The 57,671-nt window shown below is 34.9% G+C and carries 49 protein-coding genes, 5 pseudogenes and 2 other annotated features (1 of these 56 running past the window's edge); of the genes and pseudogenes, 23 read left to right on the forward strand and 31 right to left on the reverse strand.

What is annotated here, in order from left to right; translation table 11 throughout:
- The first annotated feature begins 312 nt into the window (after window positions 1–312).
- The gene (locus AC1M36_RS12920; protein ID WP_479845940.1) at window positions 313–906 is read left to right on the forward strand and encodes a hypothetical protein; all 594 of its coding nucleotides are present in this window, start codon (window positions 313–315) and stop codon (window positions 904–906) included.
- A gap of 12 nt (window positions 907–918) precedes the next feature.
- Window positions 919–1,698, forward strand: coding sequence for a hypothetical protein (locus AC1M36_RS12925; protein ID WP_479845941.1), 780 nt, complete (start codon window positions 919–921; stop codon window positions 1,696–1,698).
- A 56-nt stretch (window positions 1,699–1,754) separates the two neighbouring features.
- Here AC1M36_RS12925 and AC1M36_RS12930 read toward each other — a convergent pair.
- Window positions 1,755–1,904 (reverse strand): annotated as a pseudogene (locus AC1M36_RS12930) (response regulator); the annotation flags it as partial.
- A gap of 165 nt (window positions 1,905–2,069) precedes the next feature.
- The gene (locus AC1M36_RS12935) at window positions 2,070–3,698 is read right to left on the reverse strand and encodes a peptide ABC transporter substrate-binding protein (RefSeq protein WP_336454638.1); all 1,629 of its coding nucleotides are present in this window, start codon (window positions 3,696–3,698) and stop codon (window positions 2,070–2,072) included.
- 227 nt (window positions 3,699–3,925) lie between these two features.
- Here AC1M36_RS12935 and AC1M36_RS12940 point away from each other — a divergent pair.
- Window positions 3,926–5,088, forward strand: a protein-coding gene (locus AC1M36_RS12940; protein ID WP_479845942.1) for an IS3 family transposase whose coding sequence is annotated in 2 segments (ribosomal slippage) — window positions 3,926–4,193 and window positions 4,193–5,088 — 1,164 coding nt in all. Because the reading frame shifts where the segments join, the coding sequence is not laid out codon by codon here.
- A gap of 86 nt (window positions 5,089–5,174) precedes the next feature.
- Here the strand turns inward: AC1M36_RS12940 and AC1M36_RS12945 are convergent.
- The 3 genes from AC1M36_RS12945 to AC1M36_RS12955 all read right to left on the reverse strand — a co-directional run bounded on the left by AC1M36_RS12945 (window position 5,175) and on the right by AC1M36_RS12955 (window position 7,411).
- Entirely contained in the window at window positions 5,175–6,500 is a 1,326-nt protein-coding gene (locus tag AC1M36_RS12945) for a bifunctional S-methyl-5'-thioadenosine deaminase/S-adenosylhomocysteine deaminase (protein ID WP_336454355.1), read from the reverse strand.
- Between the two features lie 92 nt (window positions 6,501–6,592).
- Window positions 6,593–6,937: a YunG family protein gene (locus tag AC1M36_RS12950; protein WP_336454354.1), complete on the reverse strand. Its 345-nt coding sequence runs from the start codon at window positions 6,935–6,937 to the stop codon at window positions 6,593–6,595.
- A gap of 27 nt (window positions 6,938–6,964) precedes the next feature.
- Window positions 6,965–7,411, reverse strand: a complete 447-nt coding sequence (locus AC1M36_RS12955) for a GNAT family N-acetyltransferase (protein WP_336454356.1) — start codon at window positions 7,409–7,411, stop codon at window positions 6,965–6,967.
- Between the two features lie 342 nt (window positions 7,412–7,753).
- Here AC1M36_RS12955 and AC1M36_RS12960 point away from each other — a divergent pair, with 342 nt between their 5' ends.
- From AC1M36_RS12960 to AC1M36_RS12980, 5 genes and pseudogenes are all read left to right on the forward strand, one after another.
- Window positions 7,754–9,472 (forward strand): M4 family metallopeptidase, encoded by a 1,719-nt coding sequence (locus AC1M36_RS12960; RefSeq protein WP_336454353.1) that lies wholly within the window; start codon window positions 7,754–7,756, stop codon window positions 9,470–9,472.
- Window positions 9,473–10,374: 902 nt separating this feature from the next.
- Window positions 10,375–11,661, forward strand: coding sequence for an APC family permease (locus tag AC1M36_RS12965; RefSeq protein ID WP_479845943.1), 1,287 nt, complete (start codon window positions 10,375–10,377; stop codon window positions 11,659–11,661).
- Window positions 11,645–12,241, forward strand: a complete 597-nt coding sequence (locus AC1M36_RS12970; protein WP_000654819.1) for a bifunctional transcriptional activator/DNA repair enzyme AdaA — start codon at window positions 11,645–11,647, stop codon at window positions 12,239–12,241. Before AC1M36_RS12965 ends, AC1M36_RS12970 begins: the two co-directional genes overlap by 17 nt.
- Window positions 12,242–12,505: 264 nt before the next feature.
- Complete coding sequence (locus AC1M36_RS12975; RefSeq protein ID WP_001245414.1) at window positions 12,506–12,979, forward strand: DUF1203 domain-containing protein; 474 nt, start codon at window positions 12,506–12,508, stop codon at window positions 12,977–12,979.
- A 139-nt stretch (window positions 12,980–13,118) separates the two neighbouring features.
- Window positions 13,119–14,021, forward strand: a pseudogene (locus AC1M36_RS12980) (IS4 family transposase); the annotation flags it as partial.
- Between the two features lie 365 nt (window positions 14,022–14,386).
- On the opposite strand, the gene AC1M36_RS12985 reads toward AC1M36_RS12980, so the two are convergent.
- From AC1M36_RS12985 to AC1M36_RS12995, 3 genes are all read right to left on the reverse strand, one after another.
- On the reverse strand, window positions 14,387–15,493 hold the full coding sequence (locus AC1M36_RS12985) for a flavin monoamine oxidase family protein (protein ID WP_479845944.1): 1,107 nt from the start codon (window positions 15,491–15,493) through the stop codon (window positions 14,387–14,389).
- 91 nt (window positions 15,494–15,584) lie between these two features.
- Window positions 15,585–16,973, reverse strand: coding sequence for an aminotransferase-like domain-containing protein (locus AC1M36_RS12990; protein ID WP_431613502.1), 1,389 nt, complete (start codon window positions 16,971–16,973; stop codon window positions 15,585–15,587).
- 395 nt (window positions 16,974–17,368) lie between these two features.
- Window positions 17,369–18,292, reverse strand: a complete 924-nt coding sequence (locus AC1M36_RS12995; RefSeq protein ID WP_431613503.1) for an alpha/beta hydrolase — start codon at window positions 18,290–18,292, stop codon at window positions 17,369–17,371.
- A 227-nt stretch (window positions 18,293–18,519) separates the two neighbouring features.
- Between AC1M36_RS12995 and AC1M36_RS13000 the strand changes: the two are divergent.
- A pseudogene (locus AC1M36_RS13000) lies at window positions 18,520–18,729 on the forward strand (dioxygenase); the annotation flags it as partial.
- A gap of 375 nt (window positions 18,730–19,104) precedes the next feature.
- On the opposite strand, the gene AC1M36_RS13005 reads toward AC1M36_RS13000, so the two are convergent.
- Window positions 19,105–19,959, reverse strand: a complete 855-nt coding sequence (locus AC1M36_RS13005) for an IS4 family transposase (protein WP_431613504.1) — start codon at window positions 19,957–19,959, stop codon at window positions 19,105–19,107.
- Window positions 19,960–20,129: 170 nt separating this feature from the next.
- On the opposite strand from AC1M36_RS13005, the gene AC1M36_RS13010 reads away from it, so the two are divergent.
- Window positions 20,130–20,327: a hypothetical protein gene (locus tag AC1M36_RS13010; RefSeq protein WP_479845945.1), complete on the forward strand. Its 198-nt coding sequence runs from the start codon at window positions 20,130–20,132 to the stop codon at window positions 20,325–20,327.
- Between the two features lie 174 nt (window positions 20,328–20,501).
- Window positions 20,502–20,822 (forward strand): annotated as a pseudogene (locus AC1M36_RS13015) (DUF6262 family protein); the annotation flags it as partial.
- A gap of 96 nt (window positions 20,823–20,918) precedes the next feature.
- Here the strand turns inward: AC1M36_RS13015 and AC1M36_RS13020 are convergent.
- Both AC1M36_RS13020 and AC1M36_RS13025 read right to left on the reverse strand, forming a co-directional pair.
- On the reverse strand, window positions 20,919–21,578 hold the full coding sequence (locus AC1M36_RS13020; RefSeq protein WP_431613506.1) for a protein kinase family protein: 660 nt from the start codon (window positions 21,576–21,578) through the stop codon (window positions 20,919–20,921).
- 98 nt (window positions 21,579–21,676) lie between these two features.
- A complete protein-coding gene (locus tag AC1M36_RS13025; RefSeq protein ID WP_336454346.1) occupies window positions 21,677–22,297 on the reverse strand; it encodes a recombinase family protein in 621 nt (206 codons plus the stop codon).
- A gap of 648 nt (window positions 22,298–22,945) precedes the next feature.
- On the opposite strand from AC1M36_RS13025, the gene AC1M36_RS13030 reads away from it, so the two are divergent.
- From AC1M36_RS13030 to AC1M36_RS13040, 3 genes and pseudogenes are all read left to right on the forward strand, one after another.
- Window positions 22,946–23,650 carry an alpha/beta hydrolase gene (locus tag AC1M36_RS13030; protein ID WP_431612903.1) on the forward strand — a complete coding sequence of 235 codons (705 nt, stop codon included), beginning with the start codon at window positions 22,946–22,948 and terminating at the stop codon, window positions 23,648–23,650.
- A 271-nt stretch (window positions 23,651–23,921) separates the two neighbouring features.
- Window positions 23,922–24,668 carry a MerR family transcriptional regulator gene (locus AC1M36_RS13035; protein WP_479846024.1) on the forward strand — a complete coding sequence of 249 codons (747 nt, stop codon included), beginning with the start codon at window positions 23,922–23,924 and terminating at the stop codon, window positions 24,666–24,668.
- A gap of 326 nt (window positions 24,669–24,994) precedes the next feature.
- Window positions 24,995–25,201 (forward strand): annotated as a pseudogene (locus tag AC1M36_RS13040) (dioxygenase); the annotation flags it as partial.
- Window positions 25,202–25,270: 69 nt separating this feature from the next.
- Here the strand turns inward: AC1M36_RS13040 and AC1M36_RS13045 are convergent.
- The 5 genes from AC1M36_RS13045 to AC1M36_RS13065 form a co-directional block, all read right to left on the reverse strand.
- Window positions 25,271–26,485, reverse strand: coding sequence for a multidrug efflux MFS transporter (locus AC1M36_RS13045; protein ID WP_336451986.1), 1,215 nt, complete (start codon window positions 26,483–26,485; stop codon window positions 25,271–25,273).
- 154 nt (window positions 26,486–26,639) lie between these two features.
- Complete coding sequence (locus AC1M36_RS13050) at window positions 26,640–29,171, reverse strand: ThiF family adenylyltransferase (RefSeq protein ID WP_479845946.1); 2,532 nt, start codon at window positions 29,169–29,171, stop codon at window positions 26,640–26,642.
- A 473-nt stretch (window positions 29,172–29,644) separates the two neighbouring features.
- A complete protein-coding gene (locus AC1M36_RS13055; RefSeq protein ID WP_336451974.1) occupies window positions 29,645–30,511 on the reverse strand; it encodes a GNAT family N-acetyltransferase in 867 nt (288 codons plus the stop codon).
- 13 nt (window positions 30,512–30,524) lie between these two features.
- Window positions 30,525–30,908, reverse strand: a complete 384-nt coding sequence (locus AC1M36_RS13060) for a sensor histidine kinase (protein ID WP_336451973.1) — start codon at window positions 30,906–30,908, stop codon at window positions 30,525–30,527.
- The gene (locus tag AC1M36_RS13065; protein WP_336451972.1) at window positions 30,868–31,410 is read right to left on the reverse strand and encodes a response regulator transcription factor; all 543 of its coding nucleotides are present in this window, start codon (window positions 31,408–31,410) and stop codon (window positions 30,868–30,870) included. Before AC1M36_RS13065 ends, AC1M36_RS13060 begins: the two co-directional genes overlap by 41 nt.
- A gap of 177 nt (window positions 31,411–31,587) precedes the next feature.
- On the opposite strand from AC1M36_RS13065, the gene AC1M36_RS13070 reads away from it, so the two are divergent.
- Genes AC1M36_RS13070 through AC1M36_RS13080 form a run of 3 tightly spaced genes read left to right on the forward strand, consistent with a single transcriptional unit; the run spans window position 31,588 to window position 33,942 of the window.
- Window positions 31,588–32,520: an ABC transporter ATP-binding protein gene (locus tag AC1M36_RS13070; RefSeq protein ID WP_431612900.1), complete on the forward strand. Its 933-nt coding sequence runs from the start codon at window positions 31,588–31,590 to the stop codon at window positions 32,518–32,520.
- The gene (locus tag AC1M36_RS13075) at window positions 32,495–33,211 is read left to right on the forward strand and encodes an ABC transporter permease (protein WP_431612899.1); all 717 of its coding nucleotides are present in this window, start codon (window positions 32,495–32,497) and stop codon (window positions 33,209–33,211) included. The genes AC1M36_RS13070 and AC1M36_RS13075 overlap by 26 nt, the downstream gene beginning before the upstream one ends.
- Window positions 33,211–33,942, forward strand: coding sequence for an ABC transporter permease (locus AC1M36_RS13080; RefSeq protein ID WP_479845947.1), 732 nt, complete (start codon window positions 33,211–33,213; stop codon window positions 33,940–33,942). Before AC1M36_RS13075 ends, AC1M36_RS13080 begins: the two co-directional genes overlap by 1 nt.
- A gap of 64 nt (window positions 33,943–34,006) precedes the next feature.
- On the opposite strand, the gene AC1M36_RS13085 is transcribed toward AC1M36_RS13080, so the two are convergent.
- Window positions 34,007–34,714 (reverse strand): DUF554 domain-containing protein, encoded by a 708-nt coding sequence (locus AC1M36_RS13085; protein ID WP_336451968.1) that lies wholly within the window; start codon window positions 34,712–34,714, stop codon window positions 34,007–34,009.
- A gap of 355 nt (window positions 34,715–35,069) precedes the next feature.
- On the opposite strand from AC1M36_RS13085, the gene AC1M36_RS13090 reads away from it, so the two are divergent.
- Window positions 35,070–36,173, forward strand: coding sequence for a CapA family protein (locus AC1M36_RS13090; protein ID WP_336451967.1), 1,104 nt, complete (start codon window positions 35,070–35,072; stop codon window positions 36,171–36,173).
- A 45-nt stretch (window positions 36,174–36,218) separates the two neighbouring features.
- On the opposite strand, the gene ilvA is transcribed toward AC1M36_RS13090, so the two are convergent.
- The 6 genes from ilvA to ilvE are packed head-to-tail and all read right to left on the reverse strand — an operon-like array spanning window position 36,219 to window position 43,137.
- Window positions 36,219–37,481, reverse strand: a complete 1,263-nt coding sequence (gene ilvA, locus AC1M36_RS13095; RefSeq protein WP_336451966.1) for a threonine ammonia-lyase IlvA — start codon at window positions 37,479–37,481, stop codon at window positions 36,219–36,221.
- Between the two features lie 33 nt (window positions 37,482–37,514).
- A complete protein-coding gene (ilvD, locus tag AC1M36_RS13100) occupies window positions 37,515–39,188 on the reverse strand; it encodes a dihydroxy-acid dehydratase (protein ID WP_431612897.1) in 1,674 nt (557 codons plus the stop codon).
- Between the two features lie 35 nt (window positions 39,189–39,223).
- Window positions 39,224–40,246, reverse strand: coding sequence for a ketol-acid reductoisomerase (locus AC1M36_RS13105; protein WP_336451964.1), 1,023 nt, complete (start codon window positions 40,244–40,246; stop codon window positions 39,224–39,226).
- 15 nt (window positions 40,247–40,261) lie between these two features.
- Window positions 40,262–40,492: an ACT domain-containing protein gene (locus AC1M36_RS13110; protein ID WP_336451963.1), complete on the reverse strand. Its 231-nt coding sequence runs from the start codon at window positions 40,490–40,492 to the stop codon at window positions 40,262–40,264.
- Window positions 40,489–42,213 carry an acetolactate synthase large subunit gene (gene ilvB / locus AC1M36_RS13115; RefSeq protein ID WP_336451962.1) on the reverse strand — a complete coding sequence of 575 codons (1,725 nt, stop codon included), beginning with the start codon at window positions 42,211–42,213 and terminating at the stop codon, window positions 40,489–40,491. Before ilvB ends, AC1M36_RS13110 begins: the two co-directional genes overlap by 4 nt.
- Window positions 42,214–42,237: 24 nt before the next feature.
- Window positions 42,238–43,137: a branched-chain-amino-acid transaminase gene (ilvE, locus tag AC1M36_RS13120; RefSeq protein ID WP_336451961.1), complete on the reverse strand. Its 900-nt coding sequence runs from the start codon at window positions 43,135–43,137 to the stop codon at window positions 42,238–42,240.
- A gap of 464 nt (window positions 43,138–43,601) precedes the next feature.
- Window positions 43,602–43,847: a binding site (T-box leader), on the reverse strand.
- A gap of 238 nt (window positions 43,848–44,085) precedes the next feature.
- Between ilvE and AC1M36_RS13125 the strand changes: the two genes are divergently transcribed.
- A complete protein-coding gene (locus AC1M36_RS13125; RefSeq protein ID WP_336451960.1) occupies window positions 44,086–44,844 on the forward strand; it encodes an SDR family oxidoreductase in 759 nt (252 codons plus the stop codon).
- A gap of 90 nt (window positions 44,845–44,934) precedes the next feature.
- Complete coding sequence (gene msrA, locus AC1M36_RS13130; protein ID WP_336451959.1) at window positions 44,935–45,471, forward strand: peptide-methionine (S)-S-oxide reductase MsrA; 537 nt, start codon at window positions 44,935–44,937, stop codon at window positions 45,469–45,471.
- Window positions 45,472–45,545: 74 nt separating this feature from the next.
- Here msrA and speB read toward each other — a convergent pair whose 3' ends face one another.
- The 4 genes from speB to AC1M36_RS13150 all read right to left on the reverse strand — a co-directional run bounded on the left by speB (window position 45,546) and on the right by AC1M36_RS13150 (window position 49,281).
- Window positions 45,546–46,490 (reverse strand): agmatinase, encoded by a 945-nt coding sequence (gene speB, locus AC1M36_RS13135; protein ID WP_336451958.1) that lies wholly within the window; start codon window positions 46,488–46,490, stop codon window positions 45,546–45,548.
- 231 nt (window positions 46,491–46,721) lie between these two features.
- Window positions 46,722–48,050 carry an MATE family efflux transporter gene (locus AC1M36_RS13140; RefSeq protein WP_420792343.1) on the reverse strand — a complete coding sequence of 443 codons (1,329 nt, stop codon included), beginning with the start codon at window positions 48,048–48,050 and terminating at the stop codon, window positions 46,722–46,724.
- Between the two features lie 186 nt (window positions 48,051–48,236).
- A complete protein-coding gene (locus AC1M36_RS13145) occupies window positions 48,237–48,875 on the reverse strand; it encodes a FusB/FusC family EF-G-binding protein (RefSeq protein ID WP_336451956.1) in 639 nt (212 codons plus the stop codon).
- Window positions 48,876–49,014: 139 nt separating this feature from the next.
- Window positions 49,015–49,281: a CD3324 family protein gene (locus AC1M36_RS13150; protein WP_336451955.1), complete on the reverse strand. Its 267-nt coding sequence runs from the start codon at window positions 49,279–49,281 to the stop codon at window positions 49,015–49,017.
- Window positions 49,282–49,610: 329 nt separating this feature from the next.
- On the opposite strand from AC1M36_RS13150, the gene AC1M36_RS13155 reads away from it, so the two are divergent.
- Complete coding sequence (locus AC1M36_RS13155) at window positions 49,611–50,309, forward strand: polysaccharide deacetylase family protein (protein ID WP_336451954.1); 699 nt, start codon at window positions 49,611–49,613, stop codon at window positions 50,307–50,309.
- Window positions 50,310–50,360: 51 nt separating this feature from the next.
- Here the strand turns inward: AC1M36_RS13155 and AC1M36_RS13160 are convergent, their stop codons facing one another.
- Entirely contained in the window at window positions 50,361–51,698 is a 1,338-nt protein-coding gene (locus AC1M36_RS13160; protein ID WP_336451953.1) for a sodium-dependent transporter, read from the reverse strand.
- A 305-nt stretch (window positions 51,699–52,003) separates the two neighbouring features.
- Window positions 52,004–52,228, reverse strand: a binding site (T-box leader).
- Between the two features lie 228 nt (window positions 52,229–52,456).
- On the opposite strand from AC1M36_RS13160, the gene AC1M36_RS13165 reads away from it, so the two are divergent.
- Together AC1M36_RS13165 and AC1M36_RS13170 are read left to right on the forward strand one after the other, a co-directional pair.
- Window positions 52,457–54,091: a putative polysaccharide biosynthesis protein gene (locus AC1M36_RS13165; protein WP_336451952.1), complete on the forward strand. Its 1,635-nt coding sequence runs from the start codon at window positions 52,457–52,459 to the stop codon at window positions 54,089–54,091.
- Between the two features lie 78 nt (window positions 54,092–54,169).
- Window positions 54,170–54,817 carry a hypothetical protein gene (locus AC1M36_RS13170; RefSeq protein ID WP_336451951.1) on the forward strand — a complete coding sequence of 216 codons (648 nt, stop codon included), beginning with the start codon at window positions 54,170–54,172 and terminating at the stop codon, window positions 54,815–54,817.
- A 64-nt stretch (window positions 54,818–54,881) separates the two neighbouring features.
- Here AC1M36_RS13170 and cysK read toward each other — a convergent pair whose 3' ends face one another.
- The 3 genes from cysK to AC1M36_RS13185 all read right to left on the reverse strand — a co-directional run.
- Window positions 54,882–55,799, reverse strand: a complete 918-nt coding sequence (cysK, locus tag AC1M36_RS13175; RefSeq protein WP_336451950.1) for a cysteine synthase A — start codon at window positions 55,797–55,799, stop codon at window positions 54,882–54,884.
- A gap of 15 nt (window positions 55,800–55,814) precedes the next feature.
- A complete protein-coding gene (locus AC1M36_RS13180; RefSeq protein ID WP_336451949.1) occupies window positions 55,815–57,023 on the reverse strand; it encodes an MFS transporter in 1,209 nt (402 codons plus the stop codon).
- A 395-nt stretch (window positions 57,024–57,418) separates the two neighbouring features.
- Window positions 57,419–57,671, reverse strand: partial view of a Vga family ABC-F type ribosomal protection protein gene (locus tag AC1M36_RS13185; protein ID WP_336451948.1) — the 3' end only. Its footprint extends 1,322 nt past the window's final position; 253 of the gene's 1,575 nt are visible here — the last part of the coding sequence; its start codon lies off the right edge, out of view; the stop codon is at window positions 57,419–57,421.

The raw sequence follows: 57,671 nt of genomic DNA on the forward strand, positions 1-57,671 counted from the left end.
CCATCTTTATAAAGAGCTAAAATAGCTAATTTTTCAGCTTTAGAATATTTTATTCGTGACATAAAAACGCCCTCTTAGATAAACAGATTTTTATTTTTTATCTGTCTACTTAAGGGGGAGCATATCATCTTTTTTCAAAATGGATTCTTCTCATTTACCGTAAAATATGGGTTTGTGAGGTGTTTTTGATTAAACATTATTTTAAAGCAACACCAAAAAATAAGGAAATACGAGGAATTGATGCAGAATAAAATGAATGTTATAACATTGAAAGTCTGAGCTTCAAGACTTTGTCTATGGAGGGAATGTAAAATGTTAAAAAGAAAATTTAACTATTTATTATTAATCCTTGTAATGATTACTTCTTGTGTTGTTCCTCTTTCTACAGTTCATGCAGTTATACAATCCTCTGAAAAATCGATGCAAGAGCCTGGAATAAAGTATGAGAATAATGATTTAGGATTTTCACTGACACTTCCAGAGTCTTGGAGAGATAAATACAATGTTGAAGTAAGGGATAAAACCAATGTAGCCTTTAGGGTTAAGCTTCATAGAACCTATGACGATGAAAGATATAATAATATCTTTCTTTTTACGATTCATGTGGGCGATGAAAATCTAGAAAAAGAGGGTGGGGAAGATTTTCTTATTGGAACTAATAATGGGAAAGCCTACTCAGTGAGTGTGGATTATGCACTTCAACATTACGACCGTTATGAAGAGATGTTTCCGGAAGCAACTGAAGGCGAACGCAGGATGATTGCAACGATGACCAAGCAAATAACAGATATTTTAAAAAGTTTTAAAATGCTCGACAAAAAAGCTAACGGTAGATGGGAAGCTCCAAAAAGGTTTACTAAAAACCTATTATATGATTTTGAAGCGATTAGAACCACAAAAATTTGAAAAGAGGAAGTTGTGTTTTCTATAATTAAAACTCCTATCGACAATATTCGCACTGAAGTTATTAAGAAACCTGTAAGTGCAACGAACTATATCGGTATAAATGGCGGATTCAATGATCAGAGTAATGGGACAGTGGAACCTAGATCAATTTCTTATTACAATCCTGCTATGGTAACAGATGGATCAACTGAGGTAAGTAATTTTAACAGTACGAGCAACCCTGAAAGATTTCCGAACACTATCGCTTCTCGATCAACTTTCGTTACTTATTACGATAAAAATGAAAAGCGGACTAAAGCAACAATTATCCCAGCTGCGAGCTTGGACGATGTGTTCAAACAATTTGCACCGCATCAAGAGGTCATAAATGCAATTGGTGGGAAAGGATATGACATAAACCATTTTAGAGGGAGCAAAAAAGATTATTCTCAAACTCCTCTCAGAAGAACCATACTAGCATATAAAGAAGAAAACGGTACTGTCTATGCTTATTTAATCATTACACAATCTTTTGTAACAGTTGAAAGGCTAAAGCTACATGTTGAAAAGTTAGGTTTTAAGGAAAATGAAAATATTATGTTAGATGCATCTGGATCGACATCAATGCGAGCTAAGATTAAAAAATTTAATGGTAAATGGGAATGGTATGTAGATAAAGGGAGCGAAGGTATCGGTTTGTTTTCATATTTTTTAGTTTACTTAGTGGGATATTTCTTCGATACGGACACAAAGAATCCTGCAGATAGGAAAGTATACAACATGATTAGATTAATTGATGAACCTAAAAGCTGAGATCATTTCTCGGCTTTTTGACTGCACCCCAAATGTTAGCTATGTTATTTCTAACATAGCTGAATGTCATTCGTATCTAATACCTCTAATGCCTCTATTCCGTTATAAGTTCTTAAAACTTTAAACCCTTCTTGTTTCAAATGTACGTTAATTAATTGAACAATATCTCTATCGTCATCTACGATTAATATAGATTGTTGATTCATAGTTCATCCTCTTTAATGTTTATTTGAAATATACTCCACCACTTTATATTAACATAGCTATAGGATTAGAACTTTGAAATACACCATTTATTCTCCATAACTTGTATTATCTCTAAACTAATAGCAAAAAAGCTAAGACACATACGCCCTAGCTTTTTATCTCATCTATCTCTCACTTAAATAAGCATTTTTATACGTATATACCCCACCAAATTGATGCTTTTCAATGCCTTTTACATACTCTTTTTGTATATATGCCGAACCAGTATGATAAAGAGGGGCAACCGCAGCATCTTCTAACAATAGACGCTCTGCTTGTTGTAAAACTTCCCATCTTTTCTGTTGGTCTAGTACCATATCATCTTTTGCTTTCTGTATAAGATCATCATAATTAGAATTTGAGTAGTTCATCTTATTGTTTGGGTTATCAGTTGTAAATAATTCTAAGTAACTTATCGGATCTTTATAATCTGGACCCCATACTACCATAGAAATATCATATTGTCCTGTTTGTTCAATTTGCAATTTTTGTTTAAATGGTTGCTGTTTAATCCGCACTGTTATACCTGCTAAATTCTTTTCGAGTTCTCCTTTTATATATTCCGCTATACGCTTTGCATTGTCTTGTTCAAATGTTAAAAATTCAAGTGTGACACTTTCTGTACTTAGTTCTTTTTTTGCATCTTCCCAAAGTTTTTTTGCCTTTTGTAAATCCTGTACAGCAATATCTCCATTTTCCTTCCGAAAATCTTTTCCATCTGTTTCATTCTTGTATCCTATTGGTATAAGACCTTGTGCAGGCATTGCACCATTGTTCATGAAATGATTTACAAATTCCTCTTTATTTAGTGCTAAAGAAATAGATTTCCGAATTTTTTTATTTTCTAGAAAAGAATTTCTTTCATTAAAACGAAGCATGGCTACTGCAGGCTCGTTTGCCATATGTAATTCTTTATTATCTTTATATCGATCTACAAACGTAGAATTTATCGGCACTCGGTCAAGACTTCCAGATTCATACAAATTAACAGCTGTCATCGTATCTTTTACAATATGAAAATTTATTTCATCTAGCTTTACTTTCCCTTTATCCCAATATGTATTGTTTTTCTTCAATTGAAATTCTTGTTCGTGCTTCCATGTTTCTAATGCAAATGGTCCATTATATATAGCATATTTAGGTTCTAGCCCATAATTTTTTCCTTGCTTTGTAACAAAGGCTTCGTTCTGTGGTAAATAAATAGGCAATGCTAATAAATGTAAAAAATAAGGAACCGGCTGTTCTAATTGTACCTCTAATGTATAATCATCTTTTGCGTTTGCCCCTATTTGTTCAATAGGAATATTCCCTTCATTTATTCCCTTTGCATTCTTTAAATAAAAGAGCATATATGCATACTGCGAGGCAGTTTCCGGATTTAAAGTACGTTTCCAGGCGTAGACAAAATCATGTGCCGTTACAGCTTCTCCATTTGACCATTTTGCATCTTTACGTAAATGGAATATATATCTTTTTCCATCTTCACTTCTCTCAAATGACTTTGCCACACCTGAAATAGGTTTATCTTGATGATCTAGAACATATAATCCTTCAAATATATTTTGCATCACATGTGATGATGTACCATCCATTGTTTTCACTGTGTCAAGGGAAGGAATTTCTTCTGATACCGTTACGTTTAATACTTGTTTTTTCACTGCTTCATTTGTTTTTATAGCTTTACTACTGCAAGCAGTTAACAGTAACACAATTGTAAGTATAAATGCAATTGAGCGTTTCTCATGTTGCTTCATGAATTTTTCTCCTTAAATTCAAATAATATTATAAAACGCTATACATTATAGCAGAAAGACCAGTATAAAGTCGTGATATTCTATTGAATATTTATTTGTTTCACATAAAATTCATAAAAAAAAACGCCCTCCTCTTCTATTTGGAGTGAACCCTGAGAATGAGACGATAAAAAACACCTCTCTAAATCGTAAGTATCAGTTATGATTTTAATGGAGGTGTTTTTCGTATGGGGAAAAAGACGCATTATCCTGCCGAAATAAAGTGGAAAGTAGTTGAAATGAAACACCAAGGATTCAAAAATAAAGAAATTATGGATGCCTTAGGAATTAAACATGTGGCTCAAATTAAAACTTGGATGAAATGGTATCGTGAAGGCGAAACCTATCGGTTTGAACAATCTATTGGGAGACAATCTGCACATGGAAAAGGCTTAAAAAAGTTAACAGAACTTGAACAAAAAGAATTAGAAATACGTTATTTAAAGGCAAAGATTATATTGCTGGAAAAGTGCCAAGAAATCTTAAGGAGGTGGGAGGAAAAGAAAAAATAATGAAAATGATAAAGGAATGGCAATCAATTTTTACAATTGCAGAACTGTGTTCCATATTTAATATTTCACGTGCTACTTATTATCGTTGGAAAACGCAGGAGAAAACAGTAACTAATCATGAAGAAAAAACCGTAATAGAAATATGTCAACATCATAAATATCGGTATGGATATCGTCGGGTTACAGCTTGTCTACGTGATCAATTTAACATCGTAATGAATCATAAAAAAGTATTACGTATCATGAGAAAATATAACGTATTATCTCGGGTTAGAAAAAAGAAAAAGATATTTGTGCTCGGTCATGAACCAGTGGTAGCTAAAAATAGAATACAACGGAGATTTAAAGCTACCAAGCCTAATGAAAAATGGTTCACTGATATCACGTATTTGATGTTCGGCAATAAGACTCTTTATTTTTCATCTATTATAGATGGGTTTAACAATGAAATTGTAAGTTATAAAATAGGTGAAACACAGGATGTTTCTCTTGTATTAGATACTCTAAAAGAGGCTTTAAGAAAGCGAAATGTGATTGATACGATTTTACATTCCGATCAAGGAAAAGTGTATACATCAAAACAATTTCAAACATATGCCAAAGAAAAAGGCATTATCACAAGCATGTCTCGTACAGGAAACTGCCATGATAATGCCCTCATAGAATCCTTTCATTCTCATTTGAAATCCGAAGGATTCTATGCGCAAAATATAAAACAATCGAATAATGCTAGTATAATACAAACTGTGGAGGAATACATCCACTACTATAATAATGAACGGATTCAGAGAAAATTAGATAATATGTCACCTATAGCTTATAGGAAACATGTTGTCTAGGTGTTTTTTCTTTGTCTCACCAAATGGGGTCAGACCATCTATTTCATTAAAAAGGATAGCGTTCTTTATCAATTTCTCTATTTCAATTACATCTTCAGTCCTCGCTTATAACGACTCGCTTCAAAAATAATGCGCTCTTCATCTAATGTTTTACATTCACCATTCCATACAATATGCTTCCCGTTAATGACAACATCCGATACATCTTTTCCACTTGCTGCATACACAAGGTGTGATAACACTTCTTCTGCTGGCTGTAGATGCGGCTTATTTGATGGATCAATTGTAATAAAGTCAGCACATTTCCCTACTTCAATGGAACCAGTTTGTTTCATTCCAATAACTTCTGCAGCTCTTCTTGTTGCAAGTGAAAGAGCTGTTTCAACTGGTAATGCTGTTGCATCTTTATGAATTCCTTTTTGTAATAAGGTTGCAATGCGAAGTTCTTCAAACATATCTAAATTATTGTTAGATGCAACGCTATCTGTTGCAATGCCAACATTAATTCCCGCTTCCAACATCGACTTGACATCCGCTATACCCGATCCTAATTTTAAGTTGCTATTTGGATTATGAGCCACACGAACATCATGTTCCGCTAAGAAAGCACGCTCATTTTCATTTAACACAACCCCATGCGCAATAACTGTTGGTCTCTTAAATAAGCCACAGCTTGCTACATACTCTACTGGACGTTTTCCATATTGCACTTCAATATCCCGTACTTCACGCTCTGTTTCTGAAAGATGAATGTGGACCATTGTCTGATTTTCCACTGCAATGCGTGCACACTCTTCCAACATTTCTGTAGAGCATGTGTATGGACTATGAGGAGCAACCATCGTTGTTAGCATGCCATCTTCACTGTAATATCGTTTTACATATTTCTCTGCATCTTGAATTGCCTTCTTTTCATCCTCTTTTGTTCCAAAACTGAATAAAGTTCTTGAAATTGCTGCACGCATTCCGCTCTTACGAACTGTTTCCATAATCGCATCTTGATCCACACCAATTGGATTAAACATATCAGAGAATGTTGTCGTCCCGCTTTTTACCATTTCTAATAAACCAAGTTCTGTACTCGCAACGGCAAGTTCTGGAGTAAATTGGCTTTCCAGCGGCCAAATTCTTGTTTCAAGCCAAGGCTGCAGTAACATATCATCGCCAATTCCGCGTAAAAGACTCATCACAACATGTGTATGTGTATTCACAAGTCCTGGCAATAGCCATTTTCCTTTCAGATTTATTACTTCATCTACTTGAGCCTCACTAGAAAATTCACCATTTTTCACTTCTATAATCTTATCATCTTCTACAATGATATATCCGTTTTGTAACACTTCATTCTGTTCATTTAATGTTGCAATCGTAGCGCTTACATAAGCTGTTTTCAAAAGTATTTCCCCTCTCAACTCTATGAAGTACATTCCCTTTAATAAGTTACCACCATTATAGTAACTTATTAAACATTAAGAGTCAAAAGATATTTCACTTCAGACAAATTCTATTGCATAAAGATATGCACTTTCTGTTTTAAAGCATCATATTGCCTGTCATTTGTGTCTGCAAATGCTTCTTCTCTATTAGAAGTAATATCCATATAAGCTATCTCTTCAAAAAATTGTGTTGCTGTAAAATCATATCGCTTTCCATTTATAACATTATAAAAGTGCCAGCCTTCGCCAACTTGCGTCTTCTTTATTTCTCCTCCAAGGAAATCATGTACAACAAGTGCTGTTACACCACATTGCCCTTTTGCTGGATTTTCTATCGTCCATTTGGAGCTTGTATCAAGTGACCAGGATTTCAGTAAAATCTTTTGTATCTGTTCAATTTTTAAACCTTCCATCTCAGCATCTCCTATGTATAATCAGTTTTATACATCATATTGTAAAAGTGGCAAAACTCGCCCTGCAAAAACTGTTGAAGGTGTCTCTCCGATTAATTTTGCTCCCATTTTCATATAATAACCTTTTGCATTAGGATCGCTATCAATTGTAAAACTCTTCATTCCTAATTCAGCTGCTTTTTCTACAACGCCTTTCCATAACACTTTTCCATAGCCTTTTCCCTTATAAGCAGGATGTAAGTATAAAAAATCAAGGGTACCCTCATCTTTACGTAAAAATGCGAAAAAACCAATTTTCACTCCTTCATCTTCTAAAATATATACGTAGTTATTTTTCACATACTCTTCTGTAATTGTTAAATCTTCCTTGCATGCTCGTATAAATTCTTCGCTGTAATCCCAAGTTGCCTTTGATGTTAGTGCTATATGACTTAGTTCATTTGCTTCGTTTAATAACGCTTCTCTCACTATCAACACTATCTCCCTCTTCTCCTATATAAATTATTTAAACTACTACATTACAATTATTCATCTAAAGTACAATTTTTCCTTTTGAAATGAATACATCACTTACTTTTATGTTTCATTCTCTCCAAGTGCATAGAAAATCAACACAAAAAACTATCACCGAAATTAAATTGTTGAGATTTTTCAATGTTAGTTAATTTGTAATACCAGATTCCCCATATCCAACTATACCGCTATGCAATTATGCATATCATCACATTAAATGCGCTTTTTCTCTTTTATTCGACATTATTCTGTATTACAATTCTGTTAAATTAAAATTTTCAAAACAAAAAGAGGAGAGATAATATGAATAAAAAGAAGAAAATTACTTCAATTAGTATTTCTACTGGTCTTGCTTTATCTATATTCGCTCCATACAGTTTAGCAAATGCACAAACAAATGATCAATTACAAGTCAATATGGAAGATGACACTTACCGAGCAGGAGACTTAACTCTTCCTTCTCAAAAAGCTCCAGAGCATGTAGTAAAAGATGCATTAAAAGTAAAAACAAAACAAGCCTTATCTCCTAAACAAGTAAACAAAGAAGAAAAAGTAGACTTTAAGGTTACCCAAAAACGTCCCTCTTATGACGGCACGACATTAGTACGTATACAGCAAACTTATGAAGGCCGCGAAGTATACGGTTATCAGCTTACAGCACATGTTGATAAAAAGGGTGTAATCAAAAGTATCTCAGGAGATAGCGCTCAAAACTTACAACAACAAGAGAATTTAAAAAATCCTGTTAAACTATCAAATGATGATGCAAAACAGTATATATACAAAAAATATGGAAACGATATCACATTTATTGATGAAGCTGAAAGTAAATTAGTAATTTATGTAGATGAGAATACAAAAATAGCAACAACTGCTTATCAGGTAACATTTAGCGCTGCCACACCACAGTATGTATCTGGAACATACTTAATAGATGCTTTTAATGGTGAAATTTTAAAAGATATGGTACAAGAATCCAATTTAAAAGTAGATAAAAAATTAGTTCAAGTTTTACAAAACGACAAGAAAAAGACTCTTACTTCACTAACAGGAAGAGGTACGGATGATTCTGGAATTACCCGCACTTTTGGGATTTCACAACAAAGTAATGGAAAGTATGCATTAGCGGATTACTCACGTGGAAAAGGCATTGAAACATATGATGTCAATTATAAAGATATTACAACACAAGATTGGGCATATCCTGGTAATCTAGTGACAAGTAATTCTACAACATTTAATGACTCTAAAGCAGTTAGTGCACACTATTTAGCAACAAAAGTATATGACTTTTATAAAGATAAATATAAACGCAATAGCTTTGACAATCTTGGTAAAAAAGTTGTTTCTGTTGTACACGCATGGGATTCTACAGAAACAAATGATCCTAAACAATGGTTTAATGCCTTAAGTTCTAATTCGAGTACAAGTAGCATGCTTGTGTATGGTGACCCTCTTGTAAAAGCATACGATGTTGCAGGGCATGAATTTACCCACTCTGTTACTGCGAGTGAGTCCAAGTTGAAATATGAAGGACAATCAGGCGCTATTAATGAAGCTTTATCAGATATCTTTGGTGTAGCTGTTGAGAAATATGCGAATAATGGAGCATTTAACTGGACAGTAGGCGAGCAATCAGGAGACATATTTAGGGATATGGCAAACCCCTCTTCCCTTTCTACTGGCTTTGGAGCATATCCAGATGATTTTAAAGACTATAAAAACCTCCCTCTAACTAGTGATGGTGATTATGGCGGCGTGCATATTAACTCTAGTATTATTAATAAAGTAGCTTACTTAATTGCAAATGGCGGCACTCATAACAACGTAACAGTTCGAGGCATTGGTGAAGATAAGATGTTTGATATCTTCTATTATGCAAATACAGATGAATTAAATATGTCATCTGATTTTAAAGAATTAAAATCTGCTTGCATCCGTGTTGCGACGAATTTATATGGTGCAAACTCCGCTGAAGTTCAAGCTGTTCAACAAGCCTTTAAAGCAGCTTTAATTGATTAATTATAATATTTTGATTTTTAATAACACATTCATTGAATCACTTGCTCTAACGAGTTTCATTCTAGAAAAAATAAAGAGCTAACAATTGGGGTGCACTTCATAAGGTTGTTGACTTTTCATAAAAACATATTAATCAAATGTTGCTTTTGAATAAAGTTTAATCAAAAGTAGCTTGCAAATCCTTTTTTAGTGGGAATCAAAAAGAAACCATTTTGAAAAAAGAATGATCAAAATGGTTTTCTATCAAACAGATTTAAGTTTTCATTTTATAAAAATGTTTAATCAAACTTACTTGGAATTTTTGGATTGAAGGAATAAAGCATCGCATCTCTTTTTAAAACATCATAACTTTATTTCAAATCCACATAAATTCACCCGTTAGCTTGATAACAAATGATTACAACCCACTATTTCTCCCTTGCACGTAATTTGCATAGTTTTCATCATTTTCATCCCCAATAGTCCAGATAGGGGTTCCGCCACATCGCTATCAAGCTAAGAAAATGCAACTACCCCCAGAACAAGATTTTGTGCTAATTTGTAATAAAAAAGCTCATTTTTTCGTTTTGGGGATACCTTAAAATTTTAAGTTGATGGGCATGGGATCCCGCCCACATTTTAACGAAAATATACGCTAAGCAAATTCCAACATAAAGCGAGCCGAATTTTCTACTCTTAAGAAAAATTTCGGTTCGTTTTATGGTTTCATGACAAGTTGTTTACTGAACAATAAAGTTCTTTATTGGAACAGGCTACTTTCTTCAACAATCGGGCCAGATTGTTGAAGAAGAAATATAATAAAAATGCTTTTGATTGTTTTATTAAACGAATTAAACCGCAAAAAACAAGAAGAATTCCCCCCCCCTTACTAGTACACTAAATCCTATAAAAGGGGGGAGATCATGAACAATAAAGCCATTGGATTATTTCAAGGAATTGCGTTATACATTTCAGCTATTCTAGGATCAGGTGTCCTTTTTTTATCGGGGGTAACGGCCTCAATAGCGGGCCCTGCATCTATTGTATCCTGGTTTATCGTTATTATAATTAGTTTTCCGCTTGCTTATTCCTTTGCTAGTTTGGCACGGATATATCCTGATTCCGGTGGAGCAGCAACCTTTGTTAGAAATTCTTTTGGATATCATCTTGGCAATATCGTTGGGTGGTTTTACTTTGTAACAGCAGCAGTTGGTCAAACGATTGTATCTTTAACTGGTGCTTTTTACGTCAGTCAGGCATTTGGATTTTCACATTTTGAAACAATTTTAATTGCCGTCTTTATTTTGGTAATTGCAGGTGTTTCCAATTATTACGGCGTAAATGTTAGTGGTAAAGTTGCATTGATTTTAAGTTCCTTATTACTAATTCTTTTAGCGTCAGCTGTATTTGTGGCGTTTCCAAGAATACAATGGGGAAATTTTACTCCCTTTGTTCCAAATGGATGGTTTTCTGTCGGGAACGCTATAACGGTTATCTTTTGGTCATTTTTCGGTTGGGAGGCGATTTGTAATCTGGCTGAGCACTTTAAAAGGCCAGAAAAAGATATTGTCAAAGGAGCAGTTATTAGTGCAGTTGTCATTGGATTATTATTTTTAGCGCTAAGCCTTGTCACTATTGGAACGGCCACGTATGGCAGTCAAGAAAGCAACCTGTCTCCTATTGGTGTTATAATGGGAGATACAGTAGGCGGAGGTGCCAAAGTCGTTACAGCTGTTTTAGCTTTAATTATTTGTACAGGGACAGCGAATGCTTTTGTAGCCAGCCTAACGCAATTAGGATATTCATTAAGCAGAGATGGTGCTTTCCCAAAATTTTTCTCAAGGCTGCATGCAACTACTCAAATTCCAAGACAGATGGTATTATTTGTTATCTGTTTTTCGGTAGCAGGTGTGTTAGTGACAAAAGCTTTGTCACTAACGTTTGATGATATTTTGTTTATACCGACTTCTCTTGGAATTCTAGTTTATGTTCTTTCAATGGCAGCAGGCGTTAAATTATTTAGGAAGAACACACCGGCATGTTGGGCATCGTTACTCTCTTTCATTTTATGTTTGCTGGTGATTCCATTTTTTCAATTGTATATATTTGTTCCGTTAATTGTCGTGGCTATATATACGATTTATATGATTTTGAGTAATAAGATTTTCGCCTACAAGGGAGGATTAAAATCTAATGAAGGATCAAAATAACCTTTCCAGAGATACCATGTGGAAAGCAACAGTATCATGTGATTCAGCGTATGACGGGATATTCTTTTACGCAGTCAAGACAACTGGAATTTTCTGCCGGCCTTCTTGCAAGTCTAAGGTTCCTAATTATGAAAATGTATCCTTTTTTTCAAATGCGCACGAAGCTCAAAGGGCAGGCTATCGCCCATGCAAAAGATGCCGATCAGATCTAAATATAAAAATATACGACCCGTTCGAATGCGTTTTGGAAGATACTATGCGATTGATAAAAAATAATTATGTTCAAAACATGTCTTTAAATGAAATTGCATCAAGGGTAGGAGTTAGTCGTTTTCATTTAAATCGGATTTTCAAAGAAAGAACAGGGTATACTCCTCGAATATATTTAGAAAGGATCAGAGTTAAGAAAGCAAAGGAACTTCTCTTGACAACGGTCTTTAATAGTACAGAGATTGGTTATCAAACAGGCTATCAAAGTGTATCTAGCTTTTATAATGCATTTAAAAGAAATACAGGATTTTCACCGAGTCAATTCCGTGCTTTCCATAGTGGAAATACCGTAAACCAAGAACTTGACTGAATTCACGTTCTTTAACAAAAGATAGCATGAATTAACAAGAGTGCTTTGTACTCATCGTATTTTTCGATAAATCATTACTGATTGATTAAAAGTAAACAACTTTGTATTGAACAATAATAAGCCATTTTTTCTCTGTTATAGAATTGTAAGCTTTTTAATTCAATCCTCAACAAACGGGCAGGATTATTGAACAAGTTTTATGAACTTTAGTGGTAGCATCATTAGTGAAATGCTTTATAACAACTAATTAAGGAGGGATAGAATATGAGAAATAACTTTCAAATCGTTGCGTTACAAGAGAAGGAGTTTAATAACCTATTTCTAATGAATGAAGAAGTATTAAAAAGTATCGGGGCAGTCAAAATAATAGCAAATAAAAATCCTGGATATCCTTGCAGGATAAGTTTGAAGGATGCAGAGGTAGGAGAAGAGGTAATTTTACTGAATTACCAATATCATAGTGTTAATTCGCCTTATAAAGCAAGTGGTCCTATATTTATACGAAAGGGAGCAACTACTGCTAAGCTAGATGTAAATGAAATTCCGCATATGTTACATCATAGGTATCTATCTGTACGCGGCTACAATGCTGACTCAATGATTGTAGAAGCAAGGGTTACAGAAGGTGTAAATTTAAGAGAAAATATAGATGAAATTTTTGATAATAAAGAAGTAGAATATATTCACATTCTTAACGCTAAACCAGGATGCTATAACTGCCTTGTTAATAGAGTGTGAAAAAATTGAAAATGCAAACTTCTATTATCCTATAAGGGGTACCACCAATCGCTATCAAGCTAATTCAACAAAATCCCCCCTAAAATGAAAAAATACGCTATTCTTTTTGTAGAATCATAGGAAAGGATGGCGTTTTTGTATGTCTATTTCTGTATCTGATGAATTACAACTATCTGCTCAAGAGATTCAAAGTTTTTTATCTCCAAATACCTTACGGGATCTTGCTAGAGATGTTGGTTTCGTACAACGAACCAGTAAATACCAAGCAAAAGATTTAGTCGCTTTATGTATATGGATGAGTCAAAATATCGCTACAACCTCTTTAGCTCAGTTATCTAGCTGTTTAGAAGCATCCACAGAAGTACTCATCAGTCCGGAAGGACTGAATCAAAGGTTTAATAAATCAGCCGTTCAGTTTTTACAACATATATTGACTAACCTTCTAAATAAAAAATTAACTTCATCTATACCACTTTCTTCTCCATACACCTCTGTTTTCAAGCGTATTCGCATTTTAGATTCCACTGCATTTCAGCTTCCAGATATATTTTCAACCATTTATCCTGGGGCTGGAGGATGTAGCCATACTGCTGGGATGAAAATTCAACTTGAATATGACCTATTAAGCGGACAATTCCTACATATCCATACAGGTCCAGGGAAACAACATGATCGAACCTATGGTTCTCTGTGTGTTCCAACTGTAGCACCAAATGATTTATGTATCCGTGATTTAGGGTATTTTCATTTAAAAGATCTTCAACATATACAAGATAAAAAGGCTTACTATATCTCTCGTATTAAATCCAATACACGTATTTATCAAAAAAATCTCACACCTGATTATTTTCAGGATGGAAGAATCAAGAAAGGTACAGAGTATATACAGATAGATATGGAGGTATTAATGAACTCTCTCCAACCAGGACAAACCTATGAAATATCCGCTGCTTATGTAGGAATGACTGATAAAGTACCAACTCGTGTGATTGTTCATCGACTTACAGATGAACAACAACAAAAACGATTGCAAGATCAAGCGGCCTAATTCAAAAAATGAAACCCGATAGGGTTTATTTCGCATGCAAACCTTTAAATTCTCTAAGCCTGGCTTTTAGAAAAAAGAAATAATCACTACTATACTTGACATTGTATAATCTTAGCTTGATAGCGATGGGGTCCCGCCAACCAAATGACATAAAACCCATGTTAAGACATTTTTTAGAATTGGAAACCTTGATTTTTGTACGCTAAGGATTGTAACTAAAATGAACGATTTTGTTACGCTAGAAACCCTTTTATATCAAGCTTTCTTTCCCTTAGCGTGGGTTTTATGTTAATACGTTGGCTGTACCCCAGATACGACTTATGTTTTATCAAATTTATTGTATTGAAAGGATGGTATCATTAAATCTCATTATTTAAATTAATAATTTCAAAAAATGCCCGTTCAGCTGACTGAAGTGCACCTTCAAGATGTCCACTATGTTGTGAATTTGTCTCTGTACCAGCAAAAATAATTTTCTTTTCCCATACACCTCCTACAGGTGGTTGACCATAGCTTTGATAGTTTTTAAGAGGACTGAAATCTTCCTCAACAGCCGTTTCAGCATCACTAGACCAATCTTTATAAAGAATAGCCTTTACGTTTTTAGCTTCACTTCCAAAGAGCTTAATTAACTGATCAATTACCAATTTTAAAATTTTATCTTGCCCCATTTTTTTACGTGCTTCTGGAGGCATTCCGAAAAAACCAAATAATGCACCAGAGCCTTTATTAGGAGAGGCATCATAAATTTCTTCTAAAGGACCAACTGCACTCAATACATATCCAGAAAGTCCTAATTCTCTCCAAAAGGGACGATCATAGACTGCAACTACCTTGGCCTGTCCCGCCATCCACGTCGGTTTTTTTACAATGTCAGAAATAAGATTTTGGGGGAGGGAAGGCGAAAATTCTATGTGATGCGCCACAAGACGGGGTGGCAATGCCAAAATTACAGCATCTGCATGAATTTTTTTTCTCTTTCCATCAGAAAGCTCTGCTTCAACCGTGATATCACCAGCTTCATTCAACTGAATTTTCTTAACTCGCGTTTCTAGATCAACTATTTCTGAAGGAATAGTCTCTGCTAGAGCATCGATAAGAGACTGTACCCCTCCAATCAATCGGACCCATTTTTCGTCAGAATTTTCTTTCAGAATACAGCGCTCTGGTGGCTTGATTTGGAATCGTTCTAAAAGTATTTCGCCTTTCTTATATTGTTCGAAAGTTTCTAAGTTTAGTTCTTTAACAAGGTTAGCAATATGGCTCTCATACTGTGGCCAAAACCACGTCGGGCCAAGATCAAATTTGCCTAGGTCAGGTCTGTTTGGATCAGAAGTACTCAAAACCCTACCACCAATCCTATCTCTAGCCTCTATAACCTTACATTTAATGCCTTGCTCAGTAAGTAATGATGCAGCTCGTAGGCCACTTAACCCCGCACCAACAACGATTACAGGATTGTTCATATTTTATCCCCCTTCTGACTGTGTTTTAGTTTGAATCAGCATAACACGAACAAAAAAACCATACAATATTAAAATTGTATGGCGAACAATATTAAGAAAACTCGTTTAGTAAACCTTTAAGGATCATTAATCCTTGCTCAAGCTCTTCAAGCGTTTTCGGTGCACAGACAGATAATCTTACAGCTCTTTCTGGAGAACTATTTCCAACTACAAAACGTTCAGCAGCATACACTTGTACTCCTTGCTTTGCAGCTAACGTTTCAAATTCAGCACCTGTAATTTTGCCTGGTAACAATAACCAACGAAAGATGCCTGTTTCAGCACCTAGACACATATAGTCTGCCAAATGACGATTTACGACTTGGTTTCTGCGAATGGTTTGTTCAAGATGACCCTCAATTATGACTTCAAATTGATTCGATACAATCGTACGTGCTGTCAGTTCTGCTAATAACGGTGAAACGGTTATATTTATATTATAAAGTGCCTTTGAAATGGATTCTTTGAATTGACTCGGCACTGCTAAATAGGCTAGTCGTAACCCTGGGGCTAATGTTTTAGATAAACTTGCAATATAGATAACCTGTTCAGGTGCAAATGATGCGACTGCTGGGAGAGGTTTCTTGTTGAGAAGATGGTACGATGCATCCTCAATAATGAACTGGTTATATTTTTCGGCTATTGCTGCAATCATTTTTCGATTCTCAACAGACATAAAGGAAGCTGTCGGATTATGATAATCTGGGATCAAATAAATGCCTTTAATATTATCATTTTTACAGGCATCTTCAAAAGACATTGGACTCATTTCATAGTTCTCTGATTTTATGGGTACTATTTGTACACTAAGCATTGCTGCAACAGTTTTTAAGCCAGGGTATGTATGACTGTCAACACCAATGCGATCTCCAGGCTTACAGAGGCTTGCCAGTGTAGCAGCAATCGCATTTTGACCCCCATTGGCAAATAAAATGTGATCAAATGTTGTTTCAAATCCACTTTTTCGGATTAGCTTTATAGCAGCATCCTTTTGCCAAAGGCTTTCACCTGCACGACCATAACCGAACCACTTATCATAATCTGTCTCTTGTAGCATACTTTTTAGTTGGATTAGCAGTGGCTCATAAGAAGCATTATCTGGTAGTGTTGCTCCCATTTCAATTAAATGCTTCGGCTTTGTATCTTCAAGTAAATACGCATTCGATAACGCATCATACGATACAAATGTACCACTTCCAACTGATGCACTTAACAATCCCTTTAACTCGCAGACTTTAAAAGCCTTTGAAATGGTACTCAGATTTAAATCCAAATAATCAGCCAGTTCTCGCTGTGGAGGAAGTTTTGTTCCAGGTAATAAAACTCCGTTTAATATATCCTGTTCCAATTGCCTTGCGAGTGCCTTATAAATAGGCTTTTTATTTTTATCAAATGCTGGCTTCCAACTCATCGGATAGTTTTCAAAAGAATTAATCGGCATCATAAACATCCTTTTTCACACAATTATATGATTGTGCCTTTTTTACCAATTATAACTTTTGTTATTGATTTTGAATAAAGTTTAATCAAACTTACTTAGAATTTATGAATACCAAGACCTATTTTTACACGTATCTCGGCTGTACCCTTTTTCAGTCTACAACTATTTTTTAATAGTCTAATACTTTTTTCTATGGTCTAAAAAAATTTTTTTAATGAAACATCAATGTTATAAACTACTTTTTAATCAAACTTTATTCAAAACCAACACCTTATGTAACTAAACTAATAAGTAAAAGGAATGCCACATATTAGTTGTGTATAATATGTGGCATTCCTTTTTTATATGATTTTTTATAATTTAGGTCTTGATAAATATATAAGTGAGGTTTCTTTTTATATAATATGTTCATCTAACCACGAAATCAAATCTTGGAATACTTCATCCCTATTTACTTCATGGAACATTTCGTGCCTTCCATTTTCATATAGACGAAGTGTTACATCTTTCACACCACAATTTTTATACATATTATATACTTCTTTTACACCTTTTCCCATGTCACCTACTGGATCACGATCTCCAGAAAAAATATGTATCGGAAGGTCTTTCGGCGTTTTCTCATATTCCTCTAGTTTATTCACTTCAAGCACACCGTTAAATAATTCACGGTAAAAACTTGTTGAACAAATAAAACCACATAACGGATCTTCTATGTATCTATCAACTTGACTTGTATCTGAAGAAAGCCAATCAAACTTTGTCCGATTGGGTTTAAAGTTCGAATTAAAATTCCCAAATGATAAAAAGTTCAACATTGGGCTTTTTGTTTTTGCACCGCGAAGCTTCATTTCAATTGTTGCCACTTTATGGCCTATTACACCTAAAAGTCCAGGATTTCCACCCGTCCCAGAAATAAGGAATCCATCATATAGTTCACCACGAAGTTGCACAGCACGTCTTGATAAGAAAGAGCCCATACTGTGCCCTAATAAAAAGAGCGGGCAAGTATGTTCATTACGAATCAATTCCGATACAAAGACTATGTCAGTAACAGCCTGATTCCAGCCAACATTTGGTTCGAAATGACCGTAATCCGCTTCTTGTTTTGCTGTTTTCCCATGCCCCCGATGATCATGAGCATACACACCATACCCAGCTTTCAATAAGGCATCAATGTATTCTGTATATACACCAGCATGTTCTGTCATGCCATGTGCAATCTGTACAATTCCACGAGGTTCACTTTCCGGCAGCCACTTGCGTAAGTAAATTTCTGATCCATCCAATACCGTAACAAAGCTTTCCTGTATGTTCATTTTGACGGCCCCCAATCTATATAATCTATTAAGAACAATAATAATCTATATCTCTAGAAATGAATCACTATTCATTCTTCTTACTATGTATTATATGCAATTGTTTTCGTTATGACAAACACTGTATTTTCTAAACAAATCCTTAACCTACTGCCTTGACGAATATAAAAATAAAATCATATAGTTACTTACATAAAGTAACTATATGATTTTAGGAGGTAGCAATTATGATACCGTCATTATTTTTAGCACACGGCTCATCCATGCTTGCTATTCAAGATACAGATTATACACGTTTCCTTAAAACCCTTGGAGAAACATATAAACCAAAAGCAATTGTTATTTTTACAGCTCACTGGGAAAATGAAGTATTAACTATCTCATCTTCAGATAATGAATATGAAACAATTTATGATTTCGGCGGATTCCCTCCCGAAACGGATATATCTCCGTAAACTTTTATGTACATAAATAGGACGCTCACGATAAAATGTGTACATGTTGATTTGAAATAAAGTCGTACCGGTTTGAAGAAAGTTGCACCGTTTATAAAAAAGTTACGATGATTTAAAAAAAGTTTAACCGTTTTATAGGAAGATTTTTCAAGAAAACATTGTTGTTGCAAGGTTTATAAAAACTGTTGATCGAACTTTCTTATAAAATTTGTATACGGGGTAGCACCACATTGCTATCAAGCTAAGCCCATACAACGTTAATTATAGTAGAGGTTGTTTCTTTTTTCTAAAAGCTACGTGTAGGGAATTTAAAGATTTGCATACGAAATAAACCCTAACGGGTTTCATTTTTTTGATTTAAGCCGCTTGATTATCCAACATGGTACAATTGTAAAAGACACCTAATATATCAAAGACTGTTTTCTTCTCATATCGATGAGATTTTCTCCCGTTTTGCTGTAGGAGGTTGAACAGGCGAATTAGAATCTTTGATAGCTCTTGGGTGTCTTTTTGTATAGCTTGGAAAAGAAGAAGAAAGTAATCTTTAATCATATATATGGCCTTATATTCACTCAGTTCTCGTTTCTTTTTCATAAGAAGCAATTGCTGCATTTGAAACATGATAGAAGAACAGAGTAGAATTGCAATCAGTTGCCCATACAAATGGCACTCCAATCGTTCTCGTTTGATCTTTTTACAATGATGAATATGAAGGAATTGTCCACTTAATAAATCATACTCAAGCTGAATCTTCATCCCCGCTGTATGACTGCATCCTCCTGCACCCGGATAAACGGATGAAAAGAGATCTGGGAGTTGAAATGCAGTTGAATCTAAAATACGGATACGCTTGAAAACAGAAGTAAATGGAGAAGAAATCGGCATAGATGAGGCCAGTTTTTGGTTTAGTAGTTCAGCTAGTATGTGTTGTAAAAATTGGACGGCTGCTTGATTAAATCGTTGATTCAGTCCTTCAGGACTGATGAGTACTTCTGTTGATGCTTCTAAACAGCTAGATAACTGAGTTAAAGACGTCGTAGCGATATTTTGGTTCATCCATACACATAAAGCGACTAAATCTTTTGCTTGGTACTTACTGGTTCTTTGCACAAAACCAACATCCCTAGCAAGATCTCGTAAGATATTGGGGGATAAAAAGCTTTGAATTTCTTGAGCAAATAGTTGTAATTCATCAGATACAGAAATAGACATACAAAAACGCCATCCTTTCCTATGATTCTACAGAAAGAATAGCGTATTTTGTGACTTAACTCATAAAATTGCATACCAATAACCCATAAATTTGCAGAGAGTTTATTTTGTAATCATTCATTTTTTGGTTTTTATGATAAAATTTACATATATAAGGAAGGTGGAAGACTATGAGAAAATTTTCTCGAACAGGAAAAATATTATTAGGTTTTGGAGCGATTCAAGTGTTTTGGGGACTTGTAATGCTTAGAATTAATTTATTTGAGCATACAAGTGAAGTGGTAAAAAATGGTATTCTAATTACTGGAATGGTTTGTTGCATTGCATCTAACTTTTTTAAAGAACCTAAGAGTTATACTAATAAGTGAGTTAATGTTAACTTAGAGGAAGCATAAACCTGCATTTTATGCAAAGTTATGCTTCCTGTTATATATTTTTTCATTTTAAGGGGGATTTTGTTTTGTTAGCTTGATAGGCATGGGGTCCCACCCACATTTTAACGAAAACATATGCTAAGCAAATTTCGACCGTGAAGAGCAGCTGAGGAAGCTATAAAACGTCTAACCAAGAGCTCTAAAGCAATTAACTTCAATAGTGTGGCAGAAGAAGCCGGAGTGAGTAAAGCCACACTGTATAACCATACAGAGCTCAAAGAACACATCAATTTCTTGCGAAATCAACAAGAAAAAGCATTTGTGGACTCTAGGATTAAACGGGACGAGAACAATCAAAATGCCGTCATCGCTTCTCTTAAAAGAAGAATTGAAAAGTTAGAGAAAAAGAATAAAGAGCTTGAAGAAGAAAATAAGCAATTGCGTGAAAAAGAAAATGAAAAGCTTACTGATTACTTCATGAAGTTATAAAATTAGGACCGTACATATTAGACATATCTAAAATGTACGGTCCTTTTGTTTACTAGTGGTTCACTTATCTAACCTAAAGATAAGTATGTGGTCCTTTTACAATTTGAATTTCTTTTTAAGCTTCTTATATTTTCTATATGAACGTCTAACAATGTTTAACATGAAATACGGTATTTTAACAGGGAAAGGCAATTTATAAATGAAAGGCAAGTAAAATGTAAAATATGCCTTTTCTAGGTCTCTCCACTTACTATCTTCTTTTGTTTTTAGGAAATCAGATACATCGACTACATATCCCCTTCCGTTTTCCATCATCACATTTTTCCCATGAACATCACAAGGAGTTAATCCTTGTTCCCTTGCATACTCTAAAGCTTCATTGATATCAAGGATTACCTGCTTAGGAATTTTAATCCCCTTATGAATAGCATCGTATAAGGTAATTTCTTTTAAACGTTTCAATACTATGAAATTTTCTCCTTTATATATAAGCTTCGAATAAGAAGGATGATTTCCGATTCTTCGGTATACTTCTGACTCTTTTTCAATTCCTTCTCCTTCTCGCGCGTAAACTTTCACTACCCAATCTTTGTATTCTTTGTGCATAAATACTGCGGCATAATTACCTGTCCCTAAACACTTCCAAAGTCTAGGAATATCTTTAACTACTACAGGCTCGAACTCATCCTCACTTCTTATGCTTACCTCTTTTAATAATTCGTTCTTTATCAATCCCACAAAACTATTTATACTCATCGTTTCCACTCCGGTTTTGCTAAAAGGGGCCCACCCACATTTTAAAGAATGTTGGTGCTACCTCAATTACTATCTTAACAAATTAAAATTTTGTCTCTCTATTCTTTCATTCTTTCCTCATACTGTTTAGCAAGCTTATAAAAAGAAGAACGTTTAATGCCATACTTTTTCATGGCTCCTACTGCTGTAATTGAACCAGATTTCCATTCCTTGTAAGCATCCGTAAATTCTTCTGTTATTTCAACAGGCGGACGTCCTAAACGCCTACCTTGTTTTCTGGCAAGAGCAATTCCTTCAGCTTGACGTTGTTTAATATCAATTCGCTCTTTTTCTGCAAAGGCAGATAATATTGTCAGTGTTGCTTTTTGAATTGCGCTCTGAATAACATCATTTGTACTTTCTCCAGTGTAATTGACGTTAATGTATGGTTCCTTTATAAATTGTAAATTTACTTTATGTTTTTCGTAATATTTAAATTCTTCTAATGTATCATTCATATTTCTTCCAAGTCTTGTCAAGGAATCAAACACAATGGTATCTCCTGTACGAACAAGACGTTTTAGCATTTGATAATTCTCTCGCTCCATATTTTTTCCAGATTCTTTATCTATGAAAATATCCCGTTCTTCTATCCCTAAATTCTTCATATTCTGAATTTTCCGTTCTTTGTTTTGATCTTTACTCGAAACTCGCACATATCCAAATTTTTTATATTTCATATGCTACACCTCATTGATAATTATAGCAATTATGTCTGTAAAGGTATATAAAATAAACAGATGTCTGTAAAATAAGAAACGGATATTTATAGACGTGATTTTTTATAGTTTCCTATGTATCTGTAAAGGTATACCTTTATAAACTGTTGTTTACTTTTCCTATTGGCAAAAGAAATATTCCAGTACCAAATAACCCTTATTTACCGGGAAAATTGCCTTAACGTACAGCAAACACCTTAAAATGTGTCCAAATTGTAACATAACGTTCAATTTTCTTTTTTTGATATAGTGAGGCCTAAAAGGTGTAGCACCAGTTTACGTATAAAGCAAGTGTGCAGAGATAATAAAGTTGTTTAATTTACAATAAAGTCATTTAAAAAATAATATAATTGTTTAAAAATCCTTCTTCCACTAACGGAGTAGATTAGCTCAATAAGGAATCAAAATAAGAACTTGTAGCTTCTGAAGAAATGGAAAAAAAGAAAGATTTTAAATACAAAGTAGACTCTGTTATACAGAGGTAGAGAGATATTATAATTCATTTGTGATAAATTAGGAATAGTTTGATTTGTTTAAAACTGAGTAGAGGATTATAAAGTGTGTGCGTTTTTTTGCCAAGTCCTATATGTCTTATTCTATGGAGGAAATATGCTTAAAGATAATTTTAAAATTAGTAATATTCCCACGGTTTTATGGGGAGATAAGAGTGAAAAAATTTTTATTGCAGTACATGGAAATATGTCAAATAAGGAAGATGCAGTTATTCAAATATTAGCTGAAGAAGCCAATCAAAAAGGTTATCAAGTATTAAGCTTTGATTTACCTGAGCATGGAGAAAGAAAAAATGATAATACTCCTTGCAAAGTACAGTTTTGTGTTAGTGAATTATCTATAATTATGAATTACGCAAAAGAACATTGGAAAGAAGTAAGCGTGTTTGCATGTAGTATGGGAGCTTATTTTAGCCTTTTAGCCTATCAAAATGATGTGTTAGAAAAGGCATTATTTTTATCACCAGTAGTTAATATGGAACGAATTATCGAAAATATGATGAAATGGTTTAATGTAACACCAGAGCTTTTGCAAAAAGAAATGACTATAGAGACACCTATTGGTCAAAAGTTATATTGGGATTATTTATGCTATGTAAAAGAACATCCTATTAATACATGGAATACAGATACATATATTATGTATGGAGCCAAGGATGAACTGTGCGAATTTGAAACTATTAACTATTTTACAAAAAAACATCGTTGTGAATTAGAAGTCATGGAAACAGGTGAACATTACTTTCATACTGAAGAACAGTTAAAGATGTTTGAACAGTGGTTACACAAACATATCGATTAACAAATTACAATTCGGTTATACATAGTTTTGTAAGTAAGTATGCACCTGAAAATTCCAGAGGACAATATATGGCAGCATCTAATTTACAATAAAGATGTTTAAAAACGCAAATCATCTTATTCCATTAAACGACCATATTTTTTAAGAATCAAGGCAAGAAAACTTGATTAAAAAGGCTATATGATCTACCAAAACATATAGCCTTTTTTAGTGTTGACTCTTACCTTAGAGGATACTTTAGTATAAAGAGCATGGAAAGGAGGAAATAGAGCTGTATACCGTTAATGAAGTTGCAAAACTATCCCATACAACAGTAAAGACGTTACACCATTATCACAAGATAGGTCTTTTGATTCCAGAGCAAACGACAGAAGCTGGATATCGTTTATACGGAAAAAAGGATTTAGAACGACTACAGCATATTCTTTTTTACAAAGCGCTGGATTTTCCTCTTAAGGAAATTAAACAATTATTAGATGGTAATATCGACAGAGAGAATACGTTGATTAAGCAAAGGGATTTACTAGAGCAAAAGATCAATCAATTTAAAGAACTAATTGATACGATCAATTTCTCCATCAAAAATACTAAAGAAGGAGTCGATTTAGATATGGCATCAATGTTTAGGGGTTTTAAAACTGAAGGAGAATGGCAAGAAGCATTAAAGGGTCAAAGCGAACATTTGAAAAAAGAATATGATTTTGATTTGACGAATCAAACTATTGATGTAGAATCAATGAATGATTCCGCCATTGAAGCAAAATCATTTAATGAAGATATGATTAAATTCTTACAAGAAGGTGTCTCCGCAAACGACCCAAAGGTTTTCGAACGGGTGAAAAAACATCTATCCTTTTTAGAAAAAGATGGTCATCCATCTACATCACACGATTTCTTAAATCAAACTGAGCTATTTATTGTAGACGACTTTCACAGAAACATGTTTGAACAATGGCAAGTAGGTTACACTTATTTTCTAAACAAAGTGGCATCTAACTATTTGTCAAGTCAACAATAATGATGATAACGAGTAAATAAATTAAAATATTCCCTTCTTCATAAAAGGACGCGATCGCGGTATAAAGATTGAATTTTTAAACAATTTAATCGTTACACCCATGAGTTCCTAATCAGTGATTATACAAGAAATTAAACAACTTTAAAGAGCCTTGCTACAATAAAATATGCAAGGCTCTTATGTATTTCATAACAAAATTCAATAACTATATTATCGCTTTACATAATACTTTATTTTAATATAATCCATCGTCAATTTATGACATATAATAGCGAATCTAAATCTTTATTCTATAAAATAAGATGTGAATAGAAGGAAGAATATATGACTGGATTATAAATCATATGCAAAATAACGATAAAGATTCATTGTTCAACTGGGAAACCGCTGCTCCTCACGCATATTTAGCCGTTCCGAGAGCAGAACACTTTGTCCCCCTTTTCATCACTATGGGGAGCAGTAATGCTGAAGGAAAAGTCATTCACCGTAGCTATGAACTTGGAACATTAAGTTATCTTTGCTTACAATTTTAACCGTTTTAAAACAAAAAAGGATGAAGTACCGTGCGCTTCATCCTTTTTACCCCTATATAATTAACCTCATTAACTAACTTCCAAATGCTCTTTTTCTGACACCACTGTACCTTTACTATGAAAATATACCCAAATGCAGGCTATAAATAGAAGCGAGGATGTAGAAAAGAATACATATTGAAACCCGGCATGTGCCGCAATCTGTCCTCCGAGTACTGGTCCAATCATATTTCCTAAAAACTGAAAGGATTGATTATAGCCAAAGATACATCCAGTTACATGATGTGGTGTATGTTGTTTTAATAGAGTTTGTACAGAAGGTAACAATCCAGCTTGTGCAATCCCTAATAGAAAACGCAGTATTAATAATTGCCAAGCAGCTGTCACAAATGCTTGTGGGATAAAAAGAATTCCTGCAAAGAACAATGCTACAACTAAAGTTTTTTGAGGACCAATATGATCCGATAATCTTCCTAGTTTAGGAGCTGCTAAAATGACGGCTAAACCTGTTGCAGATATCACCGCCCCCGCAATCATTTCAATATGATCCGTATGAGGACCCGCTAAATGTTTTACATACAACGTAACAATAGGTTGTATGGACATATTTGCAAGTTGAATCATAAAAGTTGCTACAAACAAGCTCATAATAAAATGTTTTGCTGGAACCATCGTCCACACTTTTTCCGGTTGCGCTTTTTTTGCTTGAACAGAATGATTCGATTCATGCAAGAAGAAAAAGACGATTATGAAGGAAAGAAACAAAAAGGCTCCTGTAACTAAAAATACGTGACGCATTCCAATGAGTTCGGATAAGTATCCACCAAGCATTGGTCCAAGTAAGGAACCACTTACACCACCTGTTGATATAGTAGAAATTGCCCAACCTGAATGTTCTTTCGGTGTTTCCGCTGCTATAAATGTCATTGCAGTCGAAAGAAACCCTGACACTGCCCCCATTAAAAAGCGAAGTGCGACTAATTGATACACATTTGTGACAAAGCCCATGAGTGTCATAATCATTGCCATCCCCAGACTCGCACGAATAAGCATCAATTTCCGACCATGTATATCACCAAGTTTTCCCCATATTGGCGATACAATCGCGCCCATTAAAAAAGTTACACCGAATGCAATTCCCGACCACTGTGCAATTTCGGATGTACCCGTTACGCCTAGATCTTCAATATAAAAGGATAAGAATGGTATCACTAAGCTCATACCTGCTGCCGTAGTAAAACAACCAAGCCAACAAATCATTAAATTCCTTTTCCAGCTGGCCATTTTCACACCTTCTTTCTTAGATACCCATTCTACACCCTTTTTGTTAAAAAGTTTAGCAATATGATTCATAGATTAAACGTCATGTGCTTAAAGAAAATTTAAACAAAAATAAAAATTGCTAATAAGGGTATACCTTTATTAGCAATTTTTATTTTTAACTAGAATGTACTACATCTTCCATCATGAACGATTCGAGTTGATTCAAAATTTGTACCAATTTATGAATAGCTTGTTCCATAAATTCACCATAAGTTGTTCCATTTGACATATAACCTAAAAACTCTTCCGTACGATACACTCCATTTAATAAAGCCTCCTGCATTTGAATGTCTTTCGGAATCCTTACTTCGTCTTGTTCGTAGCATAAGCCAATTGCAAGTAAATAGGCAATTGGAGGTAAAACATGATCCCCAAATTCAAAAATAAATGAAGTTTTCAAAAGTGGATTTAAATAGGAGTATGTTTCATTTTTAAACTCTATACCTTTAAAAAATGGATGTTGGTCATACTCTTCTCGAATTCTTAAAAAGTCTGTTATGGAAATCTCTCCATACTTCTGAACATGTTGTATTAAACTCGTCTCGAATAAATGAACCCCATATGTAGATAAGACAACTTGATGTACTCTTTTTACATACTGACTTGCAATTTCTTGCCTTAATTCTAAACTTATGTCCCTATTCTGTAACATTGCCTGAACACAATTAAATTCAAAGTAGTATGCCATAATTTCATTTAATAATTGAGTACTATCATCAAAGAATGTATGTTCATAACTTTGATTAAAATATGCATGCCCTAACTCATGACACAATATAAATAAACTATCTACATCTTCATGATAGTTAAACAAGATTCTACTTTCTTTTCTATTTGGAAAATAGTATGTTTTATTCACTTCAATTTCATTGTAGACTTGTACAAGGTTATATTGAAACATTCTTTCAATATGACTAATCCAGCGTTCTTGTCCGATTTGTTTTAAACTACTGAGCATTATTTCTTTTGCTTCATCAATAGAAATGACACTTCGTTCTTCTTGGTTATAAGCTAAAAAATCCGCTTGAATTTCTCCTGTTGAATTTGGAAATATAATCGATAAACTTTTCGTAATAAGAGTATGGAATTTCTCCTGTAATTTCTCCTCAAATGTATGTAATGTCTCTTTTCCAACTCCCAATACTTCCATATAGTATTCAGGTGTTTCCAAAGACAAATACGCTTGCTTACTCTTTGTAAAAAACTGAAGAATTTCATTTCCTTTGCTACTTAGTACCTCGTAAACTTTTTTCTGCACTTCTTTCTTTTCTTCATAATCCTTCAATTCATGCATCATGCCAAAAACTTCAGATATTGTATACGTCTCACCTTGATAGACAATTTTAAACTCGCGAATAATTTGTAAATACCTTTCATACTCTGCTGTATTCCCATTCTGTCCCTCTATGTTATGTAAAATTTGAACGAAATTATTATACTGCTCCTCTAATTGCAATATCGACAATTGATTCATATGAAGTAAAATGTCAAAAATTTGATGCATACATAAAAGGTCAACTTCAACTACTTTTGGAAGTATAGAATTTTCAGCAGAAATTAAAGTGGAAAGTTCCTCTATTTTCCACTTTAATTTCTCTTGTTGCAGAGGCATAATGGTTTGCAGTGAATGAATAAATGGATTGTGGGGAATGAATTTATCATTAGCTGACATATGAAAGTTTATAAAATCAAAGCTATATACACTTTTCATTGCACACTCATCATCCGTTATATCAGCAAATAAAATTCGACTAATAATAAGTGAAACAGCTAAACCTTGAATAATCGTTCCTCTATTTTCTCGAATGATATATTCTGTATCATAATTTTGAAAGCTTTTCTCTAGTATTGAAGTGGCATCGTTGCTATTACTTATATGCAATACTTTTACAAAATCATTATGATACCCCATTAAAAAATACTTCATTCCCTCTTCATCACAATAATTCATGATGTCTTTATGTAGCTGTAACGAAGATTCATCAAAGCATCCAAAAATATAATTTACCTCACTTAATTGCAATTGTAATAAATCGTTAAGCGTCTCTATTTTCTTATCAAATACTTGAATTTTTACATACGGATCTATTTTTTCTATTCTCTCTTGAATAACATGTATTTTTTTCTTTTTAATATCTTTTGTTTGAAAAATAGTTTGCGCTCTAATGTTTTTAGGATGAACCGTATCAAAATCGATTACAATAATCTCCCCAACTCCAAGTTTTGATAACGTCATGCATAATGTTGCCCCAATCGTACCCGCTCCGATAACAATAGCCTTTACTTTCTTCATCTTATGAACAATTGAATCTGCATGTTTCGTACGATCGTGGGTACTGAAATAGTTAAAATTTCTTAGATTAAATAACAGTTCTTCTTTATCTCCATCGCAACGCTTTTCATATAGAAGTTGATTTTCATTTATAAACTGAATAATATTTTGTAGTTCTTCATCATCTATTCCATTCCTGTTCTTCCATTCATGTATTTGTTCACGAACATCTCCTGAAGGATTTTCTAAAACTTTCAATAATGACCATAGTTTTTGAAACTCATTTACTTCAATAATTCGCTCTTCTCCGTCATAATAAACAATTTCATTTTTATTAGGATATCCCCTAAAATTCAAACTTGTTTTCAACCTCATATTCTTCTCCCCATTTCATTGAAAAAGAAGGTGTTTACACACCTTCTTCTTTTTCAAACTAGCATAATAACAAACAAACACATTGGTTATCTCGTTGCGTAGCTTTTTTAATTTTCACAGTTAGTTTCATTTGAATACCCCCTTTTTTCACAAATTGGTAATACAAGGGTATATTAACAATAATTACCTAGATACCTCAACCTAATTTAACGTATTCGGAATTTTCAGATGTTGAGAAAATGTTTTCTCATGTCTATTACTTCTCCTGATTTACCATTTATTTCCCAGTCACAAACCGTTGAAACAAGAATGTTTTATATTTTATCAAGTGAAATATTTTATTCTGAAAATATAATATTTCCAAAACATTTTACTACCAATATTCTTATTTACACTTAGAGGGCAAAAATTCAATTAAATATAAATAAGGTTTTAATCAGTCGTTCTCCTTTACTGATTAAAACCTTATAAAATTACGTTATTGTAATTGGTATTAATTGAGCCTGACAGCCTTCCTCATAAAATTCAAGTGGACCTGCTTGACCAATAATTGCATATTCATAACCAATTTGCTTCATGTCAGACAAGCATCGATGTAACAGTTCTCTTCCCACACCTTTTACACGATGATTTTTAGCTGTTCCCATTGGTCCAAATAGCCCTTTCTTTCCTCTTACAACATCATAACAGGCAAAACCAATTATCGTTTCATTTTTCTTTGCAATGTAAATTGGCGGTTCTTTATATTCTCGAAAACCTTTATTCACCGTTCCGAACCATCTTTCGCCAAATTCATTCATAACAAACTGAAGAAGCTCTTCCAAATCAGATTGATTTGCCCGATTAATATTGCAAATTAAATCATCCATACTCGGTATTTTATAATTTTTCAAATCTACAGTCATATCTCTTGGTACGGAAACAATGTGTAAAATCCTTTGTCTCATATCTTCTCCTATTAAATTTTGAATCTCCTCATCTCGCTGAAGGATTACGCTTACAATATGTCCTTCATTTACATATACTTGATTAAACCTTTCCATTTTACGTTTAGCTAATTGTAATATCTCCATTGTCTTATAAGAAACATTGTACTCTTGTACTTCTATATATCTTTTATCTTGAAATTCCGTCTGTTGTAATTGTTTGAATTTCGCTACAAAATCTATTCCTATAGAATGAAATAAATACATATACAATTCACCACAAACTCCTGTTCCTTCTTTACACGCCCCTATAAATAAATCTAGGGGTTGAATAATATGCTCATGGTATTCAGCTTCTTTGCTTGCAATTTGAAAAATCCTATTTACTCGTTTTGTAAACTTAAATTCTTTCATATGTATTCTTCCTTTATAGTAATTGTTTAAATGTAAACCTAGCTCCCGTATTATCAGAATCAATATCCCATTCAATATCCATCTCTTTCGCCATAACAGCAATAATGGATAATCCAATTCCTACACCTTTGTTTGGCGAATGAGCATTTTGAAAACCTGGCCCATGGTCAACAACTGTAATTGTTTTTTCCTCATGGTTTACATATACTCCTATAAATTTCCCATCACCTGCATGCCTAACTACATTTTGAATTACATTATCTATAATTCTTTGAAACCAATTTTCATCGATATTCCAAAATAATTGCTTTTCTGGAATCACAATATCAATCTCAAAGCCTTTCTCATCTAATATATCATACCATGATGCAACAAGTTTTCTCGTTAAACGTGTCATTTCCGTTTGCTCTGGATGATACGGATATTTTCTTGCCGTTATTAATGAATACGATAGTAAGTTCTTCATCCGTGTCTGTCTCAACAATCCGGTATTCTTTCATAAATACTTTTAAATGTTTCACATGCTGCACTTCTGCTCCATCTTTGTTGTACCGTCTTAATAAAACTTCAATACGTGCCATCAACTCTTTTGGGTGGAATGGTTTTGTTATATAATCATCAGCAAATGTTAATCCATATATTTTATCTTCTAATGTTGTTCTTGCAGTTAGCATAATAATCGGGATATCTGGGTATTCCCGTTTAAAACGTTGACCTAGCGTAAAACCATCAAGCCCTGGCAGCATAACGTCTAAAACAATGACATCTGCGATTTCACATACTTCATTCGTACCCTTCTCTGAAGTAAACCATGTAACTTCATACTCTTGTTTCTTCAACTCTCTTTTGACCCATTCTCCAATCTCATGATCATCCTCAACATACAAAATATGTGTCATTTTTTCACCTTCATATATAAATTTAACCCTCCTCTTCCATCATAAGGAATACTACACAATTTGAAAACTAGTACACTCCAAAATTAGGGGATACTGTATAAATTTAAACAAAACTTAAACTCTTCTAACATTATCATTAACCTTTATTTCCTATACTTCATTTGAGGTGATAGGAACATGACTTATATTTTGAAAACGACTGGGTTAACAAAAAAATATCGGAATGATTATGTAGTACATAACGTAGATTTAAAAATTCCAAAAGGAGAGATTTATGGATTTCTCGGGCCTAACGGAGCTGGTAAAACAACCAGCATTCGCATGCTATTAGGCCTTATTAAGCCAACACAAGGAAATGTCGAGATATTTCAACAAGATTTGGCAAAAGAACGTTTATCTATATTATCTAAAATTGGAGCTCTCGTTGAAAACCCATCTTATTATGCCCATCTAAATGCCATTGAGAATTTAGAAGTTTACCGGATTTTGAGAAATGCTCCGAAAGAAAAAATTGAGGAAGTACTGCAGATTGTCGGTTTACAACATGCTGCCAAGCAAAAGGTAAAAGAGTATTCATTAGGAATGAAACAACGGTTAGGAATTGCCATTGCCTTACTTGGCGATCCGCAGCTATTAATTTTAGACGAGCCGACAAATGGACTTGATCCAGAAGGGATTCACGAAATTCGTATGCTAATTAAACAACTGGCGAAAGAAAGAGGGATTACCATCCTTATTTCTAGTCACTTATTAAGTGAAATTGATCAAATGGCAACCTATGTTGGAATCATTGCAAAAGGCAAGCTTATTTTTCAAGATAAAATAGGAAGATTGCGTCAGCACGCTCATCGTTCTATTACACTTATGACAGACAAACCAGATTCAGCTTGGAAACTCATTCTCTCTAAAGGGATTCCTTCTATACAAGAGGAAAAACAAATTATTCTATCAAACGTCTCAAATGAAACTATTAGCAACATTGTAAAAATACTTGTAACACATAACATTTCTGTATTTCGAATTGAAGAAAATAAAAAGTCACTTGAAGAGATATTCTTACAGCTTATAAAGGAGGAAGAGACACATGTACAAACGCCTCTTTCAATCTGAGTTTTTAAAAATAAAAAGGAAGTGGATTTGGTTTTTAATCTTTTTAGGACCAATAGGTGTTATTTCCCTTCAAGCATGTAACTTTTTTCTCCGCTATGATTGGTTAACAGAGAAATATGCGAAAGACTTATGGGGAGGTCTTCTTTCTGAGGTTCAACCTCTTGCTTTAGTAACCTTGATATTAGGTACTACTATTATTACTTCTTTAATCGCTCACATAGAGCATCATTCTAGTTCATGGAAACACCTCTTATCCTTACCTATTAATAAGCGACATATTTTTCTAATAAAATTCATACTGGTATCTTTCCTACTTACTGTTTCTTGTTCTTTATTATTGATTGGTATAGTTGGATTGGGTTTAACATTACAATTCGATGATTCAATTCCATGGTTTTCTATATTTAAAATAAGTTTCTATCCTTACTGGTCGGCACTACCAATTGTAGCTCTTCAATTATGGATTGCCATCATATTTCAAAACCAAAGTATCGCATTTACAACCGGACTTTTAGGAACTATTTTCACTATGTTTTCAGTAGCGCTTCCCAATTGGTTTATATGGAGATGGCCAAGCCTACACATTGACTGGGGACCCCCATTTCTATGTGTAGCAATAGGTCTAATCGTTGGTATATGTATGTTATGTATTGAAACAGCCGATTTTACTAGAAGGGATGTGCATAAATAATGCTTTGGCTTAAAAGTATACAAGCTGAATTTTATAAAATAAAAAAAACTAAAATATGGGCATTACTATTTTTAAGCCCAATTTTAGCAGGAGTAATAGCTTATGCGAATGCCTCGAACTATCCCGATTATAAACAACATTGGGAGTTAATTTATAATATCATGGTAGTGGTGCATGGCACGTTACTTCTCCCATTATTAACAGGTATTTTCACTGCATATATTTGCCGATATGAACATTCAAACGGTGGTTGGAAACAACTTTTAGTACAACCAATAGCAAGGTATCACACCTATATCATAAAATTTTTCTTTATTCTTTTATTTGTAGGTACAATGCAACTTCTCTTCATCATAAGCTATGTTAGTGTTGGACAACTGTTGCATTTATCTAGTCCTTTTCCACTTATTCCTACACTTAAAGGTATTACAGGAGGGATAATCGCCACTTTACCTCTAATTGCTTTACAATTATGGGTGTCAACCATCTGGTCCAGTTTTGCTGCACCGATTGCTTTAAATGCTATAGCTTCTATACCAGCTCTAATGATTGCAAATTCCGAAAGATTTGGTCCTTTTTATCCATGGGCACAACCATTTCTAGCTATGCTTCCTAAAGAGGACTCACAACTATTTTATATTTCTTTTGAAACACTCGTATTTGTCGTAATTGGTAGCTTTGTTATTTTATTTATAGGCGGATTCGTTCATTTTATGAAAAGAGCATATTAACCTTTCACATACCAATAGCCCAAAGCTATTTAAAATAGTTTCGGGCTATTCAACATAACTAAACCTACAAATGATATCCATACATAATAGAAACAATTATTCCAACTACTAATATCCCCGGCAATAAATTCGCTACTTTAATTTTAATAAAACCAAGTAAATTGAGTCCAATTGCGAAAATCATAATCCCACCAGTCGCAGTCATCTCGACAATAAACTGATTCATTAGCTTCTCTGGTACAAAACTATTAATTTGCGTTGCAAAAATTGCAATACCTCCTTCATATAAAATAACTGGTATTGCTGAAAATAGTACGCCTATTCCAAGCGTTGTCGTTAATATAATAGAAATAAATCCATCGATAATTGCTTTTGTAAACAGTACATCATGATTCCCCCGGATACCGCTATCTAAAGCTCCCAGTACTCCCATTGCTCCAATAGCAAAGATGAGTGTCGCTGTTACAAATCCGAGAGATATACTACCTTCCCCTTTTGAGCCAACCTTTTTTTCTAACCAATCTCCTAAACTCTTTAACTTCTCTTCTAACTCCAGCCATTCTCCAAGCACTGCACCAATAACAAGACTTATAATGACAACAAGAAAGTTTTCACTTTTCAATCCCATTTGAAGACCCAGTACAGTAACAGCTAAACCAATTGTATGCATCACTGTCCCTTTCATACTTTCTGGAATATTACTTAATAGTTTACCTAATATAGTACCAATTATGATACAAATTCCGTTCACGACTGCTCCTAATATAACCATTATGTTTTCTCCATCCTCTTCAACCATTATTTTCATATCTAACATACAACAAAATACAAGAAATTTTAACAGAATTCTCGAAACTTTGTAAGTGAAATTTACTTATGTATTGTATTCTTTCATCGTTTCATGTTACCGTAATATTGCATACACTATGAGATGAGCTCTCAATACATACCTATAATCTAACAGAAGCATCTTTCATCCTACATATCATGTCTAGCATACATAAACGATTAAGCACTTACTTACTTACTTACTTACTTACTTACTTACTTACTTATTATATGAAACTCTTATCAAAGGATTTTCTAAAAGTCAGTCATTATATAAAATGAAAAAAGGAAAGATAACTATGACAACTTTATTTAAACGATTTATTTTAATAGTAATTCTTATTACACCGATTGTTTTATTGATAAATAACTCCTTTACATCAAAGGCAAAAGATGCAGCTGGAGTAGAAAGTAAAAAAGAAAAAACAAAGAAAGACGAAAAAAAGAAAAAAGAAGATCCTGAAATTACGCTTACATTTTCTGGAGACACAATGTTCGATTGGCAATTGCGCCCCGCTATCCAAAAAAATGGTGCTGATTATCCATTCCAACATGTAAAAGATGAAATAACAAAAGCTGATATTTCCTTTATAAACTTAGAATCTGCATTTACAACACGAGAGAAAAAAATCCCTGGTCAGCTATTCTGGATTAAAAGCGATCCTTCCACCTTACAAGCTATTAAAAACACAGGCTATGACATTGTGAATATTGGTAATAACCATACCCTTGACTATGGACAGGATGGTTTAATGGATACGATCTCTCACGTAGAAAAATTAAAACTTCCTTATATCGGAGCTGGAAAAAATACGGATGATGCATACACAGCTAGGGAAATTACAGTAAAGGGAAAAAAATTCAAATTCCTTTCCTTTGTACGCTTTATGCCTGACTTTACCTGGGTAGCCGGTAAAGACAAACCAGGCGTTGCAAATGGGTATGACATCAATCTAGTAACAAAAACAATCCAAGAACAAAAGAAAGATGCCGATTATCTGATTGTATATATGCATTGGGGTGTTGAAAAATCAAATAGACCTGTAGATTATCAAAAACAATATGTTCCGAAAATGGTTGAGGCTGGCGCTGATGCGATTGTTGGAAGTCATCCACATTGGTTACAAGGATTTGAATACTACAACAAAGTCCCTGTCGCTTATTCGCTAGGAAACTTTTTGTTCCCTAACTATGTAAAAGGAAAAAGTGCTGAAACAGGTGTATTAACCCTTACCTTTAAAGGAAAAGATGTACAAATGTCATTTAATCCTTACATCATTCGTAATGATCAAATTTCAACAGTCACTCCTGAGGAAAAGAAAAAAACATTGCAATATTTACAAACCGTTTCAACTGATGTAGAAATTGATGAAACTGGAACAATTAAAAACAAACGTAGTTAGAAAAAAGGAAGCTTTATACTAAAAAGCTTCCTTTCTTTTTGTATATTAAATTAACAAATCAAACAAAACAGGATTTTTATTTAGCTCCATAAATTGAATATTATTTTCTTGAAAACGGGTAATTAACGGCTCATAATCTTCTTTATGTTTTAGTTCCACCCCAACAAGCGCAGGCCCATTTTCTTTATTGTGCTTTTTAATATACTCAAAACGAGTAATGTCATCCTCTGGGCCTAAACCTTTATCTAGAAATTCTCGTAATGCTCCAGAACGTTGTGGAAATTCAATAATAAAGTAATGCTTTAACCCTTCATAAATGAGAGAGCGCTCCTTCATCTCTTGCATTCTATCAATATCATTGTTTCCACCACTTAATATACAAACAACAGTTTTTCCTTTCAATTCATCCTTATAAAAATCGAGTGCGGCAATGGAGAGAGCACCAGCTGGTTCCGCAACAATTGCATTTTTCTTGTACAATTCTAAAATCGTTGTACAAATCTTTCCTTCAGGAACTAATACAATATCATCCAGTACTTCTTTACAAGTTTCAAAAGTTAGTTTTCCTACTTTTTTAACTGCTGCACCATCAACGAAACTATCAATTTTTTCTAGGGCGACGTTTTCATTTTGCAAAAAAGCTTCTTTCATCGATGCTGCTCCTTTTGGTTCTACACCGATTACTTTTGTATCAGGGCTCACACCTTTTACATATGTACCAATACCTGACGCTAAACCACCGCCACCAATTGCTGTAAAGACGTAATCAACATGTTTCTCCATATCATGTAAAATTTCAACAGCGACCGTTCCTTGGCCCGCAATTACATATGGATCATCAAATGGATGTACAAACGTCATGCTATTCTCCTCACAATAACGCTGCGCTTCTTGGAAAGAGCTATCAAATGTGTCTCCAACTAACACAATGTCTGCATAAACACCGCCAAAAAATTGTACTTGAGATACTTTCTGCTTAGGTGTTGTTGTCGGCATAAATATTTTAGACTGAATCTTCAATAAATTACACGTATAAGCAACCCCTTGCGCATGATTACCAGCACTCGCGCATACAACCCCATTTTGCAATTGTTCTTTCGATAAACTTTGAATTAAATTGTACGCTCCTCGAATTTTAAACGAACGAATGACTTGTAAGTCTTCCCGTTTCACATATACGTCACATTCATATTTCTCAGATAAAACTGAATCTCTTTGGAGCGGTGTTTTATTGACGATATCCTTCATATGATTATGAGCCACAAGAATATCTTCGATTTTTACTCTCTCCCTTACATTTTGCACCATCTCGTATCATTCCTTATCTCTTTTTATATGGATTTAATCTAGATTTTGCATTTTTAGCACTGCACCTGTATTCGCTGATGTTACCATTTGTGCGTAACGTCCAAGCCATCCTGTTTTCACTTTTAACTCTGGTTTTTTCCATTCTTTTCTACGTTTTTCTAGTTCTTCATCACTTACTCTCACTTCAAGTAAACGTTCCTCTACATCAATACATACGATATCGCCTTGCTCTAGAAGTGCAATTTCTCCGCCAGCAGCAGCTTCCGGGGAAATATGTCCTACTGAAATACCTCGTGATGCACCTGAAAAGCGACCATCTGTTAGTAGTGCAACATCTGCACCTAACCCCATACCTGCAATTGCTGAAGTTGGTGCTAACATTTCTGGCATACCAGGGCCACCTCTTGGTCCTTCATAACGAATAACAACAACATCTCCTTTTTTCACTTTTCCAAGCATAATCCCTGCAAGCGCCTCGTCTTGAGATCCGAAAATAACACATGGTCCTTCAAATCGTTTTACCTCTGTTGCACCACTTTTAATGACAGCACCATCTTTTGCAAGGTTTCCTTTTAATATACGTAGGCCACCTTCTTCACTATGAGGATTTTCAAGAGAATGAATGACTTCTTTGTCTTGAATTTCTGCATAGGCAATGTTTTCCCCTAATGTCTGTCCGGTAGCTGTAATACGATCTAGGTGAAGGACACCTTCTTTTTTACTTAATTCTTTTAAAATAGCACTGATGCCACCCGCACGATCAATGTCTTCCATATGCCAATTGGAAGCTGGGCTCACTTTACATAAATGTGGCACGCGTCTTGAAATTGCATCGATTCGGCTCATATCATAATCAAGTCCCGCCTCTTGTGCGATTGCTAGTGTATGTAATACCGTATTCGTTGATCCACCCATCGCCATATCTAATGCAAATGCATCGTCAATCGCCTCTTCTGTTACGATATCTCTTGGTTTAATATCGCGTTCAATTAATACTTTTAATTTTTCAGCTGCTTGTTTAATTAATTCTTCCCGTCTTGGATCCGTTGCTAAAATGCTACCATTACCAGGAAGTGCAAGTCCTAATACTTCACATAAACAATTCATTGAATTTGCAGTAAACATACCTGAACAAGAACCACAAGATGGACAACCGTTATCTTCAATATCCTTTAACTCTTCTTCTGAAATTCTTCCAGATTGATAGGCTCCTACTCCCTCAAAAACGGAACTTAGATCCACTACTTCTCCTTTCGATGTTTTCCCTGCAGCCATTGGACCACCGGAAACAAATACAGTTGGAATGTTAATACGCATAGCGGCCATCATCATACCTGGTGTAATTTTGTCACAGTTCGGAATACAGATCATCCCATCAAACCAATGTGCATTTACTACCGTTTCAACTGAATCAGCAATAATCTCACGGCTTGGTAACGAATAACGCATACCGATATGCCCCATCGCAATCCCGTCATCTACCCCAATTGTATTAAACTCAAATGGAACCATTCCCGCTGCACGTACTGCTTCTTTTACAAGCCGACCAAATTCATTTAAATGTTTATGCCCTGGAATAATTTCAATAAAAGAATTACAAATCGCTACAAATGGCTTATCAAAATCCTCATCCTTTAAGCCAGTTGCTTTCAATAAACTCCGATGTGGTGCTTTATCAAAACCTTTTTTAATCATATCGCTTCTCATCTTTTTCAAATCCCTTCCTGTTCATTTCCGTTTATCTATTTCCTACTATTTTTCACTAACTCTTTTCCATTAGGCTGCTGAATCCAAGTCATCATTTCTCGTAACTCTGCCCCTACTTTTTCAAGTTGATGCTTTTGCTCTGCCTTTTTCATCGCATTATACGTAGGGCGTCCTGCTTGATTTTCCAAAATCCATTTCTTTGCGAACTCGCCTTGCTGAATCTCCGCAAGAACCCGTTTCATTTCTTTCTTCGTTTCATCTGTAACAATTCTAGATCCTGTTACATAGTCCCCAAACTCTGCTGTATCTGAAATAGAATGGCGCATATTTGTTAAACCGCCTTCGTACATTAAATCAACGATTAACTTAAGCTCGTGTAAACATTCAAAATACGCAATCTCTGGGCGATATCCACCTTCCGTTAATGTTTCAAAACCGGCTTTCACAAGTGCAGTTACTCCGCCGCAAAGTACAGCTTGTTCGCCAAATAGATCTGTTTCTGTTTCTTCTTGGAAAGATGTTTCGATTACACCAGCACGTGTACAGCCAACTCCTTTCGCATATGCAAGAGCAACATCAAAAGCATTTCCAGTCGCATTTTGATAAACAGCCACTAGAGCTGGAACCCCGTTTCCTTCTTGGAATACGCGGCGAACAAGATGTCCTGGACTTTTTGGTGCAACCATCGCTACATCTACGTAACTTGGCGGCTCGATTTGTCCAAAATGAATATTAAATCCATGTGAGAAAAGTAACATTTGTCCTTCACGAAGATTTTTTTCTACTTCATTTCGATATACATGTGCTTGCTGTTCATCTGGCAATAATACTTGCACAACATCTGCGGTTCGCACGGCTTCTGAAACTGACATTACTTCAAAACCATCCATTTTCGCTACCTCGAAAGATTTCCCTGGACGAACACCTACTACAACATGAACGCCAGAATCGCGTAAATTTTGCGCTTGCGCATGACCTTGTGATCCATAACCAACTACTGCCACTGTTTTTCCTGCTAATACCTCTAAATTTGCATCTTGTTCATAGTATGTTTTCATCTTTTCATACACTCCTTATAATGTATTTACTTGCAAGACATCAATTAACTTTTTTAACTGATTTACGAGCAGTGTCGCTTCATTTTCTGTACAAACTGCTGTAAGTTTCATTTCCGAAACCTCTCTTTTTTCTCCTTCATTTAAATTTAAAGAAGAAATATTATAACCACGCCGAGCAAAAATTCCACTTACTCTTAGTAAAACTCCAGGGTCGTTATTAACAACGAGTGAAAAAGTATGACTCATTCTTCCCACCTCTTCATAATCATTTCATGATTCCCTTTATTAGGAGGGACCATTGGAAATACGTTTTCGCCCTCTTCTACACAAAAATCAACAACAACTGGACCTTGATGACAAAGTGCTTCTAACATGACTTGTTTTGCTTCAACCGAATTTGTAGCACGCAAACCTTTTACTCCATATGCTTCTGCTACTTTTACAAAATCAGGTGATCCAATCTGTGATTCTGATAAACGATTTTCATAGAACATCTCTTGCCATTGTCTTACCATACCTAAAAACTTGTTATTAATAATAAAAACTTTCACTGGAATATTATTTTCAGCAATTGTTTGCAATTCTTGAATGTTCATTTGAAATGAAGCATCTCCCGCAATACAGATAACTGGCTTATCCTCAAAGGCAAGCTGAGCACCGATTGCCGCTGGGAATCCAAACCCCATTGTTCCTAATCCACCAGATGTAAGGAATGTTCGCGGTTTTTGCGCCTTATAAAAGTGCGCTGCCCACATTTGATGCTGGCCGACTTCTGTGGTCACAATTGCTTCACCATTTGTTAGTTCACTTAGTAAAGCAATTACATGTTGTGGTTTTAATTTTCCTCCCTGTTGTTCGTATGACAGTGGATATTCTTCTTGCCATACTCTTACTCTCTCTATCCATGCATCAGTTTGGCACTCTACTCTCATATTTCTTAACATGTGTAACGACCGCTTCACATCCCCTACAACCGGATATTCTACCGTTACATTTTTATGAAGCTCAGCTGGATCAATATCAATATGTACCTTTTTCGAATGAGGTGAAAATAGTTCTAACTTTCCTGTGACTCGGTCATCGAAACGGACTCCAAATGCAAGAAGCAAATCACATTCCGTTACTGCCATATTTGCAGCATATGTCCCATGCATACCGAGCATCCCTAAAAATAGCGGATCTCCAGGTGGATAAGCACCCAGTCCCATTAAAGTTGAAACGACTGGAATACGGTTTTCTCTTGCAAATGTTAGAAGCTCTTCGGATGCATCTGCATGAATGACACCGCCTCCGATATACAGGAGCGGGCGATTTGCTTTTGAAATTGCCTCTGCCACGCTCTTCAGCTGCATTTTGTCTGGGTCAATCCGTGGCTTATAACCCGGAACTTGAACTTCTCCTTCAAAAAAGTTCGTTACAATAGAATTTTGAATATCCTTTGGAATATCAATTAATACCGGGCCTGGCCGTCCACTTTTAGCGATATAATATGCCTCTTGCAATATACGTGATAACTGATTTACATCTCGTACTTGATAATTATGTTTTGTAACCGGTATTGTAATTCCCACAACATCCGCTTCTTGAAATCCATCTTTTCCAATGAGAGATGTCGTTACTTGACCTGTAATTATCACTAAAGGAATCGAATCCATATACGCATCTGCTAAACCAGTAACTAAGTTTGTAGCTCCTGGGCCGGAGGTAGCAAATACTACCCCGATTTCTCCAGAAGCTCTCGCATATCCTTCCGCAGCGTGAATGGCCGCTTGTTCATGACGCGTTAATACATGTTTTAAGCCACTGCCATACAGTGCGTCATAAACTGGTAAAATAGCTCCGCCAGGATAACCAAACACGGTTGTTACACCTAATTTCTTTAAACATTGAATCACATGTCCGGCACCTGTTACTTTTTTTATTTCTACGCCATATGCTTCATCACACACTGCTTGTTGCTTTTCCATTTCACTAACTCCTTCCCCTATTCATTAAGCTAAACTTTCTGCTAGTCCCGGAACGCGCACTCCTCGCTCTCTCGTTAACTTTTTAAATTCTTCCGTTAACTGTTTCGTTACTTCTCCTGGTTTTCCACTTCCGATTTCTCTTGAATCCACTTTTACAACTGGAATTAATTCAGCCGCTGTTCCTGTTAAAAATACTTCATCTGCTACATATACATCGTGACGAGTAAATGGTCTTTCTTCACAAGGAATACCTAGCCTTTCACAAAGTTCAATGACACTATTCCTTGTAATCCCTTCAAGAGCCCCTAAATATGCAGGTGGCGTTACTACTTTTCCATCTTTCACAACGAACACGTTATCTCCCGATCCTTCGCAAACATACCCTTGCTGATTTAACATAAGCGCTTCTAGCACACCTGCTTGTGCTGCTTCAATCTTTACTAATACGTTATTTAAATAATTCATCGACTTAATACGTGGATCAAGTGCATCTGGCATATTTCGGCGAGACGCAACAGATACAACACTAAGACCGTTATCATAAAACTCTTGCGGGAACAACTTTAACTGTTCAGCAATGATGATGACACTTGGTTTCGTACAGCTTCTTGGGTCCAGCCCTAAATCCCCTTTTCCTCTTGAAACAATTAATCTAATATATGCATCTGCATATTCATTTTTTTGTAGTGTCTGTAAAACTGCTTGTTCCATTTCTTCGATTGACATTGGGATCGTTAGTAAAATAGATTTCGCAGATTCATATAAACGCTTTAAATGTTCTTTTAAACAAAATACATTTCCGCCGTAACTACGAATCCCCTCAAATACGCCATCTCCATACAAAAATCCATGATCATAAACAGATACAACAGCCTTTTCTTTTTCTACTAATTCTCCATTCATATAGATATACTGGTTTCCCATCCTACATCGCTCCTCTTTTTTATCTATTTATGTGCAATCCATCTTTGTATCGATTGCTGAGAAGAGAACATTTTATCTAAATCTTCTGTAAATTAATTATAAAAATATCCTCGTCTCAACAATCGATTTTCTACAAACGTGTAGCAATCCATTGCTGAGACGAGGGAATCGTGGTACCACTCAGCTTCCTTATACTTCTCGCGAAATACAAGCTCTGCAAGTCCTATTAGACTTTTGTTCTTTTATCGTGAACAACCCCGCTGCTCTCTACTCAGTTTTTTCGAGGGCAGTGCTCTGAGGTGATCTTCAACAGATACAATTGTTACCACCCTCACAGCCACGGGGTAGCTCTCTGAAACAATGTATATCGTTTACTCTCCTCTTCTTTGCATTCTTCTATTCTCTTTTCTAAAGTAAAAACTCTCGCCTCAGCAATCAATTACTACATCATAGTAGTTTTTGATTGCTGAGGCGAGAGTTTCGCGTTACCACTCAGCTTCCTTATACTTCTCACGAAATATAAGCTCTATAGGTCCTGTCAGACCCTCGTCCATTTACCGGAGACGATACCGCCGCTCTCTACTCAGTTTCCCTTTCGCAAGCGATGCTCCGAGGTGATCTTCAATGATTCGATTGTTACCACCCTCACAGCCATGGGGTAGCTCTCTGAAACTATCATAATCATCTACTTTCCTCTTCTTTGCACATACTATATATAAAAGTTAGAAAATTCTTAATTAACTTTTAAGTTGTTACACGTATTATAGGACTTTGTTCTTTTCATTGTCAACATGTTTTTTTGAATTTTTTTAAATTTATAATTTAAATATTTTTATCAAAATAAAAAAGGAATGAATCTCAATCCAACACTCATATATTACTTAAGGCTTGTCTGTTAGAAAAGCCAGCTTCATACATATGTAAATTTATTAAGGAGATGATGTGAATATGTTAAAAGGAAAAGTTGCATTGGTTACTGGGGCAAGTCGTGGAATTGGACGTGCTATTGCGAAACGCTTAGCAAACGATGGTGCGTTAGTCGCTGTTCATTATGGAAATCGTAAAAGTGATGCCGAAGAAACAGTGCAGGAAATTCAATCAAATGGCGGTTCTGCTTTTTCTATTGGAGCAAATCTTGAATCATTGCATGGTGTAGAATCTCTTTACAAATCTTTAGATTCCGAATTACAAAAGCGCACTGGTGAGACTCAATTTGATATATTAGTAAATAACGCTGGAATTGGACCTGGAGCTTTTATCGAGGAAACAACTGAAGATTTTTTTGATCAAATCGTTTCTATAAATACAAAAGCACCCTTCTTCATCATCCAACAAGCCTTGCCGCGTTTACGTGATAATAGCCGTATTGTCAATATTTCATCGGCTGCAACACGAATTTCTTTACCTGATTTCGTTGCCTATAGCATGACAAAAGGAGCAATCAACACAATGACTTTCACACTTGCAAAGCAGCTTGGAGCAAGAGGTATAACAGTGAATGCGATACTCCCAGGCTTTATTAAAACAGATATGAATGCTGAACTCCTAAGTGATCCGATGATGAAACGCTATGCAACTGAAATCTCTGCTTTCGGCCGTTTAGGAGAAGTAGAAGATATTGCAGATACTACTGCATTTCTCGCTTCTCCTGACAGTCGCTGGGTTACTGGACAATTAATTGATGTGAGCGGTGGTTCTTGCTTATAAAAAACATATAGTTTCAAATCTTTTTTATTGCGCAATAAAACAATTTATATAATACTAGATAAAACATATCTATTTAGGAGGATTACAGCAATGACAGAAAAAACATACGAACTCGCAACCTTTGCAGGCGGCTGCTTTTGGTGCATGGTAAAACCATTTGATGAACTACCTGGTATTCAAAAAGTTGTCTCAGGCTATGCTGGTGGCCATATCAAAAATCCAACATACGAACAAGTAAAATCTGGAACATCTGGACATTTAGAAGTTGTTCAAATTACATTCGATCCTTCTATTTTCCCTTATCAAAAATTACTAGATTTATATTGGCCACAAATTGATCCAACCGATGATGGAGGACAATTTTTTGACCGCGGTCCATCCTATCGTACAGCTATTTTTTATCACAATGAAACACAAAAAGAGCTAGCTGAAAAATCAAAACAAGCTCTAGTAGAAAGCTGTATGTTCAAAGATCCAATCGTGACGGAAATTCGTCCAGCGGCTCCTTTCTTTGAAGCTGAAGAATACCATCAACATTTTTATAAAAAGAATCCAGAGAAATATGCCCAGGAACGTAAAGAATCTGGCCGTGAAGACTTTATTAAAGAGAATTGGCAACAAAAATAATAAATGAGCACCTTTAAGACCAATGAAAAATTGTTTCATCGGTCTTTTTTTATTTCAGTATAATAATTATCTTTTTACTTATTCACTTCATTTTTCAACTGCAGCGCAATTAAACTAGCAAAATCATGTACAAGCGTGGCCGCTAAAAGCGACGTAATTTGCGATTGATCATATGGCGGTAATACTTCTACTAAGTCAAAACCAATATAATTAAAACCGCTTAATGAACGTACCATATTCAGTGTCTCTCGACTATTAAATCCCCCTACCTCGAGTGTACCTGTACCTGGCGCACACGATGGATCTACAAAATCAATATCAAATGTTAAGAAACAGGGTGTATCGCCAATCGTTTCTCTCATTTGCTGAAGAACGCTTTCAAAACCACGATTACATAGTTCCGCTGTTGTAATGACGTTATATCCTAAATCGCTACTAGCATCTATATCACCAGGATGATTCAATGTTCCGCGAATTCCAATTTGGAATACTTTATCTGGCTGTAATAACCCTTCCTCATGTGCACGAATAAATGGAGAACCGTGCCAATATTTTTCTTCATAATATGTATCCCATGTATCTGTGTGTGAGTCAAAATGAATCATCGCAACTGGACCATGAACTTTTGCTGCTGCACGTAAACTTGCTAATGTAACTGAATGATCTCCACCAAGCCCGATTGGAATGATTCCTTGCTTCATTAACCCAAAAACAGCTTCTTCAATTAAATCATAGCTGCGATGAATATTATGTGGGATGACAGAAACATCTCCAATATCAATCGCGTTTGTGTCATCAAATGGATATACATGGTGAATTGGATGATATGGAAACAACGTCATTGATGCTTGTCGAATGGCTTGCGGGGCAAAACGCGCACCAACGCGAAATGAAGCTGCCGTATCAAATGGCATTCCTAGTATAGCAACCTTAGCTTGATCATGACTTGAAGGCAATCTCATAAATGAACCTGTCGTACAAAATTCTGGTTTTACATCTGGCGTTAATGGATATTTCATTCCTCATTTCCCCTTTTAAACATGATTTTTACATCCAAAAGAAACTTTCCTTAATTACATTTTCTTTTATTACAATGCAAAAATTATGCCATGTAAAAAATGACCCTTTTCCTACTGTTCATCTTTTTTATCTATGCACAATTGAATAATTCATGCCTTATTGAATAGAATGTTACTCTTATATAACAAAAATGCCCCTATTCATAACAGGAGCATTCTTTACTTTCTATTCTAACTAACCAGTCGTGTAATTCTTTTCTTCTGCCATGAAAATTTATAATACCCATATTGTAAAACTAAACTTACAATAAACGCTGCTGGATATCCAATCCATATACCTTCTATACCAAGATCCGTATGGTATGATAAGAAATAAGCAACCGGTACTTCCACAAGCCAAATCGATACCACGCCGATAATGGTCGGCCATAGTACGGTTCCGCTCGCCCGCATCGTTGCACCAATAATTTGTGCATGACCGAAAATTAAATAACTCCAAAGCGTAATCATAACTAAACTATGAGCAATTTCAATTGTATCTGGACTTGTGAGGAAGAGTGATAAGACCTCTCTTGAGAACATGTAAATAAGAGCAATTAATACACCGCCAATAATATAGTTCATCACAATTCCTGCTCGAACAACTTTCTGCAGCCTATCAAATTGATTCGCACCAATGGATTGCGCGGCAAAAATGGATACTGTAATTCCAAGACTGACCGCTGGCATTTGTACATAACTTGCTACTTGGTTTACAACTCCATAGGCTGCGGTCGCATCAGAACCGAAGCGATTTACAAATGCAATTACGGCAATTTCAGATAACGAAACTAAAATCATATTGATACTTGCAGGAATACCGAGGCGTAATAATAACTTTAATAAATCCCAATCCATACGAAGATACTTCCGAACTGTCGCATCCAATTGCAATGGATGACTTTTCTTTTTTAAATAAATCAACATGACAACAAATGTTATAACTGTTGATATAACAGAGGCATAAGCTGCTCCATAAACATCAAGTTTCGGCATTCCTAACCAACCAAAAATAAGAATAGGCAATAATAGCATGTTCAATACTGTACTAACTATTAAAAAGTAAAATGGCGTTTTGGAATCTCCTGTACCTCGCATAAATGTTGTATATGCAAAATATAAGAATAAGACTGGCATTGAAATAAATAAAATACGTGCATAGTGAACACTCATACCAATAATGTTTTCTGGCGTCCCCATAAGACGCATAATATCCATGGCAAATACACTTCCTACTACTGCCAAAACAACTCCTATGATAAACGTAAATGTAAGTGTTGTACCAACAATAGCCTTTAAACGCTCCTCATTACGCGCTCCAAAAGCCTGACCAATTAAAATGGAACTACCAGATCCGATTCCAATTACAAACGAAACAAGTAAGAAAAACAATGGAAAGAATGCTGAAATAGCAGCTAAATCTTGTTCACCAAGCCATCGTCCTACCACTACCATCCCAAACAACTGTCCAACTGATTGTAATACATTACTTAAAAGTAAGGGAACTAAAAACATGGACATTGATTTCCATATCGACTTCCCTTCCTTTTGTTGATTTTGTGATTCTACACCTTCTTGGGTGTTATTTATAGGTGATTCCAAACCTCATTGCTCCTTTTGTTAAGAAGTTTCCTGAATATATCAAAGTTCTCTATATAAAAGATGAAAAAATAATATCATCTTTTTTGTTACCTCTTTCTCTGTAAATTATTTTCTCAACCTCTCAATAAAATCATGTAACTTATCTAGCGAAGTCATATTCTGGTTACACGCTGTACTATCTTGGCAAATATAGTTCCCTTTTTTGACAAAAGTACCTGGTATATCCCCTTTTATTTCAACTAGAAACATACCTACTTCTTCATGACCATGGCACAATGCACAAATGCCTTTTTTGTTTATACTTTGAAATGTGCCTTGCAAACCAACAAGCTTATTTTTATTTTTTGCTATAATAAACTTTCTGCCTGTTCCTTTATCAATCCAACCTAAATATGACATTTCTTTCATATTTATTTCGTCCATTTCAGGAAGTTTCAGCTTTTTAGCTTTAGGAAATAATTTTTTTAACGCTTGCGGTGTAACTTCCTGAAAAGGAATAACATATCGATTTAACTTGAGTAAAAACGCTTCTGCATCCTCCCTATTTTCAACCGTCAAAATCGTATCAATTAATTCTTTCTGTTCATCGGTAAGATTTTCAAAAACATGTAACACTTTTTCTATCGCGAGAGACTTCAGAGCAGCAATAACTCCTCTATCATTTGCCGTGGCATGTCCATGCGCTAAAATATGAGTTTGTAATTTTATAAAATTATATTGATCACTTCTAATAAATGCTTCCATTGCTATCACTCCATACAAATTGTTAATCTTTTTTTATTGTATACAATACACTTATTTTATAAAATGCCGAAAACCGTTCATAAACAAAGTATACATAAAAAGCACTGATTATTTCCAATCAAATAATCAGTGCTTTTTATTATGATTTTGAATACACGATTTTTTTTATCGTTTCCGTAGAAAGAAAGTATTCCTCCGCTAATTGATCAATAGAAGTTCCATTTTTAAAAGCATCTTTAATTTCTCTATTCCGCGTATCAATTTGCTTTCTTCCACCAGACCGTGTACCCCATTTATAATGCGCAGTTTCTTGTTTTGGAATGTAAATTGTTTCACCTTGGACATACTTTTGGATTTCTACAATTAAGCTTTCTGGTAAAACAGCCGCTGCTTTTACGTATCTCATTTCTGCTCGCCCCTTATTTTTTCTGATTCATTTCAATAAGGTGCAAAGCCAAATATAAAAAATGATACGAGCTCATTTTGGCGATTGTATATTACTTGTCTACCTCACGCAAAGTATCGCCATTTCCATACTTGGCTTTGCATGAGACGCTGCAGTGTCTGGCAATTGTGTTGTAATCGCCATATGAACACCTCCTAATATACCTTTTGATTCTTATTATATGACAACTTTTTCTTTCTTGCATCCTAATGATTTTTAAACAAGCAGCAATACATTTATTTTGATATAATACGTAAGAATTGAAATTAAAGACAATGTGAGGTCGCTTTATGAAAAAAAGAATCATTATATCAGCAATTGTACTCTTAGCTATTTTTCTGTCACTATACGGAACCTATAAATTAATGAACTCAAGAACCTATCAGTTATTTGGTGAATTAACAAATCGAGTAGACACAAATCAAAAAGTGATTGCTCTAACCTTTGATGATGGACCTACAAAAAATGTAGAAAAGATATTACCACTCTTACATAAATATAATGCGAAAGCTACTTTTTTTGTTATTGGAAATGAATTAGAGAAAAACTTAAAATTAGGACGGGCAATCGTAAAATCTGGACATCAACTTGGAAATCATACATATTCTCATAATCGAATGATTTTTAAGACACCTTCTTTTATTAAAGAAGAAGTTGCAAAAACAAATACATTGATTCGCGCAGCAGGATATACAGATCAAATTGATTTCCGGCCACCGAATGGAAAAAAACTAATCGGTTTGCCTTACTATTTAAACAAACAACATATCGAAACAATTACATGGGATCTTGAACCCGATACGTATTACTCTTCTCCTGCCGACCAAATAAACTATGTAAATAAACATGTAACACCAGGTTCTATCATTTTGTTACATTCGATGTACGACGATTCTGGTAATGCCCTACAAACTATTGAAGGTATTTTAGATTCTTTATCAAAACAAGGCTATCAATTTGTAACTGTAAATGAATTACAAACAAGATAATTCTACAGTGAAAATTCCCTAGCATCATGTTATGCTAGGGAATTTTGTATTTTAAATTACTCCAATTACATTTAAAAACACGATTATAATTGCAATTGGTGCTATATAGCGAAGCAAGAATAACCATAGTACAAATAATTTATATCCTTTATTTTTACTTACACCAAGTTCTCTCATTAATACATCTTTCTTCATCTTTAATGGAACAAAAATCGCAACTAACAATACTCCAAGCGGCATAAGTACGTTACTTACTGCAAAGTCTGCTAAATCAAAGACTGTTTTTCCGAAGAGCTTCACATCACTTAATACACCATACGATAATGCTGATGGAATTCCCACCACAAAGATTAATAACCCAACAATCAATGCCATTTTTTCGCGCTTCCCTTTACCTTTTGTTGTTAAAGAAGCAACGCTGATTTCTAACATAGAAATTGCTGATGTGATAGTGGCAAAGAAAAATAACAATAAGAAAATAATGAAAAATAGTTTTCCAAATGCCATTTTACTGAAAATAGCTGGTAGTACAATAAACAATAACCCTGGACCTTGAGATGGTTCCATCCCAAATGCGAATACAACTGGGAAAATCGCAAGCCCCGCAAGCAATGTAATCACAAGTGTTAAACCAACAATTGAAAATGCTGAACGTGGTAAGCTTTCTTCTTTCGGCAAGTATGAACTATACGTTACCATTACGGCTACACCGACTGATAATGAGAAGAATGATTGTCCCATCGCATATAAAACAATCTCAGACGTTACGTGCGAGAAATCCGGTTGTAAGAAGAAGCGAACACCTTCTCCTGCTCCATCTAGTGTAAGTGCACGAACAATCAACACAAAGAATAAAACGAATAGTGCTGGCATAAAGTATTTATTTACCTTTTCTACACCGTTTTGTACGCCTTTACTTACGATAAAAATAGTAATAAGAATAAATAATAGCTGTGATCCAACTGCTAAATATGGGTTGGAAATGATTTCACCAAATGTTGCTTCATATGCACCGTTTCCTTCCCATAGTCTCCCTGTAATTGCATTCCATAAATATAATAAAATCCATCCGCCGACAACACTGTAAAAAGAAAGCAATATGAAACATGTTACAATTCCTAATTTACCAAGCCACGGCCATAATGTTTTAGGAGCGATTTCTCTATATGCATCAACAGCCTCTTTTTGCGTGCTTCTTCCAATCACAAATTCTGCTAATAATAAAGGTAAACCAATCAGTAAAGTAAAACCGATGAAAATAAGAAAGAACGCACCGCCCCCTCCAATACCGGCCATATATGGGAACTTCCAAATTGCGCCAAGACCAATCGCTGAACCTGCTGCAGCTAAAACGAAACCTAATTTCGATGTCCATTGCTGTGAATTCATCTTTCTGTCTCCTCTCTTCTTCTATTTTTTCTTTTTATGACATTTCATCCTTATATCTATTGTTCTATCCTCTTCTCTTTCTAATGCAATCACTTCCTTTCAGAAATAAAAAATCGTCCCTACGAAAACGTAGGGACGATAAAAATATCGCGGTACCACCCTAGTTGTGAAGAATACTAAGAAACTACCAAAATAAAAAATGTCCCTACGTAAATACGTAGGGACGATAAAATATCGCGGTACCACCCTAGTTATGAAGATACAACACAAGTAAGACCTAAATAAAAAACGTCCCTACGTAAATACGTAGGGACGATATATATCGCGGTACCACCCTAGTTGTGAAAAAAATTCTTCACCACTTTATTTGATAACGGTATACACTACCGTCTTTCATTTCCTCACAATATGAGATTTATGAAAGATGCTCCAGGACGAACTTCATGAATAATCTATATACTGATTCACACCAACCACCAGCTCTCTGATATAGGGAGATTTTCACTACTTTACCCTTTCATTGCCCAAATATTATTTTCCGAATTGATTACTATCATTTTTATCATACATTAAAAATAGTGTCAACTAATTTTTTGAATTTTTATGTATTATACTCCTATTTTTCGCTATAAAAATTCAAAATCTGACTTTTCCATGAATACTATTACATCACTTATGGTTTATACTTTATTAAATACATCAGCAGGTTTATAGTAATATAGGATGGTTGTATGAGAGCACGAGTAGGAGGAAAGGTTTTGTCTACTTCAAAAGTTTTAAAAGGAACCGCTTTACTAAGTGGTGCCACAATGATTTCACGTATTTTAGGTTTTATATACTTCTTCCCTTTTCAACTATTAGTTGGCGAACAGGGGGTTGCTTTATATGCGTATGCATATTCTTGGTACGGCATCTTACTTAGCTTTTCAACAGCTGGCATTCCAATTGCCGTGTCAAAATTTGTTGCTAAATATAATGCATTAGGTGACTATAACACAAGTAAGAAACTGTATAATTCTAGTGTAAAAATCATGCTGCTTATGGGGTTCGCTGGATTTTTAATCTTATTTATCGGAGCGCCTTACGTATCACAGTTTATTATTCGCTCAAAAACACCAGATCCGGGATTTATCGCTGATGTAACACTGACAATGCGAGCACTAAGTTTCGCACTTATTCTTGTTCCAGCGATGAGTGTCACACGTGGATACTTCCAAGGGTTCCAACATATGAAGCCAAGTGCTGTTTCTCAAGTTGTAGAACAAATTGCACGCGTTGTTTTCATTTTAGTGGGTAGTTTTATCGTTTCAAAATTATTAGGTGGGTCTGTTGCTTCTTCCGTTGCAGTTGCTACATTTGGTGCGGTTATCGGAGCAATTGCCAGCGTTTCAATTTTAATCATGTATTGGAAAAAATATAATCATTTGAAACCACCTACAGGCGAACGAAAAACAAGAGCTTCAAACGTTTCATTAAAAAACATTTATATGGAGCTACTTCGTTACGCAATCCCCATTGTTTTCGTAGGAATCGCTATTCCACTTTATACTTTAGTGGATCAATATACAGTTGCTGACGCACTAAGAGCAATTGGGACACCGCTTGAAACAGCTAACGCGATTTTTGCTTATATAACGAACTATGCCCAAAAATTAATTATGATTCCGGCTTCACTCGCAACTGGATTTTCACTTACAATTATTCCAGCGATAACAAAATCATTTACAAGCGGGAAATTAGAAGAATTACAAGAACAAATCACAAAGATTTTCCAAGTGCTATTGTTCTTTACAATCCCTGCTGCTTTTGGACTTGCTAGCATCGCATACGATGCATTCCGCATGGTATATATGAGTTCTGATACAGCTTTAGGTGGGTCTCAATATTTAATTTCTTATGCACCATCAGCTGTATTAAGTGCGATTTTCACTGTTTCAGCAGCTATTTTACAAGGCATTGATTATCAACGAAAAACAATGATTGCCTTCTCCATTGGTATTCTTGTAAAAGTTATAGTGAATACACCACTTCTATACTTATTAGGTGGACATGGTGCCGTACTTGGAACAATTCTTGGATATCTTATTTCTGATATCATTATGCTATATTGCATTGTCAAATTTGCGAAGTTTGATATTGCCGAAACAGCTAAAACAGTATTTCTTATTACCATTTACTCGGCAGCAATGTCCGCTGTCGTAATGGGATTAAAAGCGATTATCGGATGGCTAATTCCTGGACAACCTTATATTGAATCATTACTCATCGTTATCATATGCGGCGCGGTTGGAGGAGTTGTTTATCTCGCTTTCGTATTAACAAGTGGTCTAGCATCCCATATCCTTGGTGATCGAATTAGTCGTTTACCCGTATTAAAAAAATTAGTAAAATAAAACAAAGAAGAGGTGTAACTTATATGAATGTTACACCTCTTCTTTCGTTATTAAATTATTCCTTATAGGGAGGAACCCATGACAAAAGTATGGATTCAAAAAGAAGAAATGAATGAGCATTTTTTAGACAAACTCAATCGTTCTTTAAAAATAGATGGGCATATAAGTGCTATTTATTTTATGAGTAAAGGTATTGAAGGAGATTATGTTGAACACAATAAAGCACTTTTGCAAAATTTCTTAATTACCCACAATACATACCCTCTATACCTTACATTTGCTTATTACGATGACTATGAAGCGATACAATCTACACTTGATACATTAGGTATCATCTATACGCTAACTTTCTTAGATGAAGTACAGACATATTGGACTTCTGGCCAACATATACACTATCCCCCACCTTGCTTTACAATACAAATTGATAATTCAAATGTATTGGCACTCGCTTTAGAAAAAACATTTTGGCTAGCGTCTCAAAATGAGTTTTATGCAATCTCTAATTCTAAAAATCTATCTTTTTCATTAGAAACGATCTATGAGTTTAGGAGGAAGAAAGAGCGTTCAGTTCCCTACTTCAAAATAGAAAAGGACACCACCTTTATTACAATTGCTCACGATGGTTTAGGTTATTATTTATTTTCTAATCTAGAAAAATATTCAACATTAGAAAGTTTATGTGCTAATTTACCTAAAGGAACAACGCTCGAGGACATAGACTAAAATTATACTCTTAAAATACAAAAAAGAGATTGTATATGGCATACAATCTCTTTTAATACGTTGCTTACTCAAACAATCCCATACTTAAATAACGTTCTCCCGTATCAGGCGCAATACATAACACTTTCTTACCAGCACCTAATCGTTTCGCTATCATAATTGCGGCATAGACGGAAGCCCCTGAAGAGGATCCTACTAGTATCCCTTCTTGTTTTGCTAGATTTCTCATTGTACTAAGCGCTTCTTCATCAGCGATTTGAATGATTTCATTATATATTTCCGTATTTAAGTTTTTTGGAATAAATCCCGGGCTTGTTCCAACTAATTTATGAGGACCCGGCACACCACCAGATAAAACAGGAGATCCTTTCGGTTCAACTACTGCAATATATAAATTTGGTAGTTTCTCTTTCAATGTTTCTCCCGTTCCTGTAATGGTTCCACCTGTTCCAGCAGTTGCTACAAATGCATCTAATTCCCCACCCATTTGTTCATAAATTTCAAGAGCTGTTGTATAGCGATGAATGTTCGGGTTTGCTGGGTTTTCAAATTGCTGCGGAATAAAGCTATTTGGTATTTCTTTTTGCAGTTCTACTGCTTTTGCAATTGCTCCTGGCATTCTTTGTTCTGCCGGCGTTAACACAACTTCTGCCCCATATGCCTTTAGCAAATTAATCCTTTCTTTTGACATATTATCCGGCATAATTAAAATGGCTTTGTATCCTTTCGCAGCTGCATTCATTGCTAAACCAATTCCCGTGTTCCCACTTGTTGGTTCAATAATCGTATCACCTGGCTTAATGAGACCTTGCTCTTCCGCCATATAAATTAAATTGTACGCAGCGCGGTCTTTCACACTCCGAGATGGGTTAAACATTTCTAATTTCACGTATACATCAGCTGCATCTTCTGGAACAAATCGTGATAATCGTACGACTGGTGTATCTCCAATTAATTCTGTAACATTGTGACATAGTTTCATAGCGTATCCCCTATTCTATCGTGATTTTCGATCACTTGGTAGTAACCATGATGTAAGTCCGATTAACGGTAAACAACTACATAATATCATAATAAATTGTAGACTATACACGTCTGCTAATTTTCCAAGAACAACGGCACCTAATGCTCCAAGCCCAAATGCAAGACCGACAATTAAGCCTGACACCATTCCAACTTTTCCAGGAACAAGCTCTTGTGCGTAAACAACGATAACACTAAAGCTACTAGAACTAATAAAACCGATACATAAAAATAACGGTACAACCCATGCTAAAGAAACATACGGTAATAAAAGTGCAAGTGGTGCAGAACCTAGCATGGAAAATACGATAATATTTTTCTTACCAAATCGATCTGCCAAAGGTCCACCAAAGAATGTGCCAAGCACCCCAGCAATCATAAATGCAAACACAAAGTACTGCGCATTTTTAATAGACAAGCCGTAATGCTCTATTAAATAGAATTGATAGAAATTCCCGATGCCAGCTCCATACCAAGAACGAACAAAGGTTAAGAAAACAAGAAGAACAATTACAAATTTAATATGTGTACTCACAATTGCATTTTCAGCCTCAAGTGCAGCTCTTTTCTTTCTTCGTACTGCACCATTTACTAACTCATTTTTGTACCAGTTTGAAACGAAAGTTAATAGTACAATACCTACCGCTGCAAAAGCTGTAAATCCCAGTGATCCAATTTGCCCAAACGGAACAAAAATTAGCGCTGTAAAAATTGGTGCAAGAGAATTCCCTGTATTCCCTCCTACTTGATAAATGGACTGCGCTAACCCACGTTTCGCACCCGCTGCCATATAAGCAACGCGTGCTCCTTCAGGATGAAAGACCGCTGATCCTAATCCAATAAATAGAACAGAAATAATAACGATAATAAAGTTTGGTGCGAACGCAAGTCCAATCATCCCAAGCATACTTGAAAACATACCTAGTGGTAGTAAAAATGGTGATGGTTTCTTATCTGAATACATCCCAAATACCGGTTGCATAATCGATGATGTCATATTGAGTGCAAATGCAATCCACCCTACCTGCATATAGGACAAATTCATCGATTTTTCCAAAATAGGAAATAGCGCTGGTACAACAGCCTGCATCGAGTCATTTAAAAAATGACCGAAACTAATTGCAAATAAAATGCGATAAATTGTAGGTGAGGCTACTGTATTTTCCTTTGACACCGCCTGCATAGTTCCCTCTCTCCTTCCCTAAAAACAGAAAGTATAACTTATTAACAGTACACTTACTGTAATATGTAATAAGTTCTGATTTTTGAAATATTTCCTATTCTATAATGGTTTTATCTCTTTTTCCAGTAACACAACTCCGTTTTAATATTCATATATATAATTGTTATACCAAAATAATATACATTAGGTTTAATCGTGGATACTTCTGTCTTTTTTACACTGAAATACAGATAAAATGTAGAAACAAACTAAAAAAATTATGGAAAACATTTCTTTTTCATACCTTTAGCAACTGATAAATGGTGACCTCCCCACATCAATATTGCTTATCATATGAAAAAGTACATCACTCAATTAGTCGTGATGTACTCTTTATTTTTGAATACCGTTCAAACTTATTCAGCTATGTCCAATTCTCTTTTTTCTTTTAAAAGTTTTTGAAATTCTATTTCTAATTCTTCAGACGGTTCAATACTTAAGCGACTTAGCACTTCCGATATTTTTGTGTCAAGTAAAAGAAGCTTATCTTCTTTCGTATCTCGCGTCTTTTCCACTTGACCTAGTTTATATTGCTGATACGTTCCATCAAATAACTTAATTTCTTGATCATGAATCGCTAAAATTCGTGTAGCGATATTTTCAATGAAC

The sequence above is a fragment of the Bacillus sp. Medicinal_06 genome, assembly GCF_056711665.1.

Bases quoted from the DNA above. Each gene is read 5' to 3' on its own strand.
- AC1M36_RS13025 (WP_336454346.1), bottom strand. From the start codon at position 22,297: ATGAAATATAAAAAATTTGGATATGTGCGAGTTTCGAGTAAAGATCAA.
- AC1M36_RS12935 (WP_336454638.1), bottom strand. From the start codon at position 3,698: ATGAAGCAACATGAGAAACGCTCAATTGCATTTATACTTACAATTGTG.
- AC1M36_RS13045 (WP_336451986.1), bottom strand. From the start codon at position 26,485: ATGGCCAGCTGGAAAAGGAATTTAATGATTTGTTGGCTTGGTTGTTTT.
- AC1M36_RS13140 (WP_420792343.1), bottom strand. From the start codon at position 48,050: ATGTCCATGTTTTTAGTTCCCTTACTTTTAAGTAATGTATTACAATCA.
- AC1M36_RS13075 (WP_431612899.1), top strand. From the start codon at position 32,495: ATGTACAAACGCCTCTTTCAATCTGAGTTTTTAAAAATAAAAAGGAAG.
- ilvD (WP_431612897.1), bottom strand. From the start codon at position 39,188: ATGAGAAGCGATATGATTAAAAAAGGTTTTGATAAAGCACCACATCGG.
- cysK (WP_336451950.1), bottom strand. From the start codon at position 55,799: ATGAAACTATGTCACAATGTTACAGAATTAATTGGAGATACACCAGTC.
- AC1M36_RS12995 (WP_431613503.1), bottom strand. From the start codon at position 18,292: ATGAACATACAGGAAAGCTTTGTTACGGTATTGGATGGATCAGAAATT.
- ilvE (WP_336451961.1), bottom strand. From the start codon at position 43,137: ATGGGAAACCAGTATATCTATATGAATGGAGAATTAGTAGAAAAAGAA.
- AC1M36_RS12965 (WP_479845943.1), top strand. From the start codon at position 10,375: ATGAACAATAAAGCCATTGGATTATTTCAAGGAATTGCGTTATACATT.
- AC1M36_RS13150 (WP_336451955.1), bottom strand. From the start codon at position 49,281: ATGAGATACGTAAAAGCAGCGGCTGTTTTACCAGAAAGCTTAATTGTA.
- AC1M36_RS13170 (WP_336451951.1), top strand. From the start codon at position 54,170: ATGACAAAAGTATGGATTCAAAAAGAAGAAATGAATGAGCATTTTTTA.
- AC1M36_RS13145 (WP_336451956.1), bottom strand. From the start codon at position 48,875: ATGGAAGCATTTATTAGAAGTGATCAATATAATTTTATAAAATTACAA.
- AC1M36_RS12990 (WP_431613502.1), bottom strand. From the start codon at position 16,973: ATGCCGATTAATTCTTTTGAAAACTATCCGATGAGTTGGAAGCCAGCA.
- AC1M36_RS13030 (WP_431612903.1), top strand. From the start codon at position 22,946: ATGCTTAAAGATAATTTTAAAATTAGTAATATTCCCACGGTTTTATGG.
- AC1M36_RS13125 (WP_336451960.1), top strand. From the start codon at position 44,086: ATGTTAAAAGGAAAAGTTGCATTGGTTACTGGGGCAAGTCGTGGAATT.
- msrA (WP_336451959.1), top strand. From the start codon at position 44,935: ATGACAGAAAAAACATACGAACTCGCAACCTTTGCAGGCGGCTGCTTT.
- AC1M36_RS12960 (WP_336454353.1), top strand. From the start codon at position 7,754: ATGAATAAAAAGAAGAAAATTACTTCAATTAGTATTTCTACTGGTCTT.
- AC1M36_RS13155 (WP_336451954.1), top strand. From the start codon at position 49,611: ATGAAAAAAAGAATCATTATATCAGCAATTGTACTCTTAGCTATTTTT.
- AC1M36_RS13090 (WP_336451967.1), top strand. From the start codon at position 35,070: ATGACAACTTTATTTAAACGATTTATTTTAATAGTAATTCTTATTACA.
- AC1M36_RS13180 (WP_336451949.1), bottom strand. From the start codon at position 57,023: ATGCAGGCGGTGTCAAAGGAAAATACAGTAGCCTCACCTACAATTTAT.
- AC1M36_RS12950 (WP_336454354.1), bottom strand. From the start codon at position 6,937: ATGGAAGGTTTAAAAATTGAACAGATACAAAAGATTTTACTGAAATCC.
- AC1M36_RS13070 (WP_431612900.1), top strand. From the start codon at position 31,588: ATGACTTATATTTTGAAAACGACTGGGTTAACAAAAAAATATCGGAAT.
- AC1M36_RS13005 (WP_431613504.1), bottom strand. From the start codon at position 19,959: ATGTCTATTTCTGTATCTGATGAATTACAACTATTTGCTCAAGAAATT.
- AC1M36_RS12970 (WP_000654819.1), top strand. From the start codon at position 11,645: ATGAAGGATCAAAATAACCTTTCCAGAGATACCATGTGGAAAGCAACA.
- ilvA (WP_336451966.1), bottom strand. From the start codon at position 37,481: ATGGTGCAAAATGTAAGGGAGAGAGTAAAAATCGAAGATATTCTTGTG.
- AC1M36_RS13055 (WP_336451974.1), bottom strand. From the start codon at position 30,511: ATGAAAGAATTTAAGTTTACAAAACGAGTAAATAGGATTTTTCAAATT.
- AC1M36_RS13110 (WP_336451963.1), bottom strand. From the start codon at position 40,492: ATGAGTCATACTTTTTCACTCGTTGTTAATAACGACCCTGGAGTTTTA.
- speB (WP_336451958.1), bottom strand. From the start codon at position 46,490: ATGAAATATCCATTAACGCCAGATGTAAAACCAGAATTTTGTACGACA.
- AC1M36_RS13020 (WP_431613506.1), bottom strand. From the start codon at position 21,578: ATGAGTATAAATAGTTTTGTGGGATTGATAAAGAACGAATTATTAAAA.
- AC1M36_RS13010 (WP_479845945.1), top strand. From the start codon at position 20,130: ATGAGAAAATTTTCTCGAACAGGAAAAATATTATTAGGTTTTGGAGCG.
- AC1M36_RS12975 (WP_001245414.1), top strand. From the start codon at position 12,506: ATGAGAAATAACTTTCAAATCGTTGCGTTACAAGAGAAGGAGTTTAAT.
- AC1M36_RS13160 (WP_336451953.1), bottom strand. From the start codon at position 51,698: ATGAATTCACAGCAATGGACATCGAAATTAGGTTTCGTTTTAGCTGCA.
- AC1M36_RS13080 (WP_479845947.1), top strand. From the start codon at position 33,211: ATGCTTTGGCTTAAAAGTATACAAGCTGAATTTTATAAAATAAAAAAA.
- AC1M36_RS13050 (WP_479845946.1), bottom strand. From the start codon at position 29,171: ATGAGGTTGAAAACAAGTTTGAATTTTAGGGGATATCCTAATAAAAAT.
- AC1M36_RS13105 (WP_336451964.1), bottom strand. From the start codon at position 40,246: ATGAAAACATACTATGAACAAGATGCAAATTTAGAGGTATTAGCAGGA.
- AC1M36_RS13085 (WP_336451968.1), bottom strand. From the start codon at position 34,714: ATGGTTATATTAGGAGCAGTCGTGAACGGAATTTGTATCATAATTGGT.
- AC1M36_RS12920 (WP_479845940.1), top strand. From the start codon at position 313: ATGTTAAAAAGAAAATTTAACTATTTATTATTAATCCTTGTAATGATT.
- AC1M36_RS13065 (WP_336451972.1), bottom strand. From the start codon at position 31,410: ATGACACATATTTTGTATGTTGAGGATGATCATGAGATTGGAGAATGG.
- AC1M36_RS12985 (WP_479845944.1), bottom strand. From the start codon at position 15,493: ATGAACAATCCTGTAATCGTTGTTGGTGCGGGGTTAAGTGGCCTACGA.
- AC1M36_RS13060 (WP_336451973.1), bottom strand. From the start codon at position 30,908: ATGACACGTTTAACGAGAAAACTTGTTGCATCATGGTATGATATATTA.
- ilvB (WP_336451962.1), bottom strand. From the start codon at position 42,213: ATGGAAAAGCAACAAGCAGTGTGTGATGAAGCATATGGCGTAGAAATA.